This is a genomic window from Acidobacteriota bacterium, from assembly GCA_030697165.1.
Lineage (GTDB): Bacteria > Acidobacteriota > Vicinamibacteria > Vicinamibacterales > UBA2999 > 12-FULL-67-14b.
This window is the reverse complement of sequence record JAUYQQ010000021.1, coordinates 1-57,671: the sequence shown is the minus strand read 5'-3', so window position 1 is coordinate 57,671 and position 57,671 is coordinate 1. Positions and strand designations below refer to the sequence as shown.

Below are 57,671 nucleotides of genomic sequence, written 5' to 3'. Positions count from 1 at the left end.
ATCGAGGCGGCGACGGGTGTGCGCCGAGAAACGATCGGCGGCTACCTCCGCGCCGCAGGCATCGACGTGCGCGGGCGTGGCCGTCGAGGCGAACGGCCGGCAAAAGCGGCCATTTCTCCGGAGGTGTCCACCGACCTCGCGCTGCCAAATCCGGCCATTTCGTCGGGGGTGTCCACCGACCCTGGCGGGCTGGCGCCGACGCGCGCACCGAGCGTCAGTGCCTGTGAGCCGTATCGCGAGCTGATCGTCGCGGCGGTCGCCCGCGGACGCAACGCGGTCGCGATCTACCAAGACCTGGTCGACGATCACGGCTTCACCGCGAAGTATGCGAGTGTCCGCCGCTTCGTCGTGCGCCTGCGCGGCGCCACGCCGGTCGAGGCCCGCGTGGTCATCAGGACCGGACCCGGCGAAGAAGGCCAGGTCGACTACGGCGGGGATGGGCCGATGGTCCGCGACCCGCAGACCGGCAAGTACAAGCGGGCCCGCCTCTTCGTCTTCACGCTGGGCTATTCGCGCAAGTGCGTGCGATGGCTGGTGTGGCGCTCGAGCGCCCGGATGTGGGCCGAACTGCATGAGTGGACGTTTCGACGCCTGGGCGGCACGACCAAGATCGTCGTGCCCGACAATCTGAAAGAGGGCGTGCTCACCCCCGACATCTACGATCCCGCGCTCAATCCACTCTATCGGGACGTGCTCGCCCATTACGGCGTCGTCGCCCTGCCGTGTCGGGTGCGCGATCCCGATCGCAAGGGGAAAGTCGAAGCGGGCGTGGGGCACGCGCAGAAGACACCGCTCAAGGGACTGCGCTTCGAGTCGCTCGAGGCGGCGCAGGCGTACCTCGATCGCTGGGAGACCCGCTGGGCCGATACGCGGATCCACGGCACCACCAAACGCCAGGTCGCCGAGATGTTTGCCGAGGAACGGCCGGCCCTCGGGCCGCTGCCGCTGGAACCCTTTCGCTACTACCGCTTTGGGGCGCGCACGGTGCATCTCGATGGCTGCGTCGAGGTCGAGGCCGCGTACTACAGCGCGCCGCCGGGCTGGATCGGCCAGCGGGTGCAGGTGCAATGGAACGATCTCCACGTCCGGCTGATCGCCCCGACGACCGGGCAGCTCCTCCGCGAACACCTGCGCGCACGCCGCGGCTGGCATCGGATCGCCGCCGCCGATCGCCCCGCCCGGACGCCGGCGTCGACGCTGGCCTTGCTGGGACGGGCCGCCACGGCCGGTCCTGCGATCAGCACCATCTGTCAGCACATCCAGGCGCAAGGGAGTGCGCACGGCGTGCGGCAGATCCTCGGGGTCCTCGCGCTGGCCAAGAAACATGGGCCGGCGGTCGTCGAGGACGCGGCCCAGGCCGCCGTCGACATCGGCGTCCTCACCTATCGCTTTGTCCGCAAGTACGTCGAGCGGCGGCCCCCCGTCCCGCTGACCCTGCGGCAAGTCGACCCGCTCATCCGTCAACTCACCTTGTATCGCGATCTGATTGATCGCACGACCGGAGATCCGACATGAATGTGACCGAACTCGATCGCGCGCTCCGCCAACTCCGTCTCTCGGGCATGGCCGATGTCCTGGAGGCGCGCCTGCGGCACGCCCAGGCCGAGCGGCTGGCGCCGCTCGACCTCGTCGCCACGCTGGTCAGCGACGAACTGCAGCGGCGCCAGGACCGGCTCTTTGACCGGCGCCACAAACAGGCGCGCTTCCGCGATCCCGATCGCTCGCTCGACCGCTTCGATTTCGACTTTAACAAGAAGATGAATCGGGCCCTGCTGCACGAACTGGCCACGGCGCGCTTCGTCGGCCAGCGGGAAGACGTGCTCTTACTGGGCCCGCCGGGGACCGGCAAGAGCCACTTGGCCCAGGCGATCGGCCGCGCCGCCATCCAGCAGGGCTACCGTGTGGCGTATCGCGAAGCCCATACGCTGCTCGAAGAACTGGCCGACGCCACGCTGGACGGCACCCGCAAGATCATCCTCGCGGACCTGACGACGGTCCCGCTGCTGATCATCGACGACTTGGGCATGCGGAAACTCCCGCACACGGCGGCCGAAGACCTCCGGAGCTAATCATGCGGCGCTATGAACGGGCCTCGACGCTGCTGACGTCGAACCGGCCCGTCGACGACTGGGGCAAGCTGCTGGGCGACACGGCCGCCGTGACCGCGCTGCTCGACCGCCTCCTCCATCACGCACATGTGCTCAAATGTGGGCCTCGGAGCTGGCGCACGAAAGTCCACACCGACTTGCGTGCCGAAGAGCTCACGAAGTAGAACTGCATGGGTCTCGGTCGCCAGCCAGAAATGGCCGGATTTGAACCGTCGATCAATGGCCGGATTTGAGGTGTCCACCGAGGACTAACCGCTTCCTGATTTAGCGCGTGGTGCGAGTTTTGTTTTCGACACTACTCGCAGTGCCAGAGCGCTCGGGCTGCTCTTCGCCAAGTGTGATTTATCAAGCATGACAAGGATTCGATTTATGGGAAATTCCGATTGCCCGGGCTGCGTCGGTCTACTTCGGTCTGCGGCGTAACTTGTGCGCGGAGTAACCACAACTTGCGCGCGCCAGGGACGCGCAGCGTTGTCAGCGCGCCTTTAGCGATCCACTTCTCAATCGTGCGAACGCTCACGCCTGCGATCTCTGCGGCCTGCTTCACCGTGACGCGCTCGCTCTGTTGTTCGCTCATAGGGTTTCCTTCGCGTGTTGAATGAATCGATCCAGGTCGCGCCGGTCGAAATACCAAGCCGTCCCGATCTTGACGACCGGGATCTCGCCGCGAAGCACGAGATCGCGCAGCGACGTATACGGGATACCCATGTCGCGTGCCGCGCCCTTCGCGGGGAGCAGCCGACTAGGTTTTGGCGATGTTTCTGTAAGCACACCAGCATTAAAGCGATCGTGTGATTTATTGACTAGGGGGTTTTCTACGTTGCGAGTGGTGCGGCACGGATAATGCGCCGACTGGCCCTATACTGCCGATCATGGGCGAACTCAAAAAACGCGGGGACGTGTGGTGGATTCGGTATTGTCGCGCCGGTAAACGCTACGAAGAGTCGAGCCGCAGCGACAAAAAGAAAGTCGCGCTCGATCTACTTCGGCAGCGGGAGGGCGACGGCGCGAAGGGCCTGGCGGTGACGCCGAAAATAGGCCGTCTGCGATTTGAAGAAGCCGCCGAAGACGTCCTGAACGACTACCGAACCAACGGCAAAAAGTCCTTCGACGCCGTGGAACGTCGCCTGCGTAAGCACCTCACTCCGTTCTTTGGCAGTCACCGAATGCAGAACATCAGCACAGCGCTCGTGCGCGCCTACGTCGCTCACCGGCAGGCGCAGACGACGATCACGCGCGGCGCTTACACGGTCACGCGTAAAGATGGCACCGTGACGGAAGTGCCTGAGCAGCAGCGAACGATTGAGCGCGTCTCAAACGGGGAGATCAACCGCGAGCTAACGATCCTCAAGCGAGTCTTTAGCCTCGCCGTGCAGTCGGGGAAGCTGCTGCATAAACCGTATGTGCCGCTGCTGCGCGAAGACAACACGCGAACGGGCTTCTTTGAACCGGAGCAATACGCGAGCGTCCAGGCGCATCTGCCGCCCGCGCTTCGCCCGGTGATCGAGTTTGCCTATATCACCGGCTGGCGCATCGACTCGGAAGTGTTGCCGCTGCAATGGCGGCAGGTTGACTTTCGCGCGGGTGAGATCCGGCTAGACGCCGGAACAACAAAGAACCGCGAGGGCCGCGTATTTCCCATGACCGACGACCTGCGCGCGTTGTTAGAGGCGCAGCATGCCGAGCACCTCAGCCTCAAGAAGGCTGGCGAGATTTTCCCGTTCGTGTTCTTTCGGATGGTTGCCGACAGTCGCGGGGGGCAGAAGCATCCTAAGTCGATCCTTGCGTTCACGAAGGCTTGGAAAGTCGCCTGCATCGCCGCTGGCTGCCCCGGTCGCGTGCCGCATGACCTGCGCCGAACGGCGATTCGGCACATGGTTCGCCGTGGCGTGTCAGAGCGGGTCGCCATGAAGCTCACCGGGCACAAGACGCCGTCGATCTTCCAGCGCTACAACATCGTGAGCGACGGCGACCTGCGTGCAGCCGCGATGCAGCTTGCTGGGTTGACCGGGAGCGACCGTGCCTCCGCGCTATCGCTGGCCGCTGCGGGCAGGAGGCCCGAGAGCCACAAATGAGCACGCCAGTTAAAACCAAATGTCGAATCTGTGGGTTGGACGGCGTCGACGAGTGGGGCGGCTCTGAAAACGGGCTTCTCATCTTCTCGCAGGATTGCCCGAATTGCGGGCGTTGGTGGGCACCATTGGATTCTGTGGGCCCCGATCTGGCCCAACCAGACAACCGGCGCATCTTGCCGTTTCTTGCCGCTCACATTCGACAGACCGCGAGCGCGACCAACGAACGAGTCGTGCCAATTGGTGAGGACTGGAAAGAACGTGCCGCTGAGCACTCCAGGACACCAATTCCTCGAAAACTCGACGCCCTGCTCAGATGGTTCGAACAACAGACCCAATTTGCTGGCGATTCTATCGATCTACCGGCGACGCTCGCGCCAATGATTGATGCGGCGAATAAAAAAGAGGTGGACTTCTTGATCGGCACGCTCGGTGAGCAGGGCTTGCTTGTCCAGAACGAGCAGATAACTGGACGGCACTATCGCATCACAGCGCGTGGCTGGAACTATCTTCGGCCGGTAGACTCTGGCGGCATCGCTGGCACCGCCTTCGCGGCGATGTGGTTCGATCCGCAGATGGACGCACCTTACTTACAAGGCATCGTTCCGGCAATCGAGTCTTGCGGGTTCACCGTCAATCGCGTCGACCGAACACCGCACAACGACCAGATCACTGATCGAATCATGGCAGGCATCCGCTCAGCGCAGTTCGTTGTTGCCGACTTCACCGGCCAGCGCCCCAGCGTTTACTACGAGGCTGGGTTCGCGCAGGGCTTAGGGAAGACCGTGGTTCGGACGTGCCGGGACACCGATTTCGGTGACCTGCACTTCGATACCCGCCAATACCTTCACATCAAATGGTCGACCGTCGAGCACCTCCGGTCGGCGCTTGAAGACCACGTCCGCGCGACCATCGGTAGCTGGATTCCCCGCCGCGATTAACGAATAGCAATCAAGCTGACTGGGACAAAAATGGGACAGCCGAGCGATCTTGCTGCTCGGCTGAATGGGAATCTTGCGTATTCCCTAAGAGAATTTGGAGGCGCCGCCCGGATTTGAACCGGGGATGGAGGTTTTGCAGACCTCTGCCTTACCACTTGGCGACGGCGCCGCTCGGATTGTGCTGTGTTGATTCTAGCGCGGGACGGGTTCGTTGCCCTTCGACTCGCCACTAGTCAACCTTCGGCTGACTACCGGCTCGCTCAGGACATTCTCCATAGGTTGGCTAGCCATGAGCGAAACTTCGTTTCGCCGAAGGCGGAACGAAGGTGAGTCGAATGGAGCGGGAAACGGGATTCGAACCCGCGACTTCGACCTTGGCAAGGTCGCACTCTACCACTGAGTTATTCCCGCTCGCCGAGAACAACCCACTGTAACAGATGGGTAGCGCGACAGGCAAGCGTCCTGGGGCATCGGCCGGACCTAAAGGTCCGGCCCCACAGGCTTTACGCCCCGAAGGACGCGCGCGGCCTCCTCGGGAGACACCGGGTTCCTGGGCACGCCACTGCCCCACTCGAGCCCGCTCCAGCGGGTGACCCTCGGAATGACCTCCAGGTGCCAGTGGAACGCAGGGTCGGCCTCACCACTGAACGGCGCGGTGTGCAGCACCAGGTTGTAGGCCGGCCGCTCCAGCGCCCAATCCACCCGCATCAGCACATCCTTCAACACCGCCGTCATCGCCTCGAGCGTCGCGTCGGACGCCTCCTCGAACCGCGGCGAATGGACCCGCGGCAGAACCCAGGTCTCGAACGGTACCCGCGACGCAAAGGGCGCGATCGCAATTATTGGAAGGGTGTCAGACACCATCCGCCGGCCGTCCTGCAATTCCTGCGCGGTCACGTCGCAGAAAACGCAGCGGCCGGTCCAGCCAAAATGGGCCGCCGCACCTCGGACCTTGGCGTCCAGGGCCTCGGGCAGGATCGGGTACGCCGCGATCTGGGAATGAGAGTGGTCCATCCGGGCACCGGCGGCCCGGCCGTGGTTCTTGAAGACAATGGCGCTGGCGAAGCGGGTGTCGCGCTTCAGATCCTGCAACCGCGTGCGCCAGGCCCACAACACCCGCCACAACCGGTCGGCCGGCAGGTCCTGCAGCCGCTGGTCGTGCACCGGCGACTCGATCACCACTTCATGCGCGCCCAGGCCGTCGCGCACCTCGAAGACGCCGTCACTGCGGCGCTCCTGGTGCGCTTCGATACGAAGCATGGGCCGCCGATTGGCGACGACGCGCACCGACCATCCCGGCTCGCCGGCCGCCCCGCCGTCGCGCCACGCCAGCAGCTCGGTGCCGGCATCCCTTTCGCGGCCTTCGCAGAAGGCGCAGGCAGGAACGGTCCGGCTAACGCCGGACGCCACATCTACCTGGACGGGCTCGAGGACGAAGTCGCTGGGATGGGGGTGCGGCGACCGATCGATGATCACGGAACGGCCGGTGATCGGGTCGCGCCTGAGCTCGGTTTCTACCATCCGGGCCTGAAGGCGTCCTGGTAGACCGTGATGCGGGCGGGCTGGATCGAGGTATCCACGGCCACCACGTCGAACCGGCACGGGGTCGCGTGGAGTTGGTGCCCGCTGACGTATTCCTCGGCCATGGATACTAAGCGTCGCTGTTTCTGCGTCGTGACCATCTCGGCGGGATCGCCAAATCTGCTATCGGTCTTCGTCTTCACTTCTACAAATACTACCGTGGGGCCGTCTACGGCGATGAGGTCGATCTCGCCAAAGCGGGAACGATAGCGCCGGTCGAGTATTTGATACCCGAGGCGTTCGAGCTCGGCGGCCGCTAATGCCTCGCCTTCGAGGCCGAGGCGCTGGCGTTGGAAGGTCATGGCGGGTGGAGAGCAAGGCCCGTGCCCGTAGGCGGGTCTAAAGACCCGCCTCTACGACAAGGTCCGGCTAAAGCCGGACGCCACATCGGTGCCGGACCCTACAGCGTACCGAGCGCCTGGTCGAGGATGTCGATGGCCGTCGTCGCCTGGGCCTTGGTCAGCACCAGCGGCGGCGAGAGGCGGATGGCGTTCTTGCCGGCGCCGAGCACCAGCAGGCCGCGCGCGAAGCAGGCGTCCACCACCTGGTCGCGCTCGGCGACGGCGCGTTCCTTGGTCACGCGGTCCTTCACGAGCTCGATGCCGATCATCAACCCGCGGCCGCGCACCTCGCCGATGATGGCGTGCTTCTGCTGCACTTCTTTCAAGCGGTCCATCATGAAGGCGCCGACCTCGGCCGCATTCTTGATCAGCGAATCCTTCAGCAACGTGATCGTGGCCATGGCCGCGGCGCACGACACCGGGTTGCCGCCGAACGTGCTGGCGTGCGAGCCCGGCGGCCAATCCATCACCTCCGCCCGCGCCGTCGTCACGCCCAGCGGCAGGCCCGAGGCCACGCCCTTCGCGGCGGTGATCATGTCCGGCTCGACACCGAAATGCTCCATCGCAAACATCTTGCCGGTGCGGCCCATGCCCGACTGCACCTCATCTGCGATCAACAGGATGCCGTGCTTCTTCGTCAGCGCGCGCAGGCGCTCGTGAAACTGCGGCGCCGGCACCACGTAGCCGCCCTCCCCCTGAATCGGTTCCACGAGGACGCCGGCGACTTCGTCGGGAGAGATCAGGTGGACCAGGACCTGGTGCTCGAGGAAGCCGAGGCACTCGGCCTGGCACGTCTCGGGCCTGAGGCCCACCGGGCAGCGGTAACACGTCGCATAGGGCGCGTGAAACGTCCCCGCCTGCATGGGACCAAAGCCGCGGCGCTGAATGGCCTTGCTCGAGGTCAGCGCCAAGGAACCCAGCGTGCGTCCGTGGAAGCTGCCAATGAACGCAATCATCCCGTAGCGCCCGGTCGAGTACCGGGCCAGCTTGATGGCCGCCTCGTTGGCCTCGGTGCCCGAGTTCGAGAAGAACGATCGCTTGGGTCCGCCAAACGGCGCGATCTCGTTGAAGGCCTCGCCCAGCTGCACCTGCGGTTCGTAATAGAAATCGGTTCCCGACATGTGCAGGAACTTCTGCGCCTGGTCGATGATGGCGGCGACGACGGCGGGGTGGGAGTGGCCGGTGGAGTTCACGGCAATGCCGGCGGCGCAGTCGAGGAACTGGTTGCCGTCCACGTCTTCGACGATCGCGCCCGCGCCGCGGGCCATCACAAAGGGATAGCCCCGTGTGTAGGACGGCGACACCACCTTGCCGTCGCGTTCGATAATGGCTTTGGCTTTGGGACCGGGCAGGGCGGTTTTGATCATCGGCGCATCCATATGCTGATCATACCGGGAGTCGGGGGTCGGGAACCGGGAGTCGGTCGGGAGTCGCTATTTTCGCTTCCAGCGGGTGCCCTTGGGGCCGTCTTCGAGGATCACGCCCCTGTCGAGCAGTTCCTGGCGAATGCGGTCGGCCTCGGCGAAGTTGCGGCGGCGGCGGGCGTCCTGACGAGCTTCGATGCCGGCATCGATCTCGGCCTGCGGAATGGGCGGGATCGCCTCTTCGGCGTGGCGCAGCGACAGCACGCCGAGCACCTGGTCGAAGTGGTCGAAGGCGGCCTTGATGCCGGCGCCGTCGGCCTCGCCCACCTGCTTGCTGTCCATGGCGATGTTCAGTGCGCGGATCAGGTCGAACAGCTCGCCCAGGCCGGCCGCGGTGTTGAGGTCGTCGCTGAGGGCCGCATCGAACGCCTGGACGGCGGCGGCCACGCGGGCGGTCACCTCCGGATGCACGCCGCCACCCGACAGGGCTCCGACGCGTCCCAGAAAGTCGGTGATGCGCCGCAGCGCCTCTTCGGCCTGCTCCAGGCCAGTCCACGTGAAGTTCAACTGCTTGCGGTAATACGCCGACAGCAGGATGTAGCGCAGCGCCGACAGGCGGAAGCCGCGGTCGAGCACGTCCTGCACGGTGTAGAAGTTGCCGACCGACTTCGACATCTTCTGGTTGTCCACGAGCAGGTGCTCGACATGGAGCCAGAACTTCGAGAACTCCTTGCCGGTGGCGCCTTCACTCTGCGCGATCTCGTTCTCGTGATGCGGAAACACCAGGTCCACGCCGCCGGTGTGGATGTCGATCGGCGCCTCGCCCAGCAACCGCAGCGCCATGGCCGAGCACTCGATGTGCCAGCCGGGACGCCCCGGGCCACAGCCGACGTCCCACGTCGGTTCGCCGGGCTTGGTCGCCTTCCACAGCACGAAGTCGCGGGCGTTCTCCTTGTCGTACTCGTCGGAGTCGACGCGGGCGCCGGCCTGGATGCCCTCGTGGTCGAGCCGCGCCAGCTTGCCATAGGTCGGCAGCGTCGCGATCTTGAAGTAGGTCGAACCGTCGGTCTGGTAGGTGTGGCCGCGCTCACCCAGCTGGTTGATCATGTCGGCCATCGCCTGCAGGTTCTCGGGGTCGGTCGCGCGCGGCGAGTCTTCCACCGGCTCGATGCCAAGCGCCAGCGCGTCTTCGCGGAAGGCCTTGATGTATTGGTCGGTGTATTCGCGCAGCGGCAAGCCGGCCTTCTCGGCGCCGGCGATGGTCTTGTCGTCCACGTCGGTGAAGTTCATGACGTGGTGCATCTTGAAGCCGCCCACGTACTTCAGCGCCCGCCGCAGCACGTCCACGCTCACAAACGTGCGGAAGTTGCCGATGTGCCCCCGCGCATAGACGGTCAAGCCGCAGGTGTACATGCGCACGGTGTTGTCGCGCAGCGGCTCGAACGGCTCGACCTGGCGGGTCAGGGTGTTATAGAGGCGCATGGTCAGGCGGCGTGAGTCACCGACACGATGTCGGCATCAAACTCGAAGGTCAGGGCCGTGTCGTTGCTGGCCACGATGATCTGCAGCGTGTCCGGCGACGTCCGGGCCAGGGCGTGCCCGGCGGCCACGCCGACCCGGGCCACGAAGTCTGCCCCTGCCGCCGCCTCGATCTCGGCGTATCCCACCGCGTGATTCGCCACGTCGGCGACGATGGCGGCCAGTTGGGGATCCCGGGGAACAGTGAACCTGAACGTGAACGATTTGGGGGCCATGCGAATCAGACCGATAGTCTATCGAACAATCGCGCCGCGCGGCGAACATCCGCGGCAATCTGGTCCTGGAGCGCCTCGGTGTCGGGAAACTTGCGCTCGTCCCTCAGCCGCTGAACGAAGGCCAGCCCCAGGGTCTTGCCGTAGAGATCGATCGTCCGGCCAATCAGGTGCGCCTCGATTGTCGTGGTGAGCTCGGCGCCAAACGTCGGCCGCTGGCCGATGTTGGTCACGCTGGGATAGACGGCGCCGTCCACGGTGACCGCCGTCGCATAGACGCCGTGCGGCGGGATCAGCTCGTTGTCGGTCTTCAGGTTGGCGGTCGGAAAGCCGAGTTCCCGGCCCCGCTTCGCCCCCTCGACCACGACCCCATCAAGGGCGTAGTGATGCCCCAGCAGCGCGCCGGCCTCGTCCACGCGTCCCTCGCTCACCAGCCGGCGAATGCGGGTGCTCGACACCACGAACTCCTTGTAGCGAATGGGATCGATCTTCTCGGCGCGAAAGCCGTACTGCGCCCCGAGCGACTTGAGCAGCGTGAAGTTGCCGCTGCGGTTGCGGCCGAACAGGAAGTCGGCGCCGACCCAGACCTCGGCCACGCGCAGCCAGTCGACCAGCACGGTGCGGACGAACGCCTCGGGCTCCCACTGCGACATCTCGGGGGTGAAGCGCACCACCGCCGCGCCCTGCACGCCCGCGCGCGCCAGGGCGGCGAGCTTCTGCGCCTTGGTCATCAGCAGCAACGGCGCCTTATCGGGGCGCAGCACCCTCGGCGGATGCGGATCGAAGGTCAGCACCACGCTGGTGCCGCCGCGCTCGAGCGCGCCGCGCTGGATGCGTTCGACGATTTTCACGTGGCCGCGATGCAGGCCGTCGAAGTTGCCGAGCGCCAGCACCGGCGACCGCCACGTCAGCGGCCGGGGATCGTCGGGGAAGTGGATTACGTCCATTGATCCGCCGGCTTGTCCGCCGTAGCCTTGGCGGAGGAGGAAGCCTCAGCGGAGGTGGATTCATCCCCCACGTCGATCGTCACCACCTGGCCATCATAGGCCAGCTCCACGCCGGCCGGCAGCGACCGGTTGGTCTCCGCATGCGGCAGCTTGTGGCACATGTGCGTGAAGTAGGTCTGGCGCGGCTTCAGCCGCGCCACCACTTCGAGCGCGCCCGCCACCGTGAAGTGGGTGGGATGCGGTTTGTGACGCAGCGCATCGAGCACGAGGACGTCGAGGCCCTCGAGCAGCGGCCATGCCTCGTCCGGCAGGCGATTGCAGTCGGTCAGGTAGGCGAACGTCCCGAGCCGGTATCCCAGGATCGGCCGCGAGCCGTGGAACAGCGGCACCGGCTGAACGCGTACCGCGCCAATGTTGAAAGGCCCGGTCACCGTGGTGAGGGCCACCTCTGGAATGCCGCCACCCTTTTCGCTGGGCGGACTGAAAATATACGAGAAGGTGCGCCGCAAATCCGCAGCGGTCCGCTCATCAGCAAACGCCGGAATCGCCCCGCCCTGCATCACATTGAACCGCCTCACATCGTCCAAACCCATGACGTGATCGGCGTGACTGTGCGTGAACAGGATGGCGTCGACGCGCGCAATGCGGTTGGCCAGCACCTGCTGGCGCAGGTCGGTCGAGGTATCGACCAGGATCGCTGGCCCGCCTTCGACCGCGATGTAAATCGAGGGCCGCAAGCGGCGATCGCGCGGATCGGTTGATTGGCATACCGCGCAGGTACAACCGATCATGGGCACGCCGTGCGAGGTGCCGCTGCCAAGGACGGTGACGGTCGCCTTCATCTAAGAGATGGAATGTTAGCATGGCGCATGAGCCAACTGGCGGGCGCGCGCTTTCAGCAACTGGTCGAGATCATGAGGACGCTGCGCTCCGAGCATGGCTGCGCGTGGGACCGCCAGCAGACGGTGCGGACCCTGCGCCCGTTCGTGCTGGGCGAAACCTACGAGCTGCTCGACGCGCTCGACCGCGAGGATTACGAGGAACTGAAGGGCGAGCTCGGCGACTTCCTGTTCGAAGCGGTGTTCCTCGCGCAGATCTGCGAGGAGGAGGGGCGCTTCTCGATCGCCGACTCCATCCAGGCGATCTCGGACAAGTTGATCCGCCGCCACCCGCATGTGTTCGATGCCGAGGGCCTGCCCACCGTAGCTTCAGCGGAGGTGGGCAAGGCGTCGCTCACGCCGCGCGAGGTGAAAGAGCGGTGGGAGGACATCAAGAAGCAGGAACGCAGTGACGCCGGCGAGCCCGACAAGACGCTGCTAAGCGGCATCCCGCGGTCGATGCCGTCGCTGCTGCGCGCCTACGAACTGGCCACGCGCGCCGCGACCGTGGGCTTCGACTGGGTGAAGCCCGAGGACGTGCTCGACAAGATCGACGAAGAGACCCGCGAGCTGCGCGAGGCGGTCGAGACCCTCGGGCCGAAGTCGCCGGAGGCGGAAGAAGAGCTGGGCGACCTGCTGTTCGCCGTGGCCAACCTGGCCCGCAAGCTCGGCGTGGAACCCGAAGCGGCCCTCCGCCTGGCCAACGACAAGTTCCAGAGGCGGTTTGACGATGTGGAGCGGCAGGTGACGAGCAAGGGCGAACGGATGCGCGACCTGACGCTGGCGCAGCTCGAGGCGCACTGGGTGATTGCTAAAGCAACCACGAAGGACGCGAAGAACACGAAGAATTGACCTTCGTGAGGACAGTCACGCCTCATAGGACGAAACGCCGCAGCGACGACTTCAGAAACTCCGAATGGAAGTTCATCAAAAGTCCCACCTTGAATCCGCCCGACTTCAAGTACGACAACAGCTGTGCCTGATGAATCCGGTCCAGCCTCTCGACAGCCTTTAGTTCAACGACAACCTGTCCGTCGACGACGAGGTCGAGCCGCTGGGGCCTGAGAGGCTGGCCACGGTACATCACGCGGATGCTAACCTCACGCTCATATCGCAGCCCCTCAAGCGCGAGGTCGATGGCCATGGCGTCGTGATACAGCCCCTCTGTGTAGCCAGGGCCGAGCGCCTGATGGACTCGGAGAGCGCACCCGATTGTCCGAGTGACGAGCGCTTCGACCTCAGGAGAGCAAGCCGGAGTAGTTCGGGTCAACATGGGCACCTCCTAATTGATTTTCTTCGTGTCCTTCGCGTCCTTCGTGGTTGCCTTTGTGACACCGCAAGCCGGCGGCCGGTGAACGTCCGGACGTCCAGGCCTCGGCCGTCGGTCGACATCTCGATCTGCCCGTCCTGGTCCGTACGGAGCACCTGAGCGCCTGAACCGCGGTAGCGCTCCAACACGTGTGGCACTGGATGACCGTATGGATTCCCACGGCCGTTGCTGATCACCACCACGTCGGGATTTACGGCGTCGAGGAACGCCTGTGAACTCGACGTGCCGCTGCCGTGGTGCGGGGACTTCAAGACGACGATCGGCAGCAGGTCGAGCGTCGGACTGAGCGCCTGCTCCACCTCCCGGCCGATATCGCCGGTCAGCAGCATCGACACCTGGCCATAGCGCAACTCGATCACAAGCGAGTCGTCATTCCTTACCTTTTGGCGTTCCCAGTCGGGCAACGGTGGATGGAGGACGCGCAGTTCGACGCCGCCGAGCTCCAGGCGGTCGCCCTGCTGCAGCCATCGCCAGGCCGAGCGGTTGCGGTCTGACGCGCCCTGCAACTTAACCGTCGGCTCGTGGTTGGCGACAAACGTGCCGGCCCACACTTCTCGCGGCGTGAAGTCCTTCACCAGGGACGCCCCGCCACCAATGTGATCGGGATCGCTGTGGGTGATGGCGAGGTAGTCGAGGCGCACGATGCCCCTGGCGCGCAGCGCCGGGCCGATCACGCGATCGCCGATGTCGAAGTCGCCGCGCAGCGACACGCCGCCCGCATCGACCATCAGCGTGCGGCCGTTCGGCAGGGTCACCAGCATGGCATCGCCCTGCCCCACGTCCATGACGGTGAGGTAAAGACGGCCATCGCCGAATTGCCGCGCCAATGTCGGCGGCGCGATCGCTATCCATAGGAACAGAAGGAATGCCAACCACGAAGCACACGAAGAGCCACCACGAAGCACACGAAGAAGACTTTTTTGTATTCCAAAGGTTATTGATTCGCGTCCTTCGTGGTTCACTTCGTGTCCTTCGTGGTGGACAACGGCGGCGATCAAACAGATGTAGTACGCGGCGACCACGAGCAGCGACGGCGAGGGCACGCGCCAGGTGAGCCACGGCGCCATGTCCACCAGTGTCGCGCTGTCGATCAGGCCTCGGACGGCCAGATGCGTGGCCAGGCCGGCGAGAGTCGCCACCCTGTCGGCGCCAGCGGCATCGAGCGCGGCTGTGACCATCGACGCCACCTGCACGATGGCCATGCACGGCACGGCGACCAGGTTCACTACGAGACCGGCCAGCGTGACCCGCTGGAAGACAAGAGCGCCGATCGGCATCAACGCCGCCTCGGCGCAGGCGGAGGCGACGATCAGCAGGAGTGGGCCTCGGAGCCAGGCAGGTGGGGCGGGTAGGGCGGGTGCGGCGGGTGGGGCCTGAAGAGCAGGACCGACACGCGTGGTGCCGACTACGATCGCGGCGGTGGCGCCGAAGGTCAGCCAGAAGCCGACGTCGGCCACGGCCAGCGGCGTGACCACCAGCACGGCCGCCGCGGTCAGCGCCATCGCATGTGACGGCGCGGTGCGCTGATCGATCATCCGCAGCGACAAGTAGATCGCCGCCATGACGGTAGCCCGGGTCACGGATGGTCCGCCACCGGCGACGAAGGCGTACCACGCCAACACTGCGACCGCAGCCCCCGCGGCCCAGCCGTCGCGAATGCGCAGCCACCACAGTGCTCCGAGGATCAGCCCCGCCAGGATGGCGATGTTGCCGCCGGAGATGGCGATCACGTGGTAGGTGCCCGCCTCCTGGAGACGCCGTTCGACGTCGCGGTCGAGCGACCCGCGATCGCCAATCAGGATCGCGGTTGCCACCGCCGCCGACTGCGGGTCGCGAACAGTCACGTGGCGCGCCATCGCCCGCCTGACCGAGGCCCGCACCGACGCCGCTGACTCGTCGAACCAACGGCCGCGGCCGGTCACCTCCACGAGCGCGGCGCTCTTGACCGATCCCACGAGCGACATCCCCCGCCTCGCGAGCAGCCGCTCCTGGTCCGGCACGCCGGCGTTCAAGTAGCGCGCCGGCCGGCGCAACAGCGCGGGCGCCTTGATCCGGCGTCCCGCGCGCCACTCGCGCATCGCTTCCGCCGCGAGGGCGCCGGTCACCGTCAGCGAGACGCCGCCCAATACCGCCTCAGGACACGGCCCGATCCACACCCGCTCGACCTGCAGACGCAGCAGCGCCCCGCTGTCGGTGAGAGCGGCATCGGCCAGCAGCCGGCCCTCAATCGCGATCGGCGTGTCGAGGCGCGGGGCGCCGGCGCTTTCAATGGCGAATCCGCCCAGGCGTTGTTCGAGCAGCGTGCGCAGCGGCGAATGAAGGGCCGCCTGCTCGGCCGCCGACGCCAGCAGCGCGCACCCGGCGCCGAGACCGACCAACCCGCTGCGACGAGCCCAGGCCAGGCGTTGGCGGGAGGCGCACAGGAACGTCGCGACCGCGGCAATCGCCAACAGCCAACGGATCGGCGACATCCACAGGGAATCGGCGAACACGCCAACGGCAGTGCCTGCCGCAGCCGCTATGGCCAGCGCAAGTGAGAGTGACATGGCACTCTCACAAGCAAACGGCGGGGCATCGGGAAAGCGGCGGAAATGCTAGAAACAGCGTTCTAAGTACGCAGAACACGCCACGCTTCAGCGAGAAAGACGTGGCGTTTCCTGCAATGCCAGGCAACCCTAAAGGGTTGCCTCCACCGTTACCTAGGAGCTGGCGACGGCGGCGTAGTAGTCCTGCAGCGCTCGGACCTCGAGGCCTTCGGTTCTCAAGGCCCGAATCGCCTCCAGCGCCGCGGCCGCGCCGGTGATCGTCGTGATGCACGGCACCCCGGCCATCATCGCCGCGCGGCGAACAGCCTTGTCGTCGAAGAACGACTCGCGCCCGTGCGGGGTGTTCACCACCAGCGAGATCTTGCGATTGACGATCTCGTCGGCCAGGCTCGGCCGGCCCTCGTTCACCTTGAACACCACCGAGCACTCCAGGCCGTGCGCTCGCAGGTACGCGGCGGTGCCGCGCGTGCCGATCAACTGGAACCCCAGCTCGGCGAAGCCCTTCGCAATGGGCAGCACCTCGCCCTTGTCCTCGTTGTTCACGCTGATGCAGATGGAGCCCTCTTCCGGCAGCCGCTGCCCGGCGCCCAGCATCGCCTTGGCGAACGCCATGCCGAAGTTGTCGGCGCCGCCCATCACCTCGCCGGTGGACTTCATCTCGGGTCCCAGAATCGTGTCGACGCCAGGGAAGCGCACGAACGGGAACACCGGGCTCTTCACGAACACGCCCGCCGGCACCATGTCGTCGATCACGCCCAGGTCGGCCAGCGACTTGCCCGCCATCACCCGTGCGGCCACCTGCGCCAGCGGCACGCCGTTGGCCTTTGACAGGTACGGCACCGTGCGCGACGCGCGCGGGTTGACCTCGAGCACGTAGACCATGTCGTCCTTGATGGCGTACTGCGTGTTCATCAAGCCGACCACCTTCAGCGCCTTCGCGATGCGCCGCGTGTAGTCGCGAATGGTCGCCAGGTGGCGGTCGCCCAATCCCGGCGGCGGCACGACGCACGAGCTGTCGCCCGAATGGATGCCGGCCTCTTCGATGTGCTCCATGATGCCGCCAATCACGACGGCGCCGGTTTCGTCGGCGACGCAGTCGACGTCCACCTCCTTGGCGTGTTCCAGGAAGCGGTCGATCAGGATCGGCCGGTCGTGCGACACGTCCACCGCGGTCATCATGTAGCGGTCGAGCGTCGCGACGTCATACACGATCGCCATGTTGCGTCCGCCCAGCACGTACGACGGGCGCACCACCACCGGGAAGCCGACCTTGGCCGCGACTTCGCGCGCCTCGGCCCGCGACGTGGCGGTGCCGCTGGCGGGTTGCGGAATGCCCAGGTCCCACAGCAATTGATTGAAGCGCTGGCGGTCTTCGGCGAGGTCAATCGAGTCGGGCGACGTGCCCAGAATGGTGACCCCGGCGGCCTGCAGCCCGAGCGCCAGCTTCAGCGGCGTCTGTCCGCCGAACTGGACGACGCACGACACGTCCACGTTGCCCTCGCGCTCGCGTTCGATCACCGCCATCACGTCCTCGAACGTGAGCGGCTCGAAGTACAGCCGGTCGGCGGTGTCGTAATCGGTCGACACGGTTTCGGGGTTGCAGTTGACCATCACGGTCTCGAACCCCTCTTTCTTGAAACCGAACACCGCATGGCAGCAGCAATAGTCGAACTCGATGCCCTGGCCAATACGGTTCGGGCCGCTGCCGAGGATGATCACCTTCTGCTTGTCGGTCGGGTCAGCCTCGCACTCCTGTTCGAAGGTGCTGTACATGTACGGCGTATACGACTCGAATTCGGCCGCGCAGGTATCGATCCGCTTGAAGACGGTCTTCACCTTCAACTCGTTGCGCTTCTCGCGCACCGCCGTCTCGTTGACGCCGAGAATGTCGGCCAGCTCGCCGTCGCCGAAGCCGGCGCGCTTGAGCGTGCGCATCAGGTCGTAGGACATGTCGCGCAGGCCGACCATCTCGGCCGTCTTGCGCAGCTCGACCAGCTCCTTGAACTGCTGCAGGAACCACGGGTCGATGTTGGTCAGCTCGTGGATCTTCTCGACGTCCCAGCCCTTGTCGAGCGCCCGGAACAACGCCCACATGCGCCGGTCAGTCGGGATCACGAGCTTGCGGCGCAGCTCCGTATCTTCGTCCTCGCTCGAACCCGCGTCCGCTTCGTCCACGTCCATCTGCGGCCGGCGGAACAGCAAGCCCTCCTTGCCCAGCTCCAGCGAGCGCACGCCCTTCAGGAACGCCTCCTTGAAGGTGCGGCCAATCGCCATCGCCTCGCCCACCGACTTCATCTGCGTGGTCAGGGTGCGGTCGGCCAGCGGGAACTTCTCGAAGTTCCAGCGCGGAAACTTGACCACGACGTAGTCGATGGTGGGTTCGAACGACGCCGGCGTCACCCGCGTGATGTCGTTTGGAATCTCGTCGAGGTGATAGCCGAGCGCGAGCTTGGCGGCGATCTTGGCAATCGGGAAGCCGGTCGCCTTGGAGGCCAGCGCCGACGACCGCGACACGCGCGGGTTCATCTCAATCACGATCATCCGGCCATCGTCCGGGTTGATGGCGAACTGGATGTTGGAGCCGCCGGTTTCGACGCCGACGCGGCGGATGATCTTGCGACCCCAGTCGCGCATGCGCTGGTATTCCTTGTCGGTCAGCGTCAGCGCCGGCGCCACGGTGATGCTGTCGCCGGTGTGCACGCCCATCGGGTCGATGTTCTCGATCGAACAGATGACGACGAAGTTGTCGGCCGCGTCCCGCATTACCTCGAGCTCGAATTCCTTCCAGCCGATGACCGACGTCTCGACGAGGATTTCGTGGACCGGGCTCAAGTGCAGGCCGCGACCGGCAATGTCCTTGAACTCTTCGAGGTTGTAGGCAATGCCGCCGCCGACGCCGCCCATGGTGAATGAAGGACGAATGATGGCCGGGAATCCGGTCCGTTCAACGATCGCGTGCGCCTCTTCCAGCGTCTTGGCCACGCCGCTGTCCGGCACGGGGACGCCGATTTCCTTCATGGCATCGCGAAACAACAAGCGGTCTTCGGCAACTTTAATCGCCGGGATCGACGCGCCGATCAGCGCGACGTTGTGCTTCTTGAGAATGCCGAGCTCGTCGAGCTGCACCGCGAGGTTGAGCGCCGTCTGGCCGCCGACCGTGGGCAAAATCGCATCCGGCTGCTCGCGCGCGATGATCTTCTCGAGGGCCTCGGGCGTCAGCGGCTCGACATACGTGCGGTCCGCCAACTCGGGGTCGGTCATGATGGTCGCCGGGTTGCTGTTGACGAGAATCACTTCGAGGCCTTCGTCGCGCAACGCCTTGCAGGCCTGCGTGCCCGAATAGTCGAACTCGCACGCCTGGCCGATGACGATCGGGCCCGACCCGATGACCAGTACCCGCTTGATCTCTGTACGTTTTGGCACTTAGTTCTTTTCCATTTCGTCGAGAAATTCCTGGAACAGATAGTCGGCGTCGTGCGGTCCCGGCGAGGCCTCCGGATGGTACTGCACCGAGAAAATCGGCTTGTCGATGTGCCGCAGGCCCTCAATGGTGCCGTCGTACAAGTTCAGGTGCGTGACCCGCGTCGTCGCCGGCAGCGAGTCCGGGTCAACGGCGAAGCCGTGGTTCTGCGACGTGATCTCAATGGCGCCGGTGTCGAGCTGCTTCACCGGGTGATTGCCGCCGCGGTGGCCGAACTTCAACTTGTAGGTCTTGGCGCCAAGCGCGAGCCCCATCAACTGGTGGCCGAGGCAAATGCCGAACATCGGCGTGCTGCCTTCGGCCAGTTCCTTGATGTTGTCGACGGCGTAGGTCACCGCCGCCGGGTCGCCCGGGCCGTTGCTCAGGAAGATACCGTCCGGCTTCCACGCCATCACTTCGGCGGCGGGAGTGGACGCGGGAAACACCCGCACCTGGCAACCGTGGGCGGCCAGCCGCCGCAGGATGTTGGTCTTGATGCCGTAGTCGTACGCCGCCACGCGCAGTGTGCGCTTGGCGCGGCGCAGCGGCTCCACGCCGAAGCTGGCATCGGTCACCGCGTCGGCCAGCGAGGTGGCAAAGTCGTACGCCTCGGGCGTGGTGACGTCCTTGACCAGGTCGCTGCCTTCCATGTGCGGCACTTGGCGGGCACGCTCAACCAGCACCGCCGGATCCGCGGAGCCGGTCGCGATAATGCCGCGCATGACACCCGACGAGCGTAGCGCCCTGGTCAGCGCGCGCGTGTCGACGTCGCCGATGGCGACGATGTTGTGGCGGACCAGGTAGTCGCGCAGGGTGCCGGTGGCGCGCCAGTTGCTGGACACCGGCGAGGCGTCGCGCATGACGAAACCGGCAACCTGCGGCTTGTCGGACTCGGTGTCAGCCCCGGCCACGCCGTAGTTGCCGATCTGCGGCGCGGTCATGGTGACAATCTGCCCGGCGTACGAGGGGTCCGTGAGGATCTCCTGGTAACCGGTCATGCTGGTGTTGAACACCACTTCGCCCGTGGTCTCGCCCGCGGCGCCCGCCGAGACACCCTGAAACCAGGTGCCGTTTTCCAGTGCCAGAATCGCGTTCATCCTTACTCCTGTACGCTCAACGAGGCGGCCGCGCGCGCGCGCTCGCCGGCCACCACGCGTACCGTGGTGGCAAAACTCTGATAGCCGGCCAGCGACAGGCCGACGCGGTAGCTCCCCGGGGCCAGGGCCTCAATCGTCAGAGGCGTGGTGCCCCGGTTGGTGCCATTCACCGTCACGGTGGCGCCCGGCGGACGCGACTCGACTAACAGACCGCCGGTCATCGCTGCCCCGCCGACGCCCGCTGGCGAACCTGCGGGCTTCGGCAAGGTCACGCCGGAGCGGCCGGCGGCCGCGGAGGCGGACGGCGTCAGCTGAACTTCCAGCGTCCGCGAGGGACGGGCCCGCGTCAGCACGACGCGTTGCTCCTCGGCGATATAGCCGCGGCGGGTAATGGCGACCCTGCGCGAGCCCAACTCGAGATCGCGGAGCGCCAGCGGAGTCACGCCGCGGGCGACCCCGTCCACCGCGACGCTGGCCCCGCTTGGCGTCGAACGAATCAGCAGGCGGCCCGCATTCACTTCAACGGGTGGAGGCAACCCCTTCTTGGGGTTGCCTTGCGGTGCCGCCTCAGCTGGCCCTTCGACCGGCGCTGCGGCGACCGGCGCACTCACCGCGGCCTCGGTGCCGTTCGAGGGCGCCGCCATCGTCTGGATCGGGCGCGTCTGCAGCGCGCGCGGCCGCGCCATGTAGCCGGCCGCGAAACCCACCACCATGCCGACCAGGCAGGCCGCGATCAACATGCCGCCGCTAAACCGCTCGGCCGGCTTCGCCGGCGTGTAAGCGGCGCTCGGCTGCCACGATGTCACGGGCTCAACCGGCGGCGACAGGCGGGGCTCGAACGATTCCAGTGGCGTTTCCTCTTTCTCCTCCAGGACCGGAACCGCGGCTGCTACCGGCTCGAGCTCATCGAGATCGATCGGCGAGGCGGGCGTGGGCTCCGGCAGGAACCCGGTTTCGAGGACGTCTTCGTCTTCGTCAACGGCGCCGCCAAGAGGCAGCACGGGGATGACGGCGGCTTCGAGCGCCTGGCAAAAGGCCAAGCACGACGCGAATCGATCGGCCGGCTGCGGCGCCAGCGCGCGCGTGAACGCCCGTGCCAACGCGGCGCGATCGACGCCGGGCAGCGCGCGCACCTCGATTGGCCGCACGGCAGGCCCGGAAATTCTCCGGCCGAACATCCACTCGAACGCGATCGCGCCCAGCGAAAACTGGTCGGCGGCCGGTTGCGCAGGCCCGCCGGCGGCGATTTCGGGCGCTGCATAGGGCGGACGCGCCGGTTGATCGGCCGCCGCCGTGGTCTCGTCCAGGCCATGAACCTGCGTCTGGTCGGCCGAGACGAAAATATTCTGGGGATGGAGGCGGCCGTGAACCTGGCCGGAAGCATGTGCGGCGTCGAGGATCTCCGCGATCGCCCGAAGGCGCGGCAATAGGTCTTCAATCGCCGCGGGACCATAGTCGCGCAAGGCCGCTTCGAGGGAGTCGCCGTCCACTACGTCTGTAACCAAAGACCGAGTCTGCTCATCGAACCTCGGTGAGCCTTTTCGTCCATTTCTCGACTCGCAATGTTATCACCAACGGTTGACAGTGTTGGTGACCGTTTGAGACAGTACGGGGCGGTGCCTTCCGACGTCTCGCCCGTCTCTGCCTCAACGGCGGTAGACATTCGTACTTTCCCGTGGATTCGGCGGCTGGCGTCCGACTACGCGTTCGCGTACGCGAACGTGGCCCCGTTCTTCGCCGGCGATCCCGCCACCGCCTCGGCGTGGGCCGACACCATTACGCGGTCACAGGGCCTGGCCCGTCAACCGGCAGAGATTGCGCGCATCCTGGCGGCTCAGCAGCAATCGCGCGGCGCTCCCGCGGCGGCGCGCGCGTCGGCCGCGCGGCTGGCCGACCCGGCCACCCGCGTCGTGATCACGGGTCAGCAAGCCGGCTTGTTTGGCGGTCCGCTCTTCACGCTGCTGAAGGCCCTGACGGCCATGAAGCTGGCGGCCAAGGTGGAGCGCGAGCACAAGGTGCCGGTCGTTCCGGTGTTCTGGATTGACGCCGAGGATCACGATTGGCTCGAGGTCAGCGGATGTACGGTGCTCGACACCGAGCTCGCCCCCTCCACCATCCGCCTGGCCGATCTCGACGGCGCCGGCCACCTCCCCATCGCCAAGCTGACACTCACGCCCGACAGCACGGCCGCCGTCGACGCACTCGAGGCCGCGCTCCCCGACTCGGAGTTCAAGGCCGCGATCATCAGTTCGCTTCGCAAGACCTATGCGCCGGGTGTGGGCATGGCGACGGCGTTCGGCGCGTGGCTCGAAGAGGTGCTCGGGCCACATGGCCTGGTGGTCTACGACTCGTCCGACCCGGCCGCCAAGGTGCTGGCCCGCGACGTGTTCGTCAAGGAAGTGAGCGAGCCTGGCAACACGGCGCGGATTGCCGCGCGCGCCGGTGAGGCGCTGGTCGCCAAGGGCTATCACGCGCAAGCGACGCTGGCCGATGGCACCGTGTCGGTGTTTCACCTGAACCCCGAACGCGCCGCCGTACACGTCACTGGCAACCGGGCGCTGATCGGCGAGCGCGAGTTCACCCTGCCGCAACTGGTGGCCGAGGCGACCGCGCATCCCGAACACTTCAGCCCGAACGTGCTGTTGCGCCCCCTCGTGCAAGACACGGTGTTCCCGACGATTTGCTACGTCGCCGGCCCCAACGAGCTGGCGTACCTGGGCCAGCTCAAGGATGTCTACGCGCACTTCGGCGTGCCCATGCCGCTGATGTATCAGCGCGCGACGGCGACCCTCGCCGATTCGGCGACCGTCCGCTTCCTCAGAAAGTACGACCTGCCGCTCACGGCGCTGCGGGCGCAGGACGAAGCGGCGTTGAACCAGTTGCTCGAAAGCCAGCTGCCGCCCACGGTCGAGCAGTCGCTCACGGCGGCCTCGGCCGCCATCGTGGAGCGCATGGCCGCGGTGGCGGCGGCGGTGCCGCTGATCGACCCGACCCTCGAAGGCACGGTCAAATCCACCCTCGGCAAGCTCGAGCATGAAGTGCATTCGCTGCACAACAAGGTGATTCACGCGGCCAAGCGGAAAGACGAGACGCTCCGCCGCCAGTTCCAGCGCGCGCAGGCCCTCACCTTCCCCCAGGGCCACCCGCAGGAACGTGAAGTCGGCTTCGTGTGGTTCCTGAACCGCTACGGACCCGCCCTGGTGGACCGGCTGATCGACGAGCTGCCGCTCGAGATGGGCCACCACTGGGTCCTGACGATTTGAAGAAACGATCGAAGAAATCGGGCTGGCGCGCGCGGCTCCGCTGGCCGAAGTGGCTGGCGCCCTACCGCCGTCATCTCCTGATGAGCCTTGGCGCGGCCGTGCTGGTCATGCTGGGCTCGCTGACCTATCTCTATGTCTCGTACGGCCGCATCATCGATGCGCGCCTGCACGGCGAACGCGATCGCGCCGTGCCCCGGGTGTTCGGCCGCCCGCTGACGTTGCAGGCCGGACAGAACATCACCCACAGCGAGTTGATCGCACGCCTCAACGACGTCGGCTACGCGCAGCGCTCGCGCGTCGAACAGCCCGGCGAGTTCGCCATCGATCGCCACACCGTCGTGCTGATCTCCCGCGGCGGCGACCAGGCCGGCAAGCCCCTGACCGTGTCGTTCCCCGAACCGCCGGTCCTCCAGAAGAAGTCGGCCAAGCCACCGCCAGTGGCGCAACGCATTGCCCGCCTGCAGGTGGCAGCCAAGGCAGTGGACCGGGTCACGCTCGATGCGCCGCTGCTGACCGGGCTGATGACCGGCACGCGCGAAAAGCGGCGGCGCGTCGCCCTGGACGCGATTCCCGCCCGCATGCAGGAGGCGGTGCTGGCCATCGAAGACCGCCGGTTCTACTACCACCCGGGCATCGACCCGATCCGGATCGTTGGCGCGCTCGTCACCAACGTGTTCGGCGACAAGCCCTATCTCTCTGGCGCCAGCACCATCACGCAGCAGTTGGCCCGCAACTTCTTCCTGACCGATGAAATGGCCCTCGAGCAGCAGACCGGACAGCGCTCGCCGCTGCGCAAGCTCCGCGAGCAGTTCATGGCCATCATTCTCGAGACCAAGGCGACCAAGGACGAGATCCTCGAGCTGTACCTCAACGACGTCTACCTGGGGCACCGCGGTTCGTTCGCGCTGCACGGCGTCGCCGAAGCCTCGAAGATATTCTTCGGCAAGGACGTGCGCAACCTGACGCTGAGCGAGGCGGCGCTGATTGCCGGTGTGATCCAGTCACCGCAGATCCACTCGCCGTTCAACAATCCTGAGCGCGCCCGCGACCGCCGCAACGTGGTGCTCCGCTCGATGGCCGACGGCGAGTACATCACGCCCGACGCCGCCGAACGCGCCACCCGGGAACCGATCGCGGTGGTCGCCCGCGCCGTCGACAACGAGGCGCCGTACTTCGTCGATTTCCTCGGCGAGGCGCTCGACCAGTCGTTCCCGGGCGTCACCACCAGGCCCGGCGCGCTCGACATCTACACCACGCTCGACCTCAACCTGCAGCGACACGCCCAGGAGGCCGTCCGCGAAGGCATTGCCAGGGTGGACGTGGCGCTGGCGCGCCGCAAGCGCGGCCCTCAGCGCGTGGCGCAGGCGGCGCTCGTCGCGATCGATCCACGCACGGGCGAAATCCTGTCCTTCATCGGCGGCCGCTCCTACAACCAGTCGCAGTTCAACCGCGCCGCCAACGCGCGGCGCCAGGTGGGCTCCACCTTCAAGCCGTTCGTTTTCCTCGCGGCTTTCGAGAAGGCGGCCGACGAGGGCACCGGCGACATCACGCCGGCAACGATCGTGTACGACGAGCCGACGACCTGGAATTTCGACAACCAGGAGTGGACGCCACGCAATTACGACGGCGAGTATGACGGCGCCATCACGCTCCGCCGCGCGCTCGCCATGTCGCGCAACGTCGCCACCGTCAAGGTGGCCGAGCAAACCGGGTACGACCAGGTGGTCGCGCTGTGGCGCAAGACCAAGATTGGCACCCAGGACCAGGTGAAGCCGTACCCGTCGGTCGCCCTCGGGGTGATCGAACTGACCCCGCTCGAGGTGGCCGAAGCCTACACGGTGTTTCCGAACCGCGGCACGGTGAAGAAGCTGCGGCCGATTATCAACGTGCTGAGCGGCGAGCAGGATGCCAGGCCCAAGGTGGTGCCCGGGCCCAGCGTGGCGCGGCCCTCGGCCGCGTTCCTGGTCACGCACATGATGCGCAGCGTGCTGAACGAAGGGACCGGGGCCAGCGCCCGCGGCGCCGGCTTCACCTACGATGCGGCCGGCAAGTCGGGCACCACCAACGACCTGCGCGACGCCTGGTTCGTCGGCTTCACGCCCGAATTGCTCACGGTCGTGTGGGTCGGCCTCGACGACAACCAGCCCCTCGGCCTCAGCGGCTCGCAGGCGGCACTGCCGATCTGGACCTCGTTCATGATGAAGGCCCTAGCCGGCCGCGCCAATGCCGGCTTCGAAGCGCCAGGCGGGGTGAGCTTCGTCGAAGTGGACCGCGACACCGGCAAGATTGCCACGCCGACCTGCCCCCGCGTCACCAACGAGGCCTTCCTTTCTGGCACCGAGCCGCTCGCCGGTTGCGAGTTGCATCGATTTCAGTAGCCAGTAGCCAGTAGCCAGTAGCCAGTAGCCAGAGGGCTCCCGCATCCACTGGCATCTGGCATCTGGATACTGGATACTGTTCAGCAATGAACCACGAAGTCTTCGCTGCGCTCGGAGAGGCGCTGTCGCGTGGCGAAGAGGCCGCCCTGGTCACGATCGTCTCGTCCAACGGCTCGACGCCGCAGCGCGTCGGCGCCAAGATGCTGGTGTTCGGCGACGGCCGCATTGTCGGCACCGTCGGCGGCGGCTGTTACGAACACGACGCCATCGGCAAGGCGCGCCAGGTGTTGCAGACGCGCAAGCCCGCCACCGTCAAGTACGACTTGAACGACGACTTCGCCGAGGAAACGGGACTGGTGTGCGGCGGGCAGATGGAAGTGTTCATCGAGCCGATCGAAGCGTCGCCGGCGGTGTACGTTTTCGGCGCCGGCCACGTCGGCTACTACCTGGCGAAGATGGCGCACGAGGCCGGGTTCGGCGTACACGTGATCGACGACCGGGCCGCCTTTGCCAACCGCGAACGCTTCCCGTTTGCCGCGTCGGTGGTCGTCGATGACATTCCCGCATGGCTGGCGCGCACGACCCTGCCCGCCACGGCCTATGCCGTGATCGTCACGCGCGGCCATCGCAACGACCTCGATGCCCTGCGCGCGCTCGCCCCGCGCGACTTGCGCTACATGGGCCTGATCGGCAGCCGCGCCAAGGTCGCCCGCCTCTACGAGCAGCTGATGACCGAAGGCGGCGTGGATCCCGACCGCCTCGCGCGCATTCACGCGCCGATCGGCCTCGATCTCGGCGCGGTCACGCCCCAGGAAATTGCCGTCAGCATCACGGCCGAGTTGATTGCCGTGCGGCGCGGCAAGGCCGAGGCGCTGAAGGCCGCCTCGCTGCAATGGTTCCCCAACCTCAAGGCGCTTCGCTAACCGGGCCCCACGCGCGGCAGCCGCGCGTGGGCGGTCTAAGAATCAGCGGGGCGACCATCGTCACCATGAACGATGCCTTCGACGTGGTCGAAGGCGACGTGCTGGTGCGCGACGGGCGCTTCGTCGCGGTCGGCCAGGTGCCCGCCAGCGAACGGGTCGATCGCGTGATCGATGCGAACGGGGCCTTCCTGCTGCCCGGCTTCATCCAGACCCACATCCACTTGTGCCAGACGCTGTTTCGCGGTTACGCCGACGATCTGGCGCTGCTTGACTGGCTGAAGCAGCGCGTGTGGCCGATGGAAGCCGCGCACACACCGGCATCGCTGGCCGCCGCGGCCCAACAGGCGGCTTCCGAGCTGCTGCTGAGCGGGACGACGACCGTACTGACCATGGAGACAGTGCACGACACGGATGCCGTGTTCGCCGCACTCGAGCCCATGGGCCTGCGCGCCGTCGTCGGCAAGTGCATGATGGATGCGGACGATGCGGTGCCGGCGCGCTTGCTGGAGAAGACCGCCAGTTCGCTCGACGAGAGCGTGGCGGTCGCCAAGCGCTGGCATGGCCGTGCCAACGGCCGCCTGCGGGCTGCCTTCGCGCCGCGCTTTGCGGTGTCGTGTTCGCAGGCCCTGCTCGAAGCGGTGGCGTCGCTGTCGCTGGAACACGGACTCGTGGTGCACACCCACGCCTCCGAGAACCGCAACGAGGTCACGCTGATTCGCGAACGAACTGGCCGCTCGAACATCGACTACCTGGCGCACACTGGACTGGCGTCGCCGCGCCTGTGCCTGGCCCACTGCGTATGGGTGGACGACCACGAGCAGTCGGTGATGGCTGAACATGACGTCAAGGTGCTGCACTGCCCCGGTTCGAACCTGAAGCTCGGCTCGGGCCTCGCGCCAGTTGTCGAGATGCGGGCGAAGGGTATTTCGGTGTCGCTCGGCGCCGACGGCGCGGCCTGCAACAACCACCTCGACATGTTCGAAGAGATGCGGCTGGCGGCCGTGCTGCAGTCGGTCCGCAAGGGCCCGGGGGCACTGACCGCCCGCGATGCGCTGTGGATGGCCACGCGCGAAGGCGCGCGCGCGCTGGGGCTCGGCCGCGAGCTCGGCAGCATTGAGGCCGGCAAGCGCGCCGACTTCCTGTTGGTGGATCGCGACCGGCCGCAGTTCATGACCAGCCAGGACCCCTATTCGGCGCTCGTCTACGCAACCCGAGGCAGCGACGTCCGCACCACGGTCGTTGACGGCGAAGTCCTGGTCGAGGCGTTTCGTCCCACCCGGTGGGATGCCGCCGAGATTTCGCGCACCGCCCGGTCCGAAGCCGCCGCCCTCGCCTCGCGCGCCGGCTTCTAGGGCCGCGGATTCAATACAGCCACCGATTCGGCACAGATTAGACACGGATCTAATCAATCCCGTCTAATCAATCCGGCCTACTTAATCCCGCCTCAATCCCGGCAGGCCTCCTGCGAAGGCAACTATTCCCGCATTGGTCTCGTCTACTATGTCGTGGCACGACATATCGTGAGACGCCATAGTTTCAGGCAACCCCGAGAAGGGGTTGCCTCCACCGGACCAGATGATCAAACGAGACCCGACCCCCTTTCTGCCGCTGACCCCGGCGGCGTTCCATGTCCTGCTGACGCTGGCCGACGGCCCCCGCCACGGCTACCAGATCCTGAAAGACGTCGAGGAACGCACCGACGGCGAGGTCGTGCTCAGCACCGGCACGCTCTACGGTCTGGTCAAGCGCTTCCTGGACGACGAGCTGATCCTGGAGACGCGGCCCACCGCGGGAAGCGATGAGCGGCGGCGCACCTACAAGTTGACGACGCTCGGCCGCGAAGTGGCCGAGGCCGAAGCCGCTCGACTCGAGCGGCTGGTGCGCGCCGCCCGCGGCGCCAACCTGCTGACCAAGCCTCGAACCACGTAGCGGCGGGTCGTCAGACCCGCCTGGAGAGACGAATGCCGAAACACGCAGTCCTCTATCGCGCCCTGCTCCGCATTCTGCCCCGTTCGTTCCGCGACGAGTTCGCCGACGAGATGGCCGAGGTCTTCGGGGACCAGCTGCGCCGCACCGGCGGCACCGACCGCGCTCGGCTGTGGCTCGCCACCATCGCGGCGGTCCTGGCCCTGTCGATCAGGCTGAGACTCGACCAGGCGCTCATGGATGTGAGACACGCGGCCCGTGGGCTCGCCCGCCAGAAGACTTTCACGATCACCGCCGTCGCCACCCTGGCGCTGGCCATTGGGCCGGCCACCGCCGTCTTCAGCGTGCTGCGCAGTGTCGTGTTCGACCCGCTGCCGGGCGCCGACGTCCAGCGCGTGGTGTATGTGTGGGCCACCAACCAGCAACGCAACCTCACCGAGTTCCCGTGGTCCGAACTGAACTTCCTCGATCACCATGAACGCAAGCGCGGACTCTCGGCGCTGGCCGCCTTCACGGGCACCCGCGCCACCTTCGGCGGCGAGACGCCGCAACAGCTCACCGGCGCGTGGGTGTCAGCCGACATCTTCGACGTCCTCGGCATCTCCCCGGCTCGCGGCCGCCGGTTCGAACCGGCCGACATGTTGCCCGGGGCGCCGCCGGTCGTCGTGCTCAGTCACAAGCTCGCCCACGCACGCTTCGGCTCGCTCGACGCCACCGGCCAGTCGCTGGTGATCGACAGTGAGCCGACCACGGTGATCGCGGTGCTGCCAGAGGGCGTCCGCTTCCCCGCCGCCGATGGCGAGTTCTGGCAGCCGCTGACCATCGATCGCGCCACCAGCTCGCGCGGCTCCAACTACCTGTCGATGATTGGGCGGCTTGAACCGGGCGCGACGCCGGAATCCGTTGCCGCCCACATGAGCCAGGTCGCGATCGACCTGGAACGAGAGCATCCGGCGACGAACTCCGGGTACCGCGTGGCGACGGTTCCGGCGGCCCGGCAATTGACGCGGGCGGCCCGGCGCGTTGTCCCGGTGCTCGGGCTGGCGGCGGTGGCGATTTTCCTGCTGGCCGCCACGAACATCGCCAGCCTCGTGGTGGTCCGCACCGCGGGTCGCCAGGCGGAGCTGTCGGTGCGAGCCGCCCTCGGCGCCAGCCGCTCCCGGCTTTCACGGCAACTGCTGACGGAACACCTGCTGTTGGCCGGCCTCGCCGCCGTCGCGGGCACCGGGGTCGCATGGGGATTGCTCCGTCTGCTCGCGCTCAGCCGGCTGGTGCCGGTACACCAACTGGAGCGCGCCCGGCTGGACGCACCGGTCCTGTTGTTCCTGTTTGCATTGATGGCACTGACCGCGGCGACACTCGGATGGGTGGTGTCGCGCCGCGTCATGAGTGCCGCGCAGATCGGCACCGGCCAGCGATCGCAATCGGCCACTCGCAAGGTCGTCCGCCTCCGACACGTGCTGGTCGGCATCGAGGTCGGCGCCGCGGTCGTGCTGCTCGCCGCGGCGGCATTGCTCATCCAGAGCGCGGCCCGTCTGGTGACCGAGGACCCCGGCTTTCGCACCGAAAACGTGATCACGTTCCAGGTTGGCCTGCCACCGGCCCGCTATCCGGATGTGGCGGCCCGCGGACGTTTCCTCGACGCCGTGGTCGAGAAACTGGCAGCCGTGCCTGGTGTGGCCCAGGCGTCCTCTGCCGCTTACCCGCCCATGACGCCCATGCGCGCCACGCGTCGTTTCGCCGTCGATGGCAGGCCGCTGCCAGCCCCTGGGTCCGAGCCGCTGGCCATCGACCTGCCGGCCGGCCCCGGCTACGCCGCCATCATGGGCCTGCGGGTGATCGACGGCCGCTGGATCGAAGCCCGCGATCGCACCGATGCGCCTCCGGTGGTCGTGATCAGCGAGTCATTCGCCAGCCAGCATTTTGCCGGGGAGCGCGCCGTCGGAAAGCGGCTGCGCTACTACAACGGCCGGCCCGGCCTGCCACCGCCGCCCATGCCCGAGATCATCGGGGTCGTCTCCGACGTGCGCCAGTACGGAATGGCGGAGGCGGCGAGTGCGCAGATGTACGTTCCGCATCTCCAGCGGCCGTGGACCTTCACGAGTTTCTTCGTGCGCACGGCCGGTGATCCGCGTTCGGTGTTGGCCGGCCTCGCCGGCGCCGTTCGCGCCGTGGATCCCGAGCGGCCGGTGGAAGACATGCGCATGCTGGGAGAACTGGTGAGTGACTCGACTCAAGCACGGCGCGCCTTGAGCGCGCTGCTGGCGCTGGCCGCGGTGGTGGCCCTGCTGATTTCGACCATTGGTGTTTACGGGGTGACGGCCGCGACGACCGCCGCGCGAAAACACGAGCTGGCGATCCGGACCGCGATTGGCGCCGACCGGCCCGGCTTGTTGCGCCTGGTCATCGGCCAGAGCATGGTGGCTGCCACGCTGGGGGTCGTCGCCGGTGTGATTGCCGCGGCGGCGACGGCCACCGCGCTCGAGTCGGTCTTGTACGAAGTGCAGGCCCGCGACCCCGCGACGCTGGCCGGCGTGGGCGCGGTGCTGCTCGGCATTTGCTGGGTCGCGACCTATCTTCCGGCGCGGCGGGCACTTACAGCCAACCCGGCCGAGGCGCTGCGGGCCGACTAGACCCCGGGCGTGTTACAATTCCTAGCAGTCCACGTATACGACTGCTAATGAGTAGCCCTGCCCTTTCGGACCGCACGCGGCGCATTCTGGCAACCTTGGTTCGCTCCTATATCGAGACGGGCGAACCGGTGGCATCGGCGGCGCTCGCCCAGAAAGCCGGCTTGAATTTGTCGTCGGCGACGGTGCGCAACGTGCTCGCCCAGCTCGAGGAAATGGGCTACGTGTGGCAGCCGCACACCTCGGCGGGCCGCGTGCCCACCGACACCGGCTATCGCTGCTACGTGGACATGCTGATCGAAGGCCGGCGCGCCACCAAGGACGTCTCGGCCGTGGAGGCACGCTTGCGGCAAGAGGCCGGCGATGACCCGCTCATGGACGACCTGCTGTCGTCCACCTCGCACGTCCTGTCGGAGGCGAGCAAGAGCGTCGGATTCGCGATTGCCCCGCCCAACGCCGACGCGCTGTTCCAGCGCATTGAGTTCGTGCCGCTCAGCGGCAATCGCATTCTCGTGGTGGTGGTGGCCAGCGGCAACCAGGTGTCGCAGAAGACCGTCGACATCGGCGAGTCGGTCACGGCGTCGGAACTGACCCAGGCCGCCAACTTCCTGAACTCCGAGTTTGCCGGCCGTACCCTGCAGCAAGTGCGCGACGGCGTCGTCGACCGGCTGAAGCAGGAGCGGTCGCTGTACGACCAGTTGCTGGGCCTCGCGTTGCGCCTGGCCAGCAGTTCGTTCGCGAACCTCGAGCGGCCCACGGCCGTCTACATTGACGGGGCGTCGAGCCTGCTGGAAGAAGTCGTCCAGGCCAGCGGCATTTCGGCGGCGACCCTGCGCGGCCTGTTGCGCATGGTCGAAGAAAAGCAACGGCTGGTCGGCATCCTGACCGAATACATCGACGGCCCCGGCCTCACGGTGGTGATCGGGGCGGAACACAGCGACCCCGAGTTGCGGCCGTTCAGCCTGATTGCCGCCACCTACTTCGACGGCCGCAGCACCGGCACGGTCGGGATCATTGGCCCGACGCGCATGCGCTACTCGAAGGCCATTAGCGTGGTCGACATTGCCGCACTCGCCGTCGCCAGGGTGCTGCGGGACGTAAATTGATTTAGGAGTTGAAAGTTGACGAGTTGATAGTTGGCAGTTGAAGTTACGAGTTTCAGTGGCAGTTTCAGTTCAAAGTGGTCACGCCGCGTCAGCAACTCCTTTGAGCGATAGCCTGAAACCGCAAACTGAAACTGCAACTGCAACTGGAACTGCAACTTTCAAATTCAACTACCAACTACCAACTACCAACTTTCAACTGTCAACTAACAAGCAACCCGCAATGAGCGACGAAACCAACGAGCCACAATCCCCTGACAGTCCTGCGACCGACGCTGGTCCGCTCGACCCGCCCGATGCGGGCACGCCCGCCGAAGCGATCAAGCGCGAGCGCGATGACCTGCACGACCGCCTGCTGCGCAAGACCGCGGAGTTCGACAACTTCCGCAAGCGCGTCGACCGCGACCGCAAGGACATGATCGAGTGGGCGGCCGCCGACGTCTTGAACGACGTGCTGGCGATTGCCGACGACTTCGACCGCGCGCTGGCCGCTGACGCGCCGCCCGAGGCGCAGCAATACAAGGCCGGCCTGGAACTGATCCAGCGGCAACTCGCCGACCTGCTCAAGAAGCGCGGCGTGACGGTCATTGAGGCGCTCGGCGCCGACTTCGATCCGCACTTCCACCAGGCCGTGGCGTACGAGGAAGTGGCCGGCGCTCGCGACGGCGAAGTGGTTGACGTGCTGGCCAGGGGTTACAAGCTCGGGGAACGCTTGCTGCGCCCAGCCATCGTGAAGGTCGCGAAAGCATCGTGAGCAAGCGCGACTACTACGAGATCCTCGAAGTCTCGAAGACGTCCACGGACCAGGAGATCAAGAGCTCCTACCGGCGCCTGGCGCTCAAGCTCCATCCCGACCGCAACCCCGGCGACAAGCGCGCCGAGGAGCAGTTCAAGGAAGCGGCCGAAGCCTACGCCATCCTCAGCGACGCCGAGAAGCGCACCCGCTACGACCGGTTCGGTCACGCCGGCGTCGGTGGCGGTCCGCAGGGCTTCGACCCGTCGCAGTTCTCCGGGTTCGAAGACATCTTCGGCGGCCTCGGCGACATCTTCGGGTTTGGCGGCTCACGCCGCGGCGGGCCCCAGCGCGGCTCGGACCTGCGCTACGACCTCGAGATCAAGTTCGAGCAGGCCGCCAAGGGCGTCGAAACGCACATCCAGATTCCGCGCCAGGAAACCTGCGACAGCTGCAAGGGGTCGGGCGCGGCGCCGGGCACTTCGCCCACGACCTGCCCCGGCTGCCGCGGCGCGGGCCAGGTTCGCTTTCAGCAGGGCTTCTTCACCATGGCCCGCACCTGCAGCCAGTGCCGGGGCGCCGGCAAGGTGATCGCCAAGCCGTGCCAGACCTGCCGCGGCACGGGCACGACCGAGCAGACCCGCAAGCTGACCGTGAAGATCCCGGCCGGCATTGCCACCGGGCAGCGGCTGCGCCTGACCGGCGAAGGCGAATCGGGCACGCAGGGCGGACCGACCGGCGATCTTTACGTCGTGATCTTCGTGCAGGATCACGAGTTCTTCCAGCGCGACGGCAACGATCTGCACTGCGCGGTGCCGCTCGCGTTCACGACCCTCGCGCTCGGCGGCGAAATTAAGGTACCGGGCCTCGACGGCGACGAGACCGTCAAGATTCCCGAAAGCACCCAGACCGGCACCACCTTCCGCCTGCGCGGCAAGGGCATGCCCGACGTCTCGGGCCGCGGCCGCGGCGACATTCTCGTGACCGTCACCGCTGTCACGCCGAAGAAGTTGTCGAAGGAACAGAAAAAGCTGCTCGAGCAACTCGCCGAGACGCTGCCCGAGCAGAAGGTCAAGCCCGACGCCCGCGAAGACGACGACCGCGGCATCTTCGGTAAGGTGAAGGACATTTTTGGGTAATCGCACCTGGCCGGCGCTGGTTCTCCGGGCCAGCGTCGTGGACGACTCTGAAGACATGGTGTCCGCGGTCCTCACCGACTACTCACCGGTCGCCATCCACGATCTCGCCGAGCGGCCGTTGCCGCCGGGCGGGCTGTGGGATCCGACCTACCCGCCCATTCCCGATCCGCCCCCGACGCCGCTGCACTGGAACATCTGCTTCAACGACGCGACCGAGCGCGACCAGGCCGCCGCGGCCATTCGCGAGGGGCTGCCCGATCTCGCCATCGAATCGGTCGACCTGCCAGACGACGACTGGGCCGCCCGCTCGCAGGCCACCCTGACCATGATCCACGCCGGGCGCTTCATCATCGCGCCGCCGTGGGATCTGCCGGCCGCCGATGTCGATGCGACGGTGATCGTGATCGAGCCGTCAATGGGGTTCGGCACGGGCCATCATGCGACGACCCGCATGTGCCTGCGGCTGTTGTCTGACCTGGATGTCTCGGACCTCACGGTGCTGGATCTGGGCACCGGCTCCGGCGTGCTGACCATGGCCGCCGCGCTCAGCGGCGCGCGTCGCGCGGTCGGGATCGACGTCGACGCCGACGCGATTCAGTCGGCGGAGTCGAGCGCGCGCATGAACACGCTGCCCGACACCATCACCTTCGAGGTGTCAGACTTCCGCACCTCGCCACCCGCCGCCGCCGACCTGGTGCTCGCAAACCTCACCGGCGGGATGTTGACCTCGAGTGGTGCGGCAATTGCCGTGCTGGTGAAGCGGGGCGGATGCCTGATCCTCAGCGGCTTCGACCACACCGAGATCGATGCCGTGCTCGCGGCCTTCCCGGGGTTCACCGAAGCCCAGCGCCTGGCGGAAGACAACTGGCAGGCCCTCCGTTTGAGCCGGCCCCGCTAGTCGTCCCTCCGCGCCAGCCCAACTATTTTTCCGCCAGCTGTTCGGTTTCGGCCCGGCCGGCGTTTCCTCCTATGCGACCAAAGTGACCTGCCCCAAAGGTCACCCCAAGGAGGTTCTGTTGGCGTTAGCAGCACTCAAGGCGGCATCGGGCGAGCGGCTTCCAGCGGTCAACGTGGCCCACCGGCCCCAGGTTCCGACCCCGGTCAGTCCCCATCCCCACGAGCTGCATCGCCTCTGCGTCGACGCCGTTGACCGGGCCATTGCCCACACGGCCAGGCGCTTCCGCCTGACCAGCGACGATGCCGCCGAGTTGCAGTCTGAGTTGTGGCTCAAGATCACCGCAGGACAAGGCCGAATCATCCGGCGATTCCGGGCCCAGGGCACTCTGGAAACCTATCTCACCCGCATCGCGCATCATCTCCTGCTCGACCTGCGCAACCGCTCCTGGGGACGCTGGCGGCCCTGTGTCGCCGCCCGGCAACTGGGCGCCTCCGGCGTGCTGTTCGATCGCCTGGTTCGCCGCGACGGCATGACCCTGGATCAGGCGCAATGCTGGTTTCGTACGGCTCACCCCGCCTCAGATTGGTCCGGACTCGCGGGCCTTCACGAGCAATTGCCCAAACGGCCACGACGAACATTCGTGCCCGCCGAGTTGGTCGACCAGCACCGTTGCGAGCCTCCGGTCGACCTCCAGGCGCACGCCGAAGCCGCCCGCGACCGCCAGCGCACCTTGATCCTGCTCAAGCGGGCCCTGCGGTCACTGCCCCCCACCGACCAGCACCTTCTGATCCGGCGCTATGTGGACGACGCGACCGTCTCGGCGCTGGCGGAGGACGGGCTGGGGGAAGCAAGACCGTTGTACCGGCGCTGCGAACGGTTGCTACGAACCGTCCGCCACGCACTCGAACGCGACGGCGTCACGCGCGAGTCACTCGACGCGTGGATCGGCGCGGCGCGTGACCACGAGTGTGCCCTGTGACGAAGGCCAGCGGGATACTGACGCCACAAGAGCACCGCGTGGCCATGGCGGTGTCGCTCGGATGGCGCAACAAGCGCATCGCCGAGTCGCTTAGCATCGCGGAGCGCACCGTGAAGAAGCACGTAGCCAACGCGTGCCGGAAGGCGGACGTTGAAGGGCGTGTGCAACTTGCCCTGTGGATGGCCCACCGGATATCCCCGCCTTGAATCGGATAGGATGCCGGCGACACGCCCATGGATCGTTCGCCCCCTCGAACCCCAGGCCCCGTCGATCACGCCGCCGGTGTGGAGTCCACCAGCTACTGCCCAGTTGCTGATGGCGAACAACCGCCTCGAGCCGGCATTGGCCGAGTCGAGGGTGGCACTACAACTCGAGCCCAACGCCTCGCGCGATAGCGCGACCGCCTATGCCAACCGGCGGCTGTCACCGGATCGGTTGGCGTTTGTCGAACTGGCACGCGGACGCAGCGACCGCGCCCTCTCCCTGCTGCAGGAATCGGTTGAGGCGCGCCTGCCGTCAGCGATCTGGATCGGCGTGGACCCGCGCTTTGACCCGCTCCGCGCGGTCCCGGCGTTCCAGGACTTGATTCGACAACTGCAGTTCACCAGCTAACACCATCCAGGAGGATGCACGGCGAGTGCCCTGGCGATCACTTCACCGGCCGCTGGCTGCCCTTCTCGCGCGCGGCGTTCCAGTTCTCGACCACTCGTCGCAGCTCCTTGAACGGATCAGGGCTGTCGTCCACCTGGAAGCGGAGCACGGTGTCGTTGTTCAGCCACACCCCGCCGCCCTTCTTGACGATCACCATCGATGCGGCCTGCATGCCGCGGGTATCGCCGCCGGCGGCCTGGCCGGCATCGAGCGCCGCCATCAGCCGCAGGGAGAGGTGGCCCTTGGTTTCCTCGAACGCCTTGATCATCCCCTCGACCACCGCTGGACCGGCAAGGATGTTGCCCTGCGCGGTGCTGAACTTGCCTTGCTTGTGCCCCGCCCACGTGCTGGCCTTGGGCCCGGTGAACACGGCGGTGTTGCCCTGGAGATCGATCACGGCAAACTGGCGGCCCTGCTTGGTCCAGCGTTCGGGCTGCGGATCGGGGTCGCTCTCCCAGATGGCCTTGATGATGGCGTCGGGCTTCATCCCGGCCTTCAAGAGCGCGATGCCTTTCGGTCCGTAGCTCACATCGACAATCGCCTGCGTGGCGACCACGCCGGCGTCGGCATCGGCGGTCAGCACGCCGGTCAGCGAGAACACGCGCGACTGCACGGCACCACCGACCTCGCCCGTGTCCGGGTCATACCCGAGAATGGAGAACGTCGCCACCGGTGGCGGCATGCCAGTCGGGTCCTGGGCAAGAACGGTCCGGCTAACCACCTTCGCCGAGGCTCCGGCGGTCAAGAAGCCGGACGCCACAACCAGCCCTACCAGCCCTACCCGCCCTTTGACTCTCATCACAGTTCACTCCAGGTCGTTAACAAGGCCGTCAATGCCACCAGGGGCGCCGCGTCAGCACGCAACGTGCGGCCGCCAAGCGACATGGCCATCGCCCCGGAAGCTAGCGCCGCCGTCAGTTCGGCAGCCGTCCACCCGCCCTCTGGGCCCACTATCACATGCGCCGCAGCCGGTTTGGGAATCTCCTGCACGGGTCGTGTGCCCCCGCCGGCAGCAGGCTCGACGCAGACCAGCCGCACGGCGTCCACCGGCTGCGCGAAGTAGCCGGCCAGCGTCTGCGCGGGCGCCACGATCGGCACGACTGCCCGCCCGCACTGCTTGGCCGACGACACGGCAATGCGCTGCCACCGCGCCACGCGTTGGCTCTTCTCCACGGTCGACAGGGTGATCTCGCTGCGGTCGCTCACCACGGGGCGAATGCCGGTGGCGCCCAGCATCACGGCGTCGCGAACAACGTCGTCCATTTTGTCGGCCTTGAGCACGCTGATGACCAAGTCGATCGGCAGGCCGATCTCCGGCGCCGGCGCGACTGGTTCGATCGCGCGCACTGAGGCCGACCGCTTCCCCGCTTCGACGACTTCGGCCCGCCACAACCCGCCGCGGCCGTCCAACACCTCCACCTCGGCCCCGATCCCCAGCCTCAACACGCGCACCAGATGCTCGGCCTCATCGTCGGGCACCGGCACGCTCGCCGCGGCAGCATCGAGGTCGGGCACGTAGAAACGCGGGCGCACGCGGAGAGTATACTCATGCGCACAGATGTTCTTTCGCGGACAAACGGTCGGGAAGTACCGCATCCTCTCCCCTCTTGGCAGCGGCGGCTTTGGCAGCGTCTACCTCGCCGAAGACACCTGGATCGACAAGAAGGTGGCGATCAAGGTCCCGCATCGCCAGAACATCGACTTCAGCGAACTGCTCCGCGAACCCCGCCTGCTGGCCACGCTCAGCCATCCCAACATCGTCACGGTGCTCACGGCCGAGAAGCAAGACGATGTGTTCTTCATCGTGATGGAGTACGTGCCGGGCGACACGCTCGAGGCCGTGATCGATCGCGATGGCACGCTGGACCTCGCCCGCGCGCTCGACTACACCTGCCAGATCTGCAACGCGATGGACCACGCGCACAAGCACGGCGTCATCCATCGCGACCTGCGGCCGGGCAATGTGCTGGTGACCGGGCAGGGGCTGATCAAGGTCGCCGACTTCGGCACCTCGCGCTTCCTCGAGATCGCGGCACATGGCACGACGGTGATCGGCAGCCCGCCGTACATGGCCCCCGAGCAGTTCCAGGGCAAGGCGGTGTTTGCCTCGGACATCTACTCGCTCGGCGTGACCATGTACCAGATGTTCACCGGTGTGCTCCCGTACGACACGCCGATGCCGGCCGACCTCGACAAGTTGATGCGCGGCGAACTGGCATCGCCGCCGAAGCTGAAGAACCCGAAGCTGCCCAAGGCGATCAGCGACATCGTGATGAAGGCGATCGCCGCCGACATCCCGTCGCGCTACCAGCGCGCCTCGGACCTGCTGGATGCGGTGCTCGCGGCCCGTCAACCGGCCCCAAGCCCGGCGGGCCGGCGTCCCTGGCGGCCGGCCCCGGGTGCGGCCAGCACCGCGTCGGACGAGGTCCAGGACATCCAGGCCCGCCTCAAGGCACGCGAAACCGTGCAGGCCAAGTTCTGCTGGAAGTGCGGCAAGGCCCTGGCGGCCCGCGCCGACGTCTGTCCCTTCTGCTCCGAACGCCAGTAGGCAACCCGGAAGGGTTGCCTCCACCAACGACTGCCCCGCCACATGTGGCGGCCGCCTTCAGGCGGACCTCAGCCCGGAGTACAATCCGCCATCATGGCATTTGCGGGAACCGGCAAAATCTGGATGAACGGGTCGCTGGTGGACTGGCAGGACGCCACCATCCACGTCGCCTCACACGCGCTGCACTACGGCACCGGCGTCTTCGAGGGCATTCGCGCCTACGACTCGAAGACCGGCACCAACATCTTCCGTCTCGAGCCGCACATGCGCCGGCTGATGGACTCGTGCCGCGTCTATCGCATGGAGCCGCGCTGGTCGCAGGCCGAGCTCTCGCAGGCGGTGCTCGACACGGTCCGCGTCAACGGCTTCAAGAGCTGCTACATCCGGCCGCTGGTCTACCGCGGCTACGACTCGCTGACGCTCGATCCGCGGCCGTGCCCGGTTGACGCCTCGGTCGTGGTCTGGGAATGGAGCCTGATGATGGGCGCCGAGGCCCTGGAGCACGGCATCGACGTCGGCGTCAGCTCGTGGACCCGTCTCGCGCCAAACACGTTGCCGGCGCTCGCCAAGGGCACGGCGAACTACGCCAACTCCGCCCTCATCAAGATGCAGGCGGTGCTCGACGGCTACGCCGACGCGATCGCGCTCGACGAGAGCGGGTTGCTCAGCGAAGGCAGCGGGCAGAACCTGTTCCTGGTGCGGGACAACGTGATCTATACCCCCTCGCTCGGCTCGTCCGTGCTGCAGGGCATCACGCGCGAGACGGTCATCACGCTCGCCGCCGACCTGGGTTTCACCGTGCGGGAAACGTCCCTCCCGCGCGAGTTTGTCTACCTCGCGGACGAAGCGTTCTTCTGTGGCACGGCGGTCGAGATCACCCCCATTCGCTCGATCGACAAGATCACCGTCGGCAACGGCCAGCGCGGACCGGTGACCGAAGCCCTGCAACAGCGGTTCTTCGGCATTCTCCGCGGCGAACTGCCCGACACGCACAACTGGCTCACGCCGGTAGGAGTTGCCGCCTTCGCCGAGGCTTCGGCGGGCCAGGCCAGCTAGTCAACAATCTGGGGGACCGATGCACGTCAACGACCTGCTGAAACTCGCTGTCGAGAAGGGCGCCTCCGACCTGCACCTGAAGGTCGGCAGCTACCCCATGGCCCGCATCCACGGACACCTGGCCCCGGTGTCGGCGGAGAAGCAACTCAATCACGAAGACCTGGTCGAGATGGCCGCGTCGATCATGTCGACCGCCCAGCGCCAGAAATTCAAGGACTCGCAGGAAGTGGACCTGGCGTACAGCGTCCCCGGCCTGGGGCGCTTCCGCTGCAACGTGTTCCAGCAGCGCGGCACCATCGGCTGCGTCCTGCGGGTCATTCCGGTCAACGTCAAGAGCCTCGACGAACTGGGCCTGCCGCCCGTGCTGAAGAAGATTGCCGAGGAAGAGCGCGGCCTGGTGCTGGTGACCGGCACCACCGGCAGCGGCAAGAGCACGACGCTGGCCGGGATGATCGACTACATCAACAAGACCCGCACTTCGCACGTCATCACGATCGAAGACCCGATCGAGTACCTGCACCGCGACAACCAGTGCATCATCAACCAGCGCGAGATCGGCGTCGACACGCGGTCGTTCGCCTATGCGCTGCGCAGCGCCCTGCGCCAGGACCCGGACGTGATCCTGGTCGGCGAAATGCGCGACATGGAAACCATCGAGACGGCGATGCACGCCGCCGAGACCGGCCACCTCGTCTTCTCGACGCTGCATACGCTCGATGCGACCGAGACCATCAACCGCATCATCTCGGTCTTCCCGCCGCACCAGCAGAAGCAAATCCGCCTGCAACTGGCGTCGGTGCTGCGGGCGGCCATCGCCCAGCGCCTGATTCCGCGCCAGGACGGCGTCGGCCGCGCCCCGGCGGTTGAGGTGCTGGTCGCCACCCCGTTCATCAAGGACTGCATCGTCGACAAGGACAAGACGCACCTGATTGCCGGCGCCATCGCGCAGGGCACGTCACAGTACGGCATGCAGACCTTCGATCAGTCGATCTTCAGCCTGTACCAGGAAGAGTTGATCAGCTACGACGAGGCGCTGCGCTGGGCCTCGAACGTGGACGAGTTCAAGCTGCGGGTGCAGGGCATTTCAAACACCGCGGATATGTCGCGCGACCAGATGGCCGGCACCATCTTCGCCAGCCCGGCCAGGCCCGGCGCGAAGCCGGGCGCGGCCGCGGCGGCCAAGCCGGCGCCCAAGCCGCCGGAGATTACCCGGTTCGGACAGTGAGGTCCGGCTAACAGCCTTCGCCAAGGCTACGGCCGGTCAAGAAGCCGGACACCACATGGCGGTATGGTCCGGCTAAAGCCGGACACCACATCGATGTAGCATCCGCCTTTAGGCGGATAATCAGATCGTGGCTGACGCCTATCTCACCGCGCTGACCATGCTCTCGCGCCGGGAGCTGTCCGAATCACAGATCCGGACGCGCCTCGCCCGCCGCGAGTTCGAAGACGACGAGATCGAGGCGGCCGTGGAACGGCTGCGGCAGGACGGCACGGTGAACGATCGGCGGGTGGCGCTGGCCGCCGCCCGGCTGGAAAGTAGCGTCCGCCACCGCGGCCGGGCCCGCGTCATCCAGAAGCTGCGTTCGCTCGGCATCGACGGCGACGTCGCCGAATCGGCCGTCAACGAAGTGTTCGAGGAGGTTGACGAAGGGGCCCTGCTCGATCGCGCCCTGGAGCGGCGCCTGCGCGGCACAACCCCCAAGGATCTCGACGACAAAGGCCGCGCCCGCATCGTCCGCGGCCTCGCCGCCCAGGGGTTTGCCTTCGACGCCATCATGAAACGGCTCCGTCCGCCTTCGCGCTAGGCGCTTCGGCGAGACAAGGGGCTTACAATAGAGCGATGCATCCGGCGGAGATTCGCGCTTCCTTCCTGAAATACTTCGAACATCACGGCCACCGCGTGGTCCCCAGCAGCCCCCTGCTGCCCGGCGACGACCCCACGCTGCTGTTCACCAACGCCGGGATGAACCAGTTCAAGGACGTGTTCCTCGGCCGCGAGAAGCGCGACTACGCGCGCGCGGCCACGTCGCAGAAGTGCATGCGCGTCAGCGGCAAGCACAACGACCTCGACAACGTCGGGCCTTCGCTGCGCCACCACACCTTTTTCGAGATGCTCGGCAACTTCTCGTTCGGCGATTACTTCAAGCACGACGCCATCGAGCTGGCGTGGAACCTGCTGACCAAGGAATGGAAACTGGATCCGGCGACGCTGTACGTGACGGTGTTCAAGGGGGCGCCGGGCATTCCCCGGGACGAGGACGCGTACCAGCGCTGGCTCGACTTCGTGCCCGCCGACCACATTGGCGAGCTGGGGATGGCCGACAATTTCTGGGCGATGGGCGACACCGGGCCGTGCGGCCGCTGCTCGGAGATCTACGTTGACCGCGGCACCCAGGTCTCCGGTACCGGCAACTTCGTCGTTGACGTCGAATCCGGCAGCGAGCGGTTCGTTGAAATCTGGAACAACGTGTTCATGGAGTTCGAGCGCAACGACCAGGGCACGTTGACGCCCCTGCCGGCGCCCTCGATCGACACCGGCATGGGCCTCGAACGGATCTCGGCGGTCATGCAGGGCACCATGTCGAACTACGACACGCCGCTGTTCATGCCGCTGCTAACCGCGATCGGCGAGCAGTCGGGACACCAGTACGGCAAGTCGATGTCGGCCACCGATGTCTCGATGCGGGTCGTCGCCGATCACGTGCGCGCCGCCACCTTCCTGATCGCCGACGGCGTGGTGCCCTCCAACGAGTGGCGGGGCTACGTGCTGCGCAAGATCATGCGTCGCGCGATGCGCCATGGCCGCAAGCTCGGCCTGCACGAGCCCTTCCTGTTCTCGCTGGCCGACGTCGTGGTGCGCGAGATGGGCGGCGCCTACCCGGAGCTGAAGGCCGGTCGCGATGCGGTCGTGCTGGTGATCAAGAGCGAAGAAGAGCGCTTCGACGCCGTGCTGACCGGCGGCCTCCCCCGCCTCGAAGAGGTCCTCGAACGCGCCGCCAGGACCACCACGGTCGTGCCGGGCGACGAGGCCTTCAAGCTGTATGACACCTTCGGCCTGCCCCGCGACTTCATCGAAGACCTGGCGGGCAACCAGGGCCTGCGGTTCGATGCCGAAGGGTTCGACGCGGCGATGGAGGGCCAGCGCGTCAAGGCGCGCGCCGGTGGGTCCTTCGACAGCAAGAAGGGCGACGACTTCACCTTCATGTCCGATGACGAGCGCGAAGAGCTCCGCGCCGTCGGCGATCACTTCGACGGCTACGCCGACACGGCGCTGAAAGGCGTGCCGGTCCTGGCGCTGTTCAACGATCAGAAGACGTCGGTCACGTCACTCGAGGCCGGCGAGAACGGCTACGTGGCGCTTGGCAAGACCCCGTTCTACCTGGAGGCTGGCGGCCAGGTGTCGGACCAGGGCTGGATGGAGCCCGCCTCGGGCCAGCGCTCGCGCGTCACCGGCGTTTCGCGACTCGGTCCCGGGCTGCCGCGGCTGCACCGCGTCGAGAACATCGAGGGCCGGCTGGCGCTGCGCGACCTGGTCTCGACGCACGTCGACACCAGCCTGCGCGATGCCACGCGCCGCAACCACACGGGCACGCACCTGCTGCACGCGGCGCTGCGCAAGGTGCTCGGCCCGCACGTCAAGCAGGCGGGATCCCTCGTGTCTCCCGATCGCCTGCGCTTCGACTTCCAGCACTTCTCGGCGCCGACGCCCGAGCAGCTCGCCGAAGTAGAGCGCATCGTCAATGCGGCGATCCTGAAGAACGAGACCGTCAACACGGCCGTGCGCAATACGCAGGAGGCGATTGCGTCGGGCGCCATGGCGCTGTTCGGCGAGAAGTACGGCGACAAGGTCCGCGTGGTGGCCGTCGGCGATGGCTCGTTCAGCACCGAGCTGTGCGGTGGCACGCACGTGCGCGCGACGGGCGACATCGGCTCGTTGCTGATCACCGCGGAGTCCGGCGTCGCCGCCGGCGTGCGGCGCGTCGAGGCCCTCACCGGCCTCGGCGCACTCGATTTCGCGCGAGGCGCGATTCGCGATCTGAATGTGGCGCGCGCGTATGCACCTCCGGGCCCACTCGAGCACTGGCTCGATGCGCAGGGCAAGCTGGTGACCCGCCTGCAGAAGGAGAACCAGCAGCTCAAGACCAAGCTGGCCCTGGGTGGCGGTGGTGGCGCCAAGGATGACGACCAGGTGGAGATCGCCGGCGCGACGTTCATCGCGCGCGAGGTCAAGGACGTCGACAAGGAATCGCTCCGCGCCCTGGCCGACACCCTGAAGTCGCGCCTCAAGAGCGGCGTCGTCGTGCTGGCCGCCGCCATGCCCGACGGCAAGGTGGCGCTCATCGCCACGGTGACTCCCGATCTCGCCAAGAAGGCTCCCGCCGGACAACTGGTGAAGCAGCTGGCCCCCATCGTCGGCGGGGGCGGGGGCGGCCGCGCCGACTTCGCCGAGGCCGGCGGCAAAGAGCCGGCGAAGATAGCGGAATTGCTCAAGGAAGCTCGACTGCTGACGGAGAAGCTGCTGGGGGCCTGACGCGGACGAGGCCTGTGCTTCCGGACCAAAGTCGCCGATAAGGTAGACTAAAGGTCCTTGAAAGGCAGCCTCCTTATCCTCGCGTTGACCCTCGGCCTGGCTTCGCCGGCATTCGCGCAGATCTATTCCTGGCGCGACGCCGACGGCAAGCTGGTGTTGTCGGATCGGCCGCGCGAGGATCGCGGCGGCATGAGCACGTATGAGGTCCCCGGCTCGTCCGGCGTGCGCGCCACCAAGCCTCTCGCCGTCAAGAAAAGCGCGTTGTACGACAGCTCGATCAACGAGCATTCGCAGCGCATGGGCGTGTCGGCAGACCTGGTTCGCGCCGTCATCCAGGTGGAATCGGCCTTCAACCCTTCGGCGGTCTCCACCAAGGGGGCCATGGGCCTGATGCAGCTGATGCCGGCCACCGCTCGCGAACTGGGCGTCGCCAACCCATTCGAGCCCGACCAGAACATCCGGGGCGGGGTGACCTACCTGAAGCGCTTGCTCAACCGCTACAACCAGAACGTGGAACTGGCCCTGGCCGCGTATAACGCCGGCATGGGGAACGTCGAGAAGTACGGCGACGTGCCGCCCTTCAAGGAGACCCAGAACTACGTCAAGAAAATCACCGGTGCGGCCCCCTCGGCCCCGCCCAGCGCCATCTACAAATGGATGGAACTGGTGAACGGCAAGCCGGTCGCCCGCTATTCGAACAAGCCCCCGGCCTCTGGCGCCTACGAGTTGGTCAGTCGGCGCTGAGGGTGCTATGATTACGTGTTTAGCATCCCTTTGAGATTGAGGTCTGTGACGTGGCGAAGAGAAACAAGTCGGCCCTGAAGGCCAATCGGCAGAACGTGAAGCGGCGCGAACACAACCGTGAGTTGCGCTCCAAGCTCCGCACCGGCCTGAAGGCTGTCCGGAAGTCACTCGACGACAAGAATGTCGAAGGCGCCAAGGCTGCGCTGAAGACGCTGCAGTCGCTCGTCGACAAGATGGCCACGAAGGGCATCATTCACAAGAACACCGCGTCGCGCCTGAAGTCGCGCCTCGCCGCCAAAGCCGCGAAGTAGGGACGGGTCGCTAGACCCGTCCGTGCCAGAAGGGCGGCACTTTAGTGCCGCCTGACTCCTCCCCCCAATCAGGCTCGCCGACCAACCTTTCGCCGGTGACCTGCGTCTAAGTCTACATAGGTAGATTAATATAGACGCCATGCGGCTGACCTACCCCACTGCCCTTGTCCTCCAGGCCTTGCTCGATGGCCGGCACCATGGCTTCGACATCATGGACGCGACCGGCCTACCAAGCGGAACGGTGTACCCGATTCTCCGGCGTCTCGACGCCGAAGGTTTCGTGCGCTCACGGTGGGAAAAGGAGGGCGTTGCCCGCAAGCAGCAGCGCCCGGCGCGGCGGTACTACGAACTGACGGCCGGCGGCGGCACCATGGCCCGTGAGGCGGTGGCACGGGCACGGGGCCTGGCTGTCGCCGGGACCAAGCTGCTGCGTCCGGTTGAAAGCGAGGGTTGATGACGCCCCAGTCACGCGCGTACCGCCTGATCGACCTCGCCGCCCTCCTGGTACCCGCGCGCCTGCGCGACGACTGGCGGCGCGAGTGGACGGCCGAACTGGCATCGGTGTCGGACCCGCACGCCCCCCTGGTGCGGCATGCGCTCGGGGCCTTCAGCGACGCCTTCTGGATCCGCCAGCGAGAGATCGCCGATCTGCAGGCGATCGACGACCTGCGGCACGGCTTCCGGCAATGGCGGCAGCAGGCTGGATTCGCCGTCACCGCCGTCGGCATTCTTGCGCTCAGTATGGCCGCCTCGGTCACAGCGTTCAGCGTGGTGTCGCAGATCCTCCTGCGGCCACTGCCGTACCACGAGCCCGAGCGTATCGTGACCGTTTGGGAGCGACTGCCCTCGGCAGCTGGTCGAAGCGATGTCGCGCCGGGCAATTTCCTCGACTGGCGTGAGCGCGCCACGAGTTTCACGAAACTGGCGGGCGTCGAGCCTTACAGCTTTGACTACACTGGCGGAGAACGTCCTGAAGTCGTCAGGGCGGTGCTCGTCACCGAAGGCTTCTTCGAAACCTTCGGCATCACACCACAGGTGGGCCGCTTCTTCGTTCCGGAGGAGCACACGCGCGGCGGCGCCAGGGCCGCGGTCATGAGCGCTCGCTTCTGGCGGTCCCACTTCAATGCCGATCCCGCCATCGTCGGCAAGACGATTCCTCTTGATGACGGCCAGTTCCTGGTCGCGGGGATCCTGCCCGACGATTTCCTGCCGCACTTCCAGGAGGACGTGCCGGGACAAACCGGGTTGTACGTCGCGAAAGTGATCCAGGAGTTCGAGCCGCGCATTCGCACCGGCGGCTATTGGAGCGTGACCGGCCGGCTCAGGGACGGGGTGTCGCTGACACAGGCGCGCGTCGAGATGGATGCCATCGCCGCGCAGATCGAGACAGCGAATCCCCGCACCAACAAGGGCGTGCGCGCCGAGGTGATCACGCTCCGCGAGCACCTCGTGGGCGATGCCCGGCCGGCGGTCACGTTGTTCGGCGGCGCCGTGATCGCGGTGTTGCTGATTGCCTGCGTGAATGTCACGAATCTACTGCTTGCTCGCGGCGCGGTGCGGCAGCAGGAGCTGGCCCTCCGAATCGCGCTCGGCGCAAGTCGCAGACGGCTGGTCGGCCAGTTGCTCGTCGAGACCCTGCTCCTGGCGTCCGTGGCATCGGCCGGGGCGCTGTTCCTGGCGCACATGGCGATGCGGTCGCTCGCCACCTACGGTCCTCGCGAGGTGCTGTGGATCGACACGTTGCATGTCGATGGCTGGGCGATCGGCTTTGCCGTGCTCCTGGCCGTCGGCGTGACCCTGACGGCGGGGCTGGTGCCGGCGATCCGGCTGTCCGGGCTTGGTCTGCAGGCACCAGGACATCGCACGATGACCGGTGATCGATCGCAGCGCAACTTGCGATCCGTCCTTGTCATTGCCGAGGTCGCCCTGGCGCTGATGCTCGTGTCGGGCACCGGCCTGCTGCTGCGCAGCTTCGTCAACCTGCTCGACGTCGAGCCGGGATTTGATCGCCACAACGTGATGGTCATGCAGCTGTTCGCGTGGGATCGCAACCCTGGCCCCGCCGGACTGCGTGCCTTCCACGATCGCCTCACCGCCACCATTGCTTCGATCCCGGGCGTCCAGCACGTCGGTGTGGTCCAGGCCATGCCGTTCATCGAGTCGAACATCGACACCCAGGGGGCCATGCGACTGGTCGATCAACCGGCCCCGCCGCCGGGGGAGGGAATTCGCGCCTCGTACAACGTCGCCTCGCCTGGCTACTTCTCGGTCATGGCCGTCCGGCCGTTGAAGGGGCGGCTGCTCGACGACCGAGACGGGTCGGCCTCGCCCCGGGTCGCGGTGGTGAGTGAAGCCTTCGCCGAGCGCTACCTCAGAGACATCGAGCCGGTCGGACAACGTCTCGAGATGACCCGGCAGGGGAAACCCGTGACGATGGAGATTGTCGGCGTGGTGCCGGCGCTGCGCCACGAGCGCCTGGACGAGGCGCCGCGCGCCGAGGTGCTGTTGCCGTTCGCACAGTTCCCGACCGGATCGATCACGGTGGTGGCGAGAACCAGCGTGGATCCGGCGGCCCTGATCGACACCGCCCAGCGGGAAGTGTGGGCGTTCGACCCGCTGCAGACGTTCTATCGCACGGCCACGCTCGCGGAGCTCGTGGACAACACGTTGATCACGCGCCGCTTCGCATTGTTCGTCCTGACGGGATTCGCGGCCCTGGCGCTGCTGCTGGCCGCGGCCGGCCTGTACGGCGTGCTCAGCACGATCGCGTCGCAGTACCGCAAGGAGATCGGCGTCCGCATGGCGCTCGGCGCGGCCTGGCTCGACATCCTTCAGCTGGTCGTGAAACGCGGCCTGATGGTAGCCGCTGCTGGGGTCGCAGTCGGGCTGGCGGGCGTCATCGGAGGCGCGCGGCTGCTTCGCGGATTCCTGTTCAGCGTCGCACCGACCGACCCCGCCACGATCGGCGGAGCCGCTGCGCTGATGCTCGCCGTGGCGGCACTGGCCTGCTATGTGCCGGCCCGGAGGGCGGCGAATGCCGACCCGTGCGAATCGCTGCGGGTGGAGTAGAGGCGGGCTTCAGACCCGCCTGATCAGCGCCCGCAGATCTCGACGACCAGCCGTTCCAGCAGAAACCGTGGCGCCCCGACCGACGACTTGATCGCCAGGTCGGTGCGAAACACCGCGTCGAGGCTGTTCTTGACGCGCGTGTCGGGCCGCAGGCGAATGGCCGCCGCGCGAATCTGGCCCAGGATCATCGGCGGCTGCGCCCCGGCATCAATCTGCGCGGCAATCTCGCGCAACGCGCCGGCAGCATCGGCGTTCCAGATCGCCTTGCCCAGCGCGAAGTCCTCGCCCGGCTCGTTCTGCGGCATCACCAGGTCGCGGATGTGATTGGCGGTCAGCACCGATTCCCCCGCCGCATACAGCACCAGCTTTTCGATCTCCGCGCGAATGCGCCCCAGGCTCAGGCCGGTCGTATCGAGCAGCAGCGACAGCGCCTTGGGCTCGATCGTCAGCTCGTCCTTCTCGAGGCGCTTCTGAATCCACAGCGCCGCGTCTCGAGGCGAGTCGAGCGAGCCGCAGTCGACGCAGTCGGCTTTCTTGCGAAGCAACTTCACGAGACGGCGATTGCCGTCCAACCCGCCCGCGACAAACACCAGCGTCGTCATCGGCTCGGGCTTCTCGAAATAGGCTTCGAGCTCTTCCACCGGCGTCGTGCCGCGCTTGCCCTTTTTCGCATCGCCAAGGCCCGGCAACTCGTCCTCGTCCTTGGCGCCCCGCTTCGGCGACAGCAGGGTCTCGGCCTCGTGAATGATAATCACGCGCCGCGGCGACATCATCGGCAGGGTCCGGGCGGTGGACAGGATGTTGCCGATGAGCCCATCACGGCCGGCGGCGTTGCTGGCTTCGTTCGCGTAGAGGCTCTCGACGTTAAACGCGTGCAGCCCTTCGTCGACGACGGCGGCGAACTCCAGCGCCAGGTCGTGTCGCGACTGCAGGTCGTCGCCCTCGAGCAGGTAGAGCGGCGCCGTCTGGCCCGACTTGATCTGCTTGCGGACCTCGAGGACGGAGCTCAAAAGGCCTCGAGAATGGCGCTGACCACCGACTTGGCGAAGTCGGTCGCGATGCGATCGAACGCGGCGCGATTGCCGCCGACAATGGCTGAGAAATCCTGCGCGGTGCTGGTCGGTGAACCGAGGTCGTACTCTTCAGAGAACGACAACGCCGCGTTCTCCCACAGCGTCTTCTGCTGCTTCACGTCCTCGAACCCGACCTTGGCGACCATGGTGAAGCGATAGCGCGATGCCAGCTGCGCGTCGTTCAGGCCGACCGGCTGGGTCGACACCGACGTGATCTCGCCGCGGACGATGCCGTCGGCGCCGCCGTCGGATGGGATCACTTCGTAGCGGCCGCTGGCCTGGAACTCTTCACGGACCTTCTGCGTCAGGACCTGCTCGATGGTCGGAAAGGCCGTGGTGTTGCCGAACATCGGGATGCCGAGCGTCCTGATGTACTCCGGCAGGAACGAGCCCCGGCCGGCCAGCGCGTAGCCGCATGACGCGGCCCCGATGCCGGCGGCCATCACCGGTAGCGCTCGCAACGCCTGTCGTCTGGTAACCATCATCTTCGGAATATTAGGCCACAACCACCGAGACAAGGCGACCCTTGGCGATCACGACCTTCTTGATGACCTTGCCGGCGATATGCGCCTGGACGTTCGGGTCCGCCAGCGCCAGCGCCTCCAGGGCCTGATCGTCGATATCTGCCGCCACGACCACCCGGCCGCGCAGCTTGCCGTTGACCTGTACTGGGATCTCCAACTCCTCGGCCTTGGCCACAGCGGCCTCAAACGCCGGCCACGAGGCTCCGGCCAGGCCGTCCTGGTGGCCGTACGTCTGCCACAGCTCTTCCATGGTGTGCGGCGAGAACGGCGACAGCATCACGATCAGCGCTTCGATGGCCTCGCGCGCCACCTTCGGTGCCTGCGCCGACCGCTCGCCTTTATCGGTGAAGGCGTAGAGCTCGTTGACCAGCTCCATCATGGCCGACACGGCGGTGTTCATCTGCTGGCGGACGTCGATGTCCTGCGTCACGCGGCGAATGGTGTCGTGCGTCTTGCGCCGCAGGCCGCGCTCGGCGGCGGTCAGGCCGGCGTGGTCGATCGCCCCGCCGCCGCTCGCCACCACTTGCTCGCGCCACTGGTCGGCGGCGCGCCACACCCGGGCGAGGAAGCGGAAGCTGCCCTCGAGGCCCGAGTCGGACCATTCGACTTCCTTCTCGGGAGGGGCGACGAACATCACATAGAGCCGCAGGGCGTCGGAGCCGTACTTCTGGATCATCGAATCCGGATCGACGACGTTGCCCTTTGATTTCGACATCACCGCGCCGTCTTTCAGCACCATGCCCTGCGTCAGCAGGTGCGTGAACGGCTCGGTGTGTTCGGTCATGCCCAGGTCATGGAAAACGCGGGCAAAGAAGCGCGAGTAGATCAGGTGCAGGATGGCGTGCTCGACGCCGCCGCTGTAGAAGTCAACCGGGCACCAGTAGGCGACCTTCTTCGGGTCGAACGGCATCTGGTCGTTGTGGGCGTCGGCGAACCGGTAGAAGTACCAGGACGAATCGACGAACGTGTCCATGGTGTCGGTCTCGCGCCGGGCCGGGCCGCCACATTTCGGGCACGTGACGTTCACGAACTCCGGCACGCTGACCAGCGGCGAGTCGCCGCGGCCGGTGAACTCGGTGATGTTGGGCAGCGTCACCGGCAGTTGGTCATCCGGAACCGGCACCACCCCATCAACCGGGCAGTGAATCATCGGAATGGGCGTGCCCCAATACCGCTGGCGCGAGATGCCCCAGTCCTTCAGCCGGAACTGCACGGTGCCTTCACCAATGCCCCGCTCCTCGGCTTCTGCGGTGATGGCTTTCATGGCCTCGGGCGCGGACCTCCCGCTGTACTTGCCCGAGTCGATCAGCACGTCCTCGTCGTTCACGACCGGGACAATGGGCAGGCCATACTTCGTCGCAAACTCGCGATCGCGATCGTCGTGGGCCGCCACGCCCATCACGGCGCCAGTGCCGTACTCAGCGAGCACGTAGTTGGCGACCCAGATCGGAATGGGCTTGTTCGTAAACGGGTTGATGACGAAGCGGCCGGTGAAGAAGCCCTCCTTCTCTACTTCGCCAGTCAGGCGGCCGGCCCGATCCTGCGACCGGAAACGCTGCGCCTTCTCCATGAAAGCCTGTTCGTCGGCCGATTCCTTGGCGAACGAGTTGACCAGGGCGTGCTCGGGCGCCAGCATCATGAACGTGGCGCCAAAAATGGTGTCGATGCGGGTCGTGAACACTTCAATCGACGCGTCTTCCCCCTGAATCGGGAACCGGACCTTGGCGCCTTCAGACCGCCCAATCCAGTTCCGCTGCATGGTCAGCACCTTCTCGGGCCACTTCGACAGGCCCTCGGCGGCGTGCAGCAGGTCGTCCGCGTAGTGCGTGATCTTGAAGAACCACTGTTCCAGGTCCTTTTGCGTCACCTTGGTGCCGCAGCGCCAGCAGGCGCCGTCGACCACCTGCTCGTTGGCCAGCACGGTGTTGCAGCTCGGGCACCAGTTCACGGTCGAGCGGCGGCGATAGGCCAGGCCCTTCTCGAACATGCGCGTGAACAACCACTGGTTCCAGCGGTAGTAGTTCGGCAGGCAGGTCGCCAACTCGCGGCCCCAGGCGTAGCTGATGCCCAGCCGCTGCAACTGCCCCTTCATGTGCGCGATATTGTCGAGCGTCGACGTCTCGGGATGGATGCCGTTCTTGATCGCGGCGTTCTCGGCCGGCAGGCCGAAGGCATCCCACCCGAACGGGTGCAGGACGTTAAAGCCTTGCAGCCGCTTCAGGCGCGAGACGACGTCGCCGATGATGTAGTTGCGGACGTGACCGACGTGCGCATGTCCCGAGGGATACGCGAACATCTCGAGGCAGTAAAACTTGGGCTTCGAAGGGTCTTCGGTGACTTCAAACGCCTGGGTGTCGGCCCAGTGCTGCTGCCACTTCTTGTCGAGGTCTTGGGGATGATATTCAGCCACGGTGATCCGTCGATTTTACTACCGACAGACCTCAATCACCGCATCTAGACTCTCTGAAAGAGCCTCCAGGTCGTATCCGCCTTCGGTAACCAGGACGACCCTGCCCTCACAAGCTTCGCCAGCGACGTCCAACAGCGCTTGGGTCAGGCGCGCAAAGCCGGCGGTGGTCATGCGGAGTTGTCCCAGCGGGTCCTGCTCGTGCGCGTCGAAGCCCGCCGAGATCATCAGCAGCTCCGGCTTGAACTGGCGAAGCCGCGGCAGGACCTGCTCCGCGTACTTGCGCTCCACCACATCGTCCCTATCGCCCATGGTGAGCGGCACGTTCAGTGTGAAGCCCTCCCCAACGCCCCGCCCGGTTTCGCTGACCGCCCCACTCCCCGGCCAGAACGGGTATTGGTGCGACGACACGAACAGCACGGTCGGATCCTCATAGAACATCGCCTGGGTGCCGTTGCCGTGGTGCACGTCGTAGTCAACGATGGCCACACGCGACCGGCCGCGCGACCGCGCGTAGGCGGCGCCGACGGCGATGTTGTTGTAGAGGCAAAAGCCCATCGCCTTTCCGGCCTCAGCGTGATGGCCAGGGGGCCGCACGAGAGCCAGGGCGCGCGTCCCGGCAGGGCCGTCCAGCACGTGGTCCACGGCCGTCAGGACGGCACCGGCCGCGAGGCGCGCGATGTCGTCGGAATCGGGCGACGTAAACGTGTCTTCGTCGATCATCGTGGCACGGCCACGGACGGCGACGATGCCGGCGATGTGCTCACGAGTGTGGACCCGCGCCAGGTCGTCGTCGGTCGCCGGCCGCGGTTCGAGCACGGTTCCGCCGGCATCGCGGAAGCGAGCGGCCACGGCCGCGAGCATTTCAGCGCGTTCCGGCCGTTCCGGGTGTCCCGCAGGCGTGACGTGATCGACAAACCGGGTCGAGCTGACGAGGACGAGCGGCATCTCTATAGCGTAGCCAAAGAGCCACCGATTAGACACCGATTAGACACCGATTCAAGCAGGCGACCGCTCAGCGACGCAAAGACACGGCGGCCCGACGCAGGCCGGTTGGTGTTCTTCCAACCGGCCTGACCGAGCAGGTAAAACTCAGAAATGAGAGTGCTCTTGAGCCCGCCACTCTCGTTTCTGAGTTTTACCTGCTCGGTCCGCGGGAGCGAAGCTCCGCGTCGGGCCGCCTCAGCATCTGTGTGAATCTGCGGAATCTGTGGCCCGTCGAATTCCGCCAAGGCGGCCGCCCGGCCGGCAGGTCAGCGGAGCTGGCGCACGCGGATCCTGATCGAATAGGCGCGCTTGGCAAATGGGCCGGCGTGATCACCGAGCAGCGGCAGGCGGATCTCGACGGTTTCTGCCGGCTTCACCTCGATATCTGATGTCACTGACTGCTGCGGCCCCATAATATTCTGCGGACCGGGCGCCCAGCGGCTACGTGTTTCGATGGTAACGAATATTGCATCGGTCCCCAGCCGCGCCACGAGAATGCCGTACAGATCGAGTGCGATCTTCGATTCGACGATGCTGTCGAAGTAGAAGCGGAAGGGGCGATTGGGCAACCCCCTCACGGAGATCGGACCGCCGCGTTGCGCCTCACCGCCGTCCGGAAGCCGCTCGACCAGCCAAAGGTCGGCCACGACCAGGCGACGCTCCTCTTCCTCCCAGGGGTTGTTCTCCACCGAGACCCGAATCGACGCTTCGCCGGCGCAAGGCCGTCCATGAGTCGTCTTTGCCCCTGGCGGGACTCGCACAGGATCGACTGGCCACGACTCCCCTGGACGTAGCGTTAGCTCGACCTCCTCTGGGATCCGGGTTCCGGTTCCGGACTCGAAAGAATACTGCTCCATCTGCAGGCCCACGGCCAGGCGCACCCACCGCAGTCGGAACGTTACGGCGTTGCCAACGACACGAACGGCGGTGGTCTCGATCTTCCAGACGGTGACCGCACCGTCGATCACAGAGTCGTCGGAACTCACCTGAAACCTGTCGCACGCGTCTCCAAGCGAGAAGGTGCTTCGCGCCGGAGCGCCGATGACCACCGGGCCCGTGTTTCTGCTGACGCCGGCCGGTTTCTCGCCTCCGTCTGGCCACCACACGTACGCCTCGAGCTGAATCCGCAGATCCTGGTAAGTTTGCGCGTTCGCGACGTCGGCAGAAGCCAGGACGAACAGCAGACAAAGGGCACTCCTTCTCATCGCATCCTCCTCACGGAAGCTCTTGCCACGCGGCGGGTGCGTCGACGACTCTCGTCGCGGCAGGCGCCGTCGCATCGGTCATCCCAGCCCGGCGCTCGCCGAGCAGATAGCCTCCGACGAGGGCGACAACCACCGCGGCTGCCGCAATGAAAGTTCGCGGCCCCAGCCGACCCGCGGGCCGCTCGAACGCGGTGGCCTCTTTGCCCGGCTGCACCACGTGGCGTAAGGCCAGCAGATCGAGCAGCAGCGCGCGGCCGTCCGGCTCGCTGAGAGCCTGAGCCAGCTGGCTCGAGTCAAACGGTTCGTCATCCAGAAACGCGGAAATCACGTCGTGTGGGCTGCTCATGTGAACTCTCAAGGTTCGCGGCCGGACAGCCGCATCGGGATTGTCCGTCTTGTTGCGATGGGGGTCGCCAGTCGCGCACGCAACTGCAGTCGTGCGCGGTGGATGCGCGAGCGTACGGCGTCGGGCGTCAGTTCGCAGGCACGCGCAATCTCCTCGTATCCCAGTCCCGCCATCTCCCGCATTAGGAACACGTCACGGTCGAGGTCAGGCAGCAAGGCAAGCGCCTCGTTCACTGCCAGTGCGACCTCCTGCGACGGCGGCGCGCCCTCGTCTACCACCGCGGCAAGGTTCTGTTGCCGTCCGTGCTTGCGGAAGTGGTCGAGCGCGAGGTTCCGGGCAATGCGGAAGAGCCATGCCCTGACCTCGCCGTCCGGAGCCTGCGGGACCGCTGTCCGGCTCACTCTCAGGAACACGTCCTGCGTCAGGTCACGGGCCGTCTCGACCTGTCCCACCGCCCGCAGGAAATACCTGAACAAGCGTGGTTGATTTGCGACGAAGAGCGCCTCCGGGTCGAGCGTCATGTGTCTCTACTACTAAGAACGCCGGCCAGGGCCAAACCTCTCACCGGGCCACTGGCCAGGGAAGACAGCCACAGATTAAACACGATTGGTCACCGATTACAGTAACCAGGCGACCGCCAAGTGACACAAGACACGGCGGCCCGACGCAGGCCGGTTGGTGTTCTCCCAACCGGCCTGACCGAGCAGGTAAAACTCAGAAACGAGAGTGCTCTTGAGCACCGCCACTCTCGTTTCTGAGTTTTGCCTGCTCGGTCCGCGGGAGCGAAGCTCCGCGTCGGGCCGCCCGGTATCTGTGTGAATCTGCGAAATCTGCGGCCCCGCCAAGACTCCGCCAAGGCGGGCGCTAGGCCAACAACTTCTGGCACTCTGACTGCGCGGCTTTGAGCGAAGTCTCGAGGTTACGCCGGCATGTCTCGAGGGCGTCGGTGTCTGCGTCCCTCGGCACGTAGATCGGCTGCTCGATAGCCATCGCCACGGTCGTGAACGGCTTCGGAATCTGTGTCCGGTCCCAGCTCCTCAGAGTCCAGCTGGATGCCGCCTCCGAGTGGAACGGCAGCAGCGGCTGGCCGGTGGCCCTGGCCAGCCACACGGCACCGGCCTGGGCGACCTCTGCGGGCCCACGTGGGCCGTCCACGGTAAAGGCCACTCCGTGGGCCTTCACGTCCCTTACAAGCTGCCTGAGGGCCGCAGGACCGCCCCTGGAGGTCGAACCTCGGGCGGCACCGTAGCCGAACTTGCCGAGCAGGCGCGCGATCCACTCGCCATCGAAGTTCTCGCTGGCCATGGCGACGATGCCGCGGTTTGCAAAGTAGGGCGTTGCGGCCAGGATGCGACCGTGCCACAAGGCGAGAATGGGGTGATGGCCGGCCGCGGTGATGGCGTCGACGTGCTCAGCGCCGCTTACTTTCCAGGTCCAGGTCGAGGTCAACGCCCGAACGACGGGATACCCCAGCGTGGCGATCGTAGCCACTTCAGCGCGCTTGCGCGGCGACTGGCGCCAATCGGGAGTTTCGACCATCAGCTAGCAGAAGGGTAGCACCCTAGGCACCCTAGGCACCCTAGGCACCTTAGGCACCCTAATCGTTCACATCCCGTCGTAGGAGGGGCCTTCCCCGCCTTCAGGAGCGACCCAGGTGATGACGCCGTACGGGTCCATGATGTCGCACGTCTTGCAGTGCACGCAGTTCGACGCGTTGATCTGCAGCTTGAGTCCACCAGCACCGTTGTCGACCATCTCGTAAACGTTCGCCGGACAAAACCGGACGCAGGGGTGGCCGTACTCGGGCCCACAAATGCTGTGGCACACG

At 66.4% G+C, this 57,671-nt stretch carries 52 protein-coding genes and 2 tRNA genes (1 of these 54 running past the window's edge); 27 read left to right on the top strand and 27 right to left on the bottom strand.

The genetic code is table 11. The features are described 5' to 3' along the window. The 3 genes in view from istA to Q8T13_19080 are tightly spaced (at most 2 nt apart) and all read left to right on the top strand, a layout consistent with a single transcriptional unit that may run on beyond the window. Positions 1–1,515, top strand: the 3' portion of a protein-coding gene (istA, locus tag Q8T13_19090) for an IS21 family transposase (GenBank protein MDP3719871.1). 75 nt of this gene lie to the left of the window's left edge; the window shows 1,515 of its 1,590 coding nt (coding positions 76–1,590); its start codon lies off the left edge, out of view; the stop codon is at positions 1,513–1,515. After that, positions 1,512–2,069 (top strand): ATP-binding protein, encoded by a 558-nt coding sequence (locus tag Q8T13_19085; protein MDP3719870.1) that lies wholly within the window; start codon positions 1,512–1,514, stop codon positions 2,067–2,069. Before istA ends, Q8T13_19085 begins: the two co-directional genes overlap by 4 nt. Before the next feature lie 2 nt (positions 2,070–2,071). Next, complete coding sequence (locus Q8T13_19080; protein ID MDP3719869.1) at positions 2,072–2,272, top strand: ATP-binding protein; 201 nt, start codon at positions 2,072–2,074, stop codon at positions 2,270–2,272. Positions 2,273–2,475: 203 nt separating this feature from the next. Here the strand turns inward: Q8T13_19080 and Q8T13_19075 are convergent, their stop codons facing one another. After that, positions 2,476–2,685 (bottom strand): helix-turn-helix domain-containing protein, encoded by a 210-nt coding sequence (locus Q8T13_19075; GenBank protein ID MDP3719868.1) that lies wholly within the window; start codon positions 2,683–2,685, stop codon positions 2,476–2,478. Beyond that, positions 2,682–2,879, bottom strand: a complete 198-nt coding sequence (locus Q8T13_19070; protein ID MDP3719867.1) for a helix-turn-helix domain-containing protein — start codon at positions 2,877–2,879, stop codon at positions 2,682–2,684. Before Q8T13_19070 ends, Q8T13_19075 begins: the two co-directional genes overlap by 4 nt. A gap of 101 nt (positions 2,880–2,980) precedes the next feature. On the opposite strand from Q8T13_19070, the gene Q8T13_19065 reads away from it, so the two are divergent. Then, the gene (locus Q8T13_19065; GenBank protein MDP3719866.1) at positions 2,981–4,183 is read left to right on the top strand and encodes a tyrosine-type recombinase/integrase; all 1,203 of its coding nucleotides are present in this window, start codon (positions 2,981–2,983) and stop codon (positions 4,181–4,183) included. A gap of 35 nt (positions 4,184–4,218) precedes the next feature. Further along, on the top strand, positions 4,219–5,121 hold the full coding sequence (locus Q8T13_19060; protein MDP3719865.1) for a hypothetical protein: 903 nt from the start codon (positions 4,219–4,221) through the stop codon (positions 5,119–5,121). Between the two features lie 95 nt (positions 5,122–5,216). Here Q8T13_19060 and Q8T13_19055 read toward each other — a convergent pair. The 9 genes from Q8T13_19055 to Q8T13_19015 form a co-directional block, all read right to left on the bottom strand. Further along, positions 5,217–5,290 (bottom strand) — tRNA-Cys (locus Q8T13_19055). A 167-nt stretch (positions 5,291–5,457) separates the two neighbouring features. Beyond that, positions 5,458–5,532 (bottom strand) — tRNA-Gly (locus Q8T13_19050). A 69-nt stretch (positions 5,533–5,601) separates the two neighbouring features. Beyond that, positions 5,602–6,642 (bottom strand): galactose-1-phosphate uridylyltransferase, encoded by a 1,041-nt coding sequence (locus tag Q8T13_19045; GenBank protein MDP3719864.1) that lies wholly within the window; start codon positions 6,640–6,642, stop codon positions 5,602–5,604. Then, positions 6,636–7,004, bottom strand: a complete 369-nt coding sequence (locus tag Q8T13_19040; GenBank protein ID MDP3719863.1) for a YraN family protein — start codon at positions 7,002–7,004, stop codon at positions 6,636–6,638. Before Q8T13_19040 ends, Q8T13_19045 begins: the two co-directional genes overlap by 7 nt. A 98-nt stretch (positions 7,005–7,102) precedes the next feature. Next, positions 7,103–8,422 carry an acetyl ornithine aminotransferase family protein gene (locus Q8T13_19035; protein MDP3719862.1) on the bottom strand — a complete coding sequence of 440 codons (1,320 nt, stop codon included), beginning with the start codon at positions 8,420–8,422 and terminating at the stop codon, positions 7,103–7,105. 54 nt (positions 8,423–8,476) lie between these two features. After that, a complete protein-coding gene (gene cysS, locus Q8T13_19030) occupies positions 8,477–9,895 on the bottom strand; it encodes a cysteine--tRNA ligase (protein MDP3719861.1) in 1,419 nt (472 codons plus the stop codon). Then, a complete protein-coding gene (locus Q8T13_19025) occupies positions 9,892–10,161 on the bottom strand; it encodes a hypothetical protein (GenBank protein MDP3719860.1) in 270 nt (89 codons plus the stop codon). The genes cysS and Q8T13_19025 overlap by 4 nt, the downstream gene beginning before the upstream one ends. A gap of 5 nt (positions 10,162–10,166) precedes the next feature. Then, the gene (locus Q8T13_19020) at positions 10,167–11,105 is read right to left on the bottom strand and encodes a bifunctional riboflavin kinase/FAD synthetase (GenBank protein ID MDP3719859.1); all 939 of its coding nucleotides are present in this window, start codon (positions 11,103–11,105) and stop codon (positions 10,167–10,169) included. Further along, the gene (locus Q8T13_19015) at positions 11,096–11,947 is read right to left on the bottom strand and encodes an MBL fold metallo-hydrolase (GenBank protein ID MDP3719858.1); all 852 of its coding nucleotides are present in this window, start codon (positions 11,945–11,947) and stop codon (positions 11,096–11,098) included. The genes Q8T13_19020 and Q8T13_19015 overlap by 10 nt, the downstream gene beginning before the upstream one ends. A 27-nt stretch (positions 11,948–11,974) precedes the next feature. On the opposite strand from Q8T13_19015, the gene mazG reads away from it, so the two are divergent. Further along, positions 11,975–12,835 carry a nucleoside triphosphate pyrophosphohydrolase gene (mazG, locus tag Q8T13_19010; protein MDP3719857.1) on the top strand — a complete coding sequence of 287 codons (861 nt, stop codon included), beginning with the start codon at positions 11,975–11,977 and terminating at the stop codon, positions 12,833–12,835. 22 nt (positions 12,836–12,857) lie between these two features. On the opposite strand, the gene Q8T13_19005 is transcribed toward mazG, so the two are convergent. The 5 genes from Q8T13_19005 to Q8T13_18985 all read right to left on the bottom strand — a co-directional run bounded on the left by Q8T13_19005 (position 12,858) and on the right by Q8T13_18985 (position 21,921). Beyond that, positions 12,858–13,256 carry a GxxExxY protein gene (locus Q8T13_19005; protein ID MDP3719856.1) on the bottom strand — a complete coding sequence of 133 codons (399 nt, stop codon included), beginning with the start codon at positions 13,254–13,256 and terminating at the stop codon, positions 12,858–12,860. Then, on the bottom strand, positions 13,250–15,859 hold the full coding sequence (locus Q8T13_19000) for a DNA internalization-related competence protein ComEC/Rec2 (protein MDP3719855.1): 2,610 nt from the start codon (positions 15,857–15,859) through the stop codon (positions 13,250–13,252). Before Q8T13_19000 ends, Q8T13_19005 begins: the two co-directional genes overlap by 7 nt. A gap of 153 nt (positions 15,860–16,012) precedes the next feature. Further along, positions 16,013–19,282 (bottom strand): carbamoyl-phosphate synthase large subunit, encoded by a 3,270-nt coding sequence (gene carB / locus Q8T13_18995; GenBank protein MDP3719854.1) that lies wholly within the window; start codon positions 19,280–19,282, stop codon positions 16,013–16,015. Beyond that, positions 19,283–20,416 (bottom strand): glutamine-hydrolyzing carbamoyl-phosphate synthase small subunit, encoded by a 1,134-nt coding sequence (gene carA, locus Q8T13_18990; protein ID MDP3719853.1) that lies wholly within the window; start codon positions 20,414–20,416, stop codon positions 19,283–19,285. Between the two features lie 2 nt (positions 20,417–20,418). After that, positions 20,419–21,921 carry a PEGA domain-containing protein gene (locus Q8T13_18985; GenBank protein MDP3719852.1) on the bottom strand — a complete coding sequence of 501 codons (1,503 nt, stop codon included), beginning with the start codon at positions 21,919–21,921 and terminating at the stop codon, positions 20,419–20,421. Between the two features lie 111 nt (positions 21,922–22,032). Here Q8T13_18985 and bshC point away from each other — a divergent pair, with 111 nt between their 5' ends. From bshC to Q8T13_18925, 12 genes are all read left to right on the top strand, one after another. Continuing rightward, positions 22,033–23,679, top strand: a complete 1,647-nt coding sequence (gene bshC / locus Q8T13_18980; protein ID MDP3719851.1) for a bacillithiol biosynthesis cysteine-adding enzyme BshC — start codon at positions 22,033–22,035, stop codon at positions 23,677–23,679. Then, positions 23,676–26,057 (top strand): PBP1A family penicillin-binding protein, encoded by a 2,382-nt coding sequence (locus Q8T13_18975; protein ID MDP3719850.1) that lies wholly within the window; start codon positions 23,676–23,678, stop codon positions 26,055–26,057. Before bshC ends, Q8T13_18975 begins: the two co-directional genes overlap by 4 nt. Before the next feature lie 86 nt (positions 26,058–26,143). Then, complete coding sequence (locus tag Q8T13_18970) at positions 26,144–26,980, top strand: XdhC/CoxI family protein (protein ID MDP3719849.1); 837 nt, start codon at positions 26,144–26,146, stop codon at positions 26,978–26,980. Then, the gene (locus tag Q8T13_18965) at positions 26,950–28,332 is read left to right on the top strand and encodes a 5'-deoxyadenosine deaminase (GenBank protein ID MDP3719848.1); all 1,383 of its coding nucleotides are present in this window, start codon (positions 26,950–26,952) and stop codon (positions 28,330–28,332) included. Before Q8T13_18970 ends, Q8T13_18965 begins: the two co-directional genes overlap by 31 nt. Positions 28,333–28,555: 223 nt before the next feature. Next, complete coding sequence (locus Q8T13_18960) at positions 28,556–28,909, top strand: PadR family transcriptional regulator (protein MDP3719847.1); 354 nt, start codon at positions 28,556–28,558, stop codon at positions 28,907–28,909. A 32-nt stretch (positions 28,910–28,941) separates the two neighbouring features. Then, positions 28,942–31,539, top strand: a complete 2,598-nt coding sequence (locus Q8T13_18955; GenBank protein ID MDP3719846.1) for an ADOP family duplicated permease — start codon at positions 28,942–28,944, stop codon at positions 31,537–31,539. Between the two features lie 47 nt (positions 31,540–31,586). Beyond that, positions 31,587–32,642 carry a heat-inducible transcriptional repressor HrcA gene (hrcA, locus tag Q8T13_18950; protein ID MDP3719845.1) on the top strand — a complete coding sequence of 352 codons (1,056 nt, stop codon included), beginning with the start codon at positions 31,587–31,589 and terminating at the stop codon, positions 32,640–32,642. Positions 32,643–32,862: 220 nt separating this feature from the next. Next, positions 32,863–33,393 carry a nucleotide exchange factor GrpE gene (gene grpE, locus Q8T13_18945; protein MDP3719844.1) on the top strand — a complete coding sequence of 177 codons (531 nt, stop codon included), beginning with the start codon at positions 32,863–32,865 and terminating at the stop codon, positions 33,391–33,393. After that, a complete protein-coding gene (gene dnaJ, locus Q8T13_18940) occupies positions 33,390–34,511 on the top strand; it encodes a molecular chaperone DnaJ (GenBank protein MDP3719843.1) in 1,122 nt (373 codons plus the stop codon). Before grpE ends, dnaJ begins: the two co-directional genes overlap by 4 nt. Beyond that, positions 34,504–35,409 (top strand): 50S ribosomal protein L11 methyltransferase, encoded by a 906-nt coding sequence (locus Q8T13_18935; protein ID MDP3719842.1) that lies wholly within the window; start codon positions 34,504–34,506, stop codon positions 35,407–35,409. The genes dnaJ and Q8T13_18935 overlap by 8 nt, the downstream gene beginning before the upstream one ends. 118 nt (positions 35,410–35,527) lie before the next feature. Next, a complete protein-coding gene (locus Q8T13_18930) occupies positions 35,528–36,388 on the top strand; it encodes a sigma factor (protein ID MDP3719841.1) in 861 nt (286 codons plus the stop codon). Positions 36,389–36,604: 216 nt separating this feature from the next. Continuing rightward, positions 36,605–37,000, top strand: coding sequence for a hypothetical protein (locus Q8T13_18925; GenBank protein MDP3719840.1), 396 nt, complete (start codon positions 36,605–36,607; stop codon positions 36,998–37,000). 37 nt (positions 37,001–37,037) lie between these two features. On the opposite strand, the gene Q8T13_18920 is transcribed toward Q8T13_18925, so the two are convergent. Then, positions 37,038–37,721 (bottom strand): DUF1028 domain-containing protein, encoded by a 684-nt coding sequence (locus Q8T13_18920; GenBank protein ID MDP3719839.1) that lies wholly within the window; start codon positions 37,719–37,721, stop codon positions 37,038–37,040. A gap of 116 nt (positions 37,722–37,837) precedes the next feature. Beyond that, entirely contained in the window at positions 37,838–38,572 is a 735-nt protein-coding gene (locus Q8T13_18915; protein ID MDP3719838.1) for a 16S rRNA (uracil(1498)-N(3))-methyltransferase, read from the bottom strand. 25 nt (positions 38,573–38,597) lie between these two features. On the opposite strand from Q8T13_18915, the gene Q8T13_18910 reads away from it, so the two are divergent. The 9 genes from Q8T13_18910 (at position 38,598) to Q8T13_18870 (ending at position 49,301) form a co-directional block, all read left to right on the top strand. Further along, positions 38,598–39,587, top strand: coding sequence for a serine/threonine-protein kinase (locus Q8T13_18910; protein MDP3719837.1), 990 nt, complete (start codon positions 38,598–38,600; stop codon positions 39,585–39,587). A gap of 93 nt (positions 39,588–39,680) precedes the next feature. Next, complete coding sequence (locus Q8T13_18905) at positions 39,681–40,643, top strand: branched-chain amino acid transaminase (protein ID MDP3719836.1); 963 nt, start codon at positions 39,681–39,683, stop codon at positions 40,641–40,643. 19 nt (positions 40,644–40,662) lie between these two features. Then, entirely contained in the window at positions 40,663–41,868 is a 1,206-nt protein-coding gene (locus Q8T13_18900; protein ID MDP3719835.1) for a type IV pilus twitching motility protein PilT, read from the top strand. Positions 41,869–41,995: 127 nt separating this feature from the next. After that, positions 41,996–42,451: a regulatory protein RecX gene (locus Q8T13_18895; protein ID MDP3719834.1), complete on the top strand. Its 456-nt coding sequence runs from the start codon at positions 41,996–41,998 to the stop codon at positions 42,449–42,451. A 35-nt stretch (positions 42,452–42,486) separates the two neighbouring features. Continuing rightward, positions 42,487–45,177 (top strand): alanine--tRNA ligase, encoded by a 2,691-nt coding sequence (gene alaS / locus Q8T13_18890; protein MDP3719833.1) that lies wholly within the window; start codon positions 42,487–42,489, stop codon positions 45,175–45,177. 57 nt (positions 45,178–45,234) lie between these two features. Continuing rightward, positions 45,235–45,921: a lytic transglycosylase domain-containing protein gene (locus Q8T13_18885; GenBank protein MDP3719832.1), complete on the top strand. Its 687-nt coding sequence runs from the start codon at positions 45,235–45,237 to the stop codon at positions 45,919–45,921. Positions 45,922–45,971: 50 nt separating this feature from the next. Beyond that, positions 45,972–46,232, top strand: a complete 261-nt coding sequence (rpsT, locus tag Q8T13_18880; GenBank protein MDP3719831.1) for a 30S ribosomal protein S20 — start codon at positions 45,972–45,974, stop codon at positions 46,230–46,232. A 139-nt stretch (positions 46,233–46,371) separates the two neighbouring features. Continuing rightward, on the top strand, positions 46,372–46,686 hold the full coding sequence (locus tag Q8T13_18875; GenBank protein MDP3719830.1) for a helix-turn-helix transcriptional regulator: 315 nt from the start codon (positions 46,372–46,374) through the stop codon (positions 46,684–46,686). Further along, a complete protein-coding gene (locus tag Q8T13_18870; protein MDP3719829.1) occupies positions 46,686–49,301 on the top strand; it encodes an ABC transporter permease in 2,616 nt (871 codons plus the stop codon). The genes Q8T13_18875 and Q8T13_18870 overlap by 1 nt, the downstream gene beginning before the upstream one ends. A 23-nt stretch (positions 49,302–49,324) precedes the next feature. On the opposite strand, the gene holA is transcribed toward Q8T13_18870, so the two are convergent. The 9 genes from holA to Q8T13_18825 form a co-directional block, all read right to left on the bottom strand. Continuing rightward, positions 49,325–50,311: a DNA polymerase III subunit delta gene (gene holA / locus Q8T13_18865; protein MDP3719828.1), complete on the bottom strand. Its 987-nt coding sequence runs from the start codon at positions 50,309–50,311 to the stop codon at positions 49,325–49,327. Further along, positions 50,308–50,859, bottom strand: coding sequence for an LptE family protein (locus tag Q8T13_18860; GenBank protein MDP3719827.1), 552 nt, complete (start codon positions 50,857–50,859; stop codon positions 50,308–50,310). Before Q8T13_18860 ends, holA begins: the two co-directional genes overlap by 4 nt. 10 nt (positions 50,860–50,869) lie before the next feature. After that, positions 50,870–53,308, bottom strand: coding sequence for a leucine--tRNA ligase (leuS, locus tag Q8T13_18855; GenBank protein ID MDP3719826.1), 2,439 nt, complete (start codon positions 53,306–53,308; stop codon positions 50,870–50,872). An 18-nt stretch (positions 53,309–53,326) separates the two neighbouring features. Further along, positions 53,327–54,253, bottom strand: a complete 927-nt coding sequence (locus tag Q8T13_18850) for a histone deacetylase (protein MDP3719825.1) — start codon at positions 54,251–54,253, stop codon at positions 53,327–53,329. Between the two features lie 305 nt (positions 54,254–54,558). Next, positions 54,559–55,497, bottom strand: coding sequence for a hypothetical protein (locus tag Q8T13_18845; GenBank protein ID MDP3719824.1), 939 nt, complete (start codon positions 55,495–55,497; stop codon positions 54,559–54,561). A gap of 10 nt (positions 55,498–55,507) precedes the next feature. Next, entirely contained in the window at positions 55,508–55,843 is a 336-nt protein-coding gene (locus Q8T13_18840) for a hypothetical protein (GenBank protein MDP3719823.1), read from the bottom strand. An 8-nt stretch (positions 55,844–55,851) separates the two neighbouring features. Next, entirely contained in the window at positions 55,852–56,364 is a 513-nt protein-coding gene (locus tag Q8T13_18835; protein ID MDP3719822.1) for an RNA polymerase sigma factor, read from the bottom strand. Between the two features lie 343 nt (positions 56,365–56,707). Further along, positions 56,708–57,382 (bottom strand): lysophospholipid acyltransferase family protein, encoded by a 675-nt coding sequence (locus Q8T13_18830; protein ID MDP3719821.1) that lies wholly within the window; start codon positions 57,380–57,382, stop codon positions 56,708–56,710. 66 nt (positions 57,383–57,448) lie between these two features. Next, positions 57,449–57,671: 4Fe-4S dicluster domain-containing protein (locus tag Q8T13_18825; GenBank protein ID MDP3719820.1), on the bottom strand; the 223-nt coding region annotated here is incomplete at its 5' end.

What these genes read in the sequence shown, in the direction of transcription:
- Q8T13_19000 (MDP3719855.1), bottom strand. Translation starts at nt 15,859, where the DNA reads ATGTCACTCTCACTTGCGCTGGCCATAGCGGCTGCGGCAGGCACTGCC.
- Q8T13_19075 (MDP3719868.1), bottom strand. Translation starts at nt 2,685, where the DNA reads ATGAGCGAACAACAGAGCGAGCGCGTCACGGTGAAGCAGGCCGCAGAG.
- Q8T13_19080 (MDP3719869.1), top strand. Translation starts at nt 2,072, where the DNA reads ATGCGGCGCTATGAACGGGCCTCGACGCTGCTGACGTCGAACCGGCCC.
- Q8T13_18830 (MDP3719821.1), bottom strand. Translation starts at nt 57,382, where the DNA reads ATGGTCGAAACTCCCGATTGGCGCCAGTCGCCGCGCAAGCGCGCTGAA.
- Q8T13_18850 (MDP3719825.1), bottom strand. Translation starts at nt 54,253, where the DNA reads ATGCCGCTCGTCCTCGTCAGCTCGACCCGGTTTGTCGATCACGTCACG.
- grpE (MDP3719844.1), top strand. Translation starts at nt 32,863, where the DNA reads ATGAGCGACGAAACCAACGAGCCACAATCCCCTGACAGTCCTGCGACC.
- Q8T13_19020 (MDP3719859.1), bottom strand. Translation starts at nt 11,105, where the DNA reads ATGGACGTAATCCACTTCCCCGACGATCCCCGGCCGCTGACGTGGCGG.
- Q8T13_18870 (MDP3719829.1), top strand. Translation starts at nt 46,686, where the DNA reads ATGACGCCCCAGTCACGCGCGTACCGCCTGATCGACCTCGCCGCCCTC.
- alaS (MDP3719833.1), top strand. Translation starts at nt 42,487, where the DNA reads ATGCATCCGGCGGAGATTCGCGCTTCCTTCCTGAAATACTTCGAACAT.
- carA (MDP3719853.1), bottom strand. Translation starts at nt 20,416, where the DNA reads ATGAACGCGATTCTGGCACTGGAAAACGGCACCTGGTTTCAGGGTGTC.
- Q8T13_18860 (MDP3719827.1), bottom strand. Translation starts at nt 50,859, where the DNA reads ATGATGGTTACCAGACGACAGGCGTTGCGAGCGCTACCGGTGATGGCC.
- Q8T13_19040 (MDP3719863.1), bottom strand. Translation starts at nt 7,004, where the DNA reads ATGACCTTCCAACGCCAGCGCCTCGGCCTCGAAGGCGAGGCATTAGCG.
- Q8T13_19065 (MDP3719866.1), top strand. Translation starts at nt 2,981, where the DNA reads ATGGGCGAACTCAAAAAACGCGGGGACGTGTGGTGGATTCGGTATTGT.
- Q8T13_19035 (MDP3719862.1), bottom strand. Translation starts at nt 8,422, where the DNA reads ATGGATGCGCCGATGATCAAAACCGCCCTGCCCGGTCCCAAAGCCAAA.
- Q8T13_18900 (MDP3719835.1), top strand. Translation starts at nt 40,663, where the DNA reads ATGCACGTCAACGACCTGCTGAAACTCGCTGTCGAGAAGGGCGCCTCC.
- Q8T13_18835 (MDP3719822.1), bottom strand. Translation starts at nt 56,364, where the DNA reads ATGACGCTCGACCCGGAGGCGCTCTTCGTCGCAAATCAACCACGCTTG.
- Q8T13_18840 (MDP3719823.1), bottom strand. Translation starts at nt 55,843, where the DNA reads ATGAGCAGCCCACACGACGTGATTTCCGCGTTTCTGGATGACGAACCG.
- Q8T13_18955 (MDP3719846.1), top strand. Translation starts at nt 28,942, where the DNA reads ATGCCGAAACACGCAGTCCTCTATCGCGCCCTGCTCCGCATTCTGCCC.
- Q8T13_19045 (MDP3719864.1), bottom strand. Translation starts at nt 6,642, where the DNA reads ATGGTAGAAACCGAGCTCAGGCGCGACCCGATCACCGGCCGTTCCGTG.
- Q8T13_18970 (MDP3719849.1), top strand. Translation starts at nt 26,144, where the DNA reads ATGAACCACGAAGTCTTCGCTGCGCTCGGAGAGGCGCTGTCGCGTGGC.
- Q8T13_18845 (MDP3719824.1), bottom strand. Translation starts at nt 55,497, where the DNA reads ATGAGAAGGAGTGCCCTTTGTCTGCTGTTCGTCCTGGCTTCTGCCGAC.
- Q8T13_18920 (MDP3719839.1), bottom strand. Translation starts at nt 37,721, where the DNA reads ATGCCGCCACCGGTGGCGACGTTCTCCATTCTCGGGTATGACCCGGAC.
- hrcA (MDP3719845.1), top strand. Translation starts at nt 31,587, where the DNA reads ATGAGTAGCCCTGCCCTTTCGGACCGCACGCGGCGCATTCTGGCAACC.
- Q8T13_19015 (MDP3719858.1), bottom strand. Translation starts at nt 11,947, where the DNA reads ATGAAGGCGACCGTCACCGTCCTTGGCAGCGGCACCTCGCACGGCGTG.
- mazG (MDP3719857.1), top strand. Translation starts at nt 11,975, where the DNA reads ATGAGCCAACTGGCGGGCGCGCGCTTTCAGCAACTGGTCGAGATCATG.
- Q8T13_18875 (MDP3719830.1), top strand. Translation starts at nt 46,372, where the DNA reads ATGCGGCTGACCTACCCCACTGCCCTTGTCCTCCAGGCCTTGCTCGAT.
- Q8T13_19025 (MDP3719860.1), bottom strand. Translation starts at nt 10,161, where the DNA reads ATGGCCCCCAAATCGTTCACGTTCAGGTTCACTGTTCCCCGGGATCCC.
- Q8T13_18910 (MDP3719837.1), top strand. Translation starts at nt 38,598, where the DNA reads ATGTTCTTTCGCGGACAAACGGTCGGGAAGTACCGCATCCTCTCCCCT.
- Q8T13_18925 (MDP3719840.1), top strand. Translation starts at nt 36,605, where the DNA reads ATGCCGGCGACACGCCCATGGATCGTTCGCCCCCTCGAACCCCAGGCC.
- Q8T13_18965 (MDP3719848.1), top strand. Translation starts at nt 26,950, where the DNA reads ATGGTTCCCCAACCTCAAGGCGCTTCGCTAACCGGGCCCCACGCGCGG.
- Q8T13_19005 (MDP3719856.1), bottom strand. Translation starts at nt 13,256, where the DNA reads ATGTTGACCCGAACTACTCCGGCTTGCTCTCCTGAGGTCGAAGCGCTC.
- Q8T13_18960 (MDP3719847.1), top strand. Translation starts at nt 28,556, where the DNA reads ATGATCAAACGAGACCCGACCCCCTTTCTGCCGCTGACCCCGGCGGCG.
- Q8T13_18905 (MDP3719836.1), top strand. Translation starts at nt 39,681, where the DNA reads ATGGCATTTGCGGGAACCGGCAAAATCTGGATGAACGGGTCGCTGGTG.
- Q8T13_19085 (MDP3719870.1), top strand. Translation starts at nt 1,512, where the DNA reads ATGAATGTGACCGAACTCGATCGCGCGCTCCGCCAACTCCGTCTCTCG.